Genomic DNA, 57,514 nt, shown 5'->3' on the forward strand with positions numbered 1-57,514 from the left:
CCCGGCGGCGAGGCCGGCCGCGCCGCGCGTCGTCGTTCCTGTGCCCACGCCCGGCGCGCCGCGCGGGGCGGCCCCGCAGCCCGCGGCGGGGCAATCTGGGCAATCGGCCCAGCCGGCCCAATCCGGGCAATCGGCCCCTGCGGCGGCGCGCAACGACGCCCGGCAAACAGGCTCGCCGGTGCCGCCGTGGGACGATATCCCGCCCGACGACTACATGCCGCTTTCCGCATCGGACGACGGTTACTACGGTCCCCCCGACGACAACTTCATGCCGGTGTTCGACAGCGGTCCGGACGATGTCCGCGTCAACGCGCCGGCGGCTGCGCCCGCCGTCGATCAGCGCCCGCTGCCGCCCGCCGTGCCGCTCGATCCGCTCGGCTTCACGGGCGACTGGCCGGCGCTCGCCGTCGACCTGCCGCTGAAGGGCATCTCCTATCAGCTCGCGTTCAACAGCGAATTGATGGCGCTCGAAGGCACCACGCTCAAGCTGAACGTGCCCGTGCCGCAGTACGCGGAGACCTCGCAGGTCGCGAAGCTCAAGGCGGCGCTCGCCGAGAAGCTCGGTCAGAATGTCGACGTGGTGGTGGAAGTCGGCCCGGCGCGCCGCACCGCGGCGGCTCACGACGCGGCGATGCGCGCCCAGCGCCAGCAGGAAGCGGAGCGCGAGATCAGCGCCGATCCGTTCGTGCAGTCGCTGATCCGCGAATTCGGCGCCAGCATCGTGCCGGGCTCCATCCGCCCGATTACGCCAGACGCCGGTCCGAACGGCGCATCCCAGGTTCACTGATTCGCCGCGCGCGATTCCCGAATTTCACGCTATCAAGAAGGAGCATTTCCATGATGAAAGGTCAACTCGCCGGGCTGATGAAGCAAGCCCAGCAGATGCAGGAAAACATGAAGAAGATGCAGGAGCAGCTCGCTCAGATCGAAGTCGAGGGGCAGTCGGGCGCGGGTCTCGTCAAAATCACGATGACCTGCAAGAACGACGTGCGCCGCGTGTCGATCGACCCGAGCCTGCTCGCCGACGACAAGGACATGCTGGAAGACCTCGTCGCCGCTGCCTTCAACGACGCCGTGCGCAAGGCCGAGGCCACCGCTCAGGAAAAGATGGGCGGCATGACCTCGGGCCTGCCGCTGCCGCCGGGCTTCAAGCTGCCGTTCTGAGCGACGCTTCGGGCGAGACTCGACCAAGGGGCGCGGCGGCGGCGAGGCGGCAGCGCGGCAAAGCAGCGAACGGCGTGTGTGCAGTGCGGGCGCCACGGCGCACAGTCCCGGCTCCCATTCGGGCCGATGCACCTGTGCCTCGCAGCGCCGGTCCCGCGACATGCACGCCGCCGTTCGCTGCTTTGCCGCGGTGAAGCGCGCCTCGCTGCTCGCGGGGTTTCCCGGCATCGGTTGCAGGCGGGCCGTTCTGCGCAATCCGTGCGCAGACCGCCGGCGCGGCAGAATCCGCTCGAGCCAGTTAGCAGCGTGCCGGCGGCGAGCGAGCAGGAAGTAGCAACAATCAGTAGCAACAAGCCGGCAGCCAGTGCGCAAGCAGCAGCCAAACGCTAGCAAGAAGCCGTCCCTTCGACCCATGCCCGGGTATCATCCAACTCGACGCCGATCCGCATGAAACAACCTTCCGCCTTGTCGGCGCTCGTCGAAGCGCTGCGCGCGCTGCCCGGAGTCGGGCCGAAGTCCGCGCAACGCATGGCGTACCACCTGATGCAGCACGACCGCGAGGGCGCCGACAAGCTCGGCCGCGCGCTGCTGTTCGCAACTGAGCATCTGCGGCACTGCGAGAAGTGCAATACCTTTACCGAGGCGCAGATCTGCGAGGTGTGCCTCGACCCTGAGCGCGATCCGAGCTTGCTGTGCGTCGTCGAAACGCCCGCCGACCAGATCATGCTCGAGCAGACCATGACCTACCGCGGGCTCTATTTCGTGCTGATGGGCCGGCTGAGTCCGCTCGACGGCATCGGCCCCAAGGAGATACATTTCGACCGGCTGGTGAAGCGCGCGTCCGACGGTGTCGTGAAGGAAGTCGTGCTCGCCACCAATTTCACCAACGAAGGCGAAGCCACCGCGCATTACCTCGGGCAAACGCTCAAGGCGCGCGGGCTTGCCGTCACGCGTCTCGCCCGCGGCGTGCCGGTGGGCGGTGAACTGGAATACGTCGACGCGGGCACGATCGCTCGTGCCATGCTCGACCGCCGCTCCATGTAGCCGCGGCGACGCGCGAGCGATTCACAGCGGCGCGCGAGCACGGTGTGGGCAGAGCACGAGCAGAACGCCCGGCCAGAACGCGAGCAGAAGACGAGCAGAGCACGAACAGAACGCCCGCCTTGCCGCGTTCACGAACAGAACAAAGGAGACTATGAGCGCAACGCCCCAATCCGCTGCCCACGAGGCGCCGTCATCCGCACCGGGCCCGCTCGCGGGCGTGAAGGTGCTCGAACTCGGCACGCTGATCGCGGGGCCGTTTGCCGCGCGTTTTCTCGGCGAGTTCGGCGCCGACGTCATCAAGATCGAAGATCCGAAGGGCGGCGACCCGCTGCGCAAGTGGCGCAAGCTTTATCCCGAAGTGGGCGGTACGTCGCTCTGGTGGGCCGTGCAGGCGCGCAACAAGAAGTCCGTCACGATCAATCTGAAGGCCGAGGAGGGCAAGGAGATCGTGCGCCGCCTCGCGCGTGAAGCGGACATCGTCGTCGAAAATTTCCGGCCTGGGCTGCTGGAAAAACTCGGGCTCGGCTACGACGTGCTGTCGGCGGAGAATCCGGGCCTCGTCATGGTGCGTCTTTCCGGCTACGGCCAGACCGGTCCGTACCGCGACCGGCCCGGCTTCGGCGCGATTGCCGAGTCGATGGGCGGTCTGCGTCATATCACCGGTTACCCGGACTTGCCGCCGCCGCGCATCGGCATTTCGATCGGCGATTCGATTGCGGCCTTGCACGGCGTAATCGGCGCGCTGATGGCGCTGCATCACAAGCAGGTGAACGGCGGCAAGGGGCAGGTGGTCGACGTCGCGCTGTACGAGGCCGTGTTCAACATGATGGAAAGCGTGGTGCCCGAGTACGGCGTCTACGGCATGGTGCGCGAGCGCACCGGCGCGTCGCTGCCGGGCATCGTGCCGTCCAACACCTATCCGTGCCGCGACGGCAGCATCGTGATCGGCGGCAATAGCGATCCGATTTTCAGGCGCCTGATGCTCGCCATCGAGCGCGAAGATCTCGCGAACGATCCCGCGCTCGCGCACAACGACGGCCGCGTGCCGCGCACAGAGGAGATCGACGCGGCGATTGCCGCCTGGCTCGCCACGCGCACCATCGACGAAGCGCTTGCGGTGCTCAATGCCGCCGACGTCCCGGTGGGCCGCATCTACAGCGTCGCCGATATGTTCACCGATCCGCAATACATGGCGCGTCAGATGATTCAGCGCTTCAAGTGGCAGGACGGCCGCGAGATCACGCTGCCGGCGGTCACGCCGAAACTCTCGGAGACGCCCGGCGAGACGCGCTGGCTCGGCCCCGAGCTGGGTGAACATACGGATGAAGTCCTGCAATCGCTAGGTTATGATGCAGACCACATCGCAAGGTTGCATGCGCAACAAGTTGTGTGAGCAACGACCGCCGCAGCCCGATAAATAAAATCGCAACACCAGAGTTCGCACGAGCCTCGGAGACAACAAACATGCATCGCAGAAGCTTTCTCGCCGGTACCGCGGCGCTCGCGGGCGCCACGCTCGCGGCCACGCCGCTCGCTTTCGCGCAGGGCAAACTGGAAACCACGAAGGTCGCCATTGCTGTCGGCGGCAAGAACCTCTTCTACTATCTGCCGCTCACGATTGCGGAGCGCCGCAATTTCTTCAAGGACGAAGGTCTCGACGTCGAAATCTCCGACTTCGCCGGCGGCTCGCAAGCATTGAAGGCGGCGGTGGGCGGCAGCGCGGACGTGGTGTCCGGCGCGTTCGAACACACGCTGCTCCTGCAGGCGCAAAAGCAGTCGTTCCGTGAGTTTGTCCTGCAGGGACGCGCGCCGCAGATCGTGCTCGCGGTGTCGAAGAAAACCATGCCGAACTACAAGTCGATCGCCGACCTGCGCGGCAAGAAAATCGGCGTGACCGCGCCGGGTTCGTCGACGTCGATCATGGCGAGCTTCGTGCTGGCCAAGGGCGGCCTCACCGCGAAAGACGTCGCGTTCATCGGCGTCGGCGCGGGCGCCGGCGCCATTGCCGCGTTGCAATCCGGGCAGATCGACGCGCTCGCCAACCTCGATCCGGTGATCACGAAGCTCGAACGCAGCGGCGAGATTCGCGTCGTCTCCGACACGCGCACGCTCGCGGATACGCGCAGCGTGTTCGGCGGCGACATGCCCGCGGGTTGCCTCTACGCATCGCAAAACTTCATCACGAAGAATCCGAACACCACGCAGGCGCTCACCAATGCGATGGTGCGCGCGCTCCGATGGCTGCAAACGGCCACCGGTACCGAGCTCATCAACACGGTGCCGGAAAGCTATCTGCTCGGCGATCGTGCGGTGTATCTCGACGCGTGGCAGCACGTCAAGGAAGCCATGTCGCCCGACGGCCTGATGCCGGTCGACGGTCCCGCCACGTCGCTCAAAACCCTGCAGGCATTCGACGCGACAGTGCAGGGTAAGCCGATCGACGTGTCGAAGACATGGACGAACGACTTCGTCAAGAAGGCGCTCGCCACCGCCAAGTCGTGAAGCCGCGCCGCGACCCACACCGAAACCGATCCACCAAGCGAGTCGAACGATGACCGTTGCAGCTCTGGCGCTCGAAAACATCACTTGCACTTTCGCCGCGCGCGACAACCGCTCGCAGCGCTACACGGCCGTCAAGGACACGACGTTGCGGATCGCGCCGGGGGAGTTCGTCTCCGTGGTCGGGCCGACGGGCTGCGGCAAGTCCACCTTGCTGAACGTCGGCGCGGGTTTGCTCGCGCCGTCGGCGGGCACGGTCAGCGTGTTCGGCGAACCGCTCGCGGGCATCAACCGGCGCGCAGGCTACATGTTCCAGGCCGACGCATTGATGCCCTGGCGCTCCGCTATCGACAATGTGATGGCCGGCCTCGCGTTCCACGGCGTGCCGCAGCAGGAAGCGCGCGCGAAGGCGGAAGAGTGGCTCAAGCGCGTGGGCCTCGGCGGTTTCGGCGACCGCTATCCGCATCAGTTGTCGGGCGGCATGCGCAAGCGCGTCGCGATGGCCCAGACGCTGATTCTCGATCCGGACATCATCCTGATGGACGAACCGTTTTCCGCGCTCGACATCCAGACGCGCCAACTGATGGAAAACGAACTGCTCGAGCTGTGGGCTGCGAAACGCAAGGCCGTGCTCTTCATCACGCACGATCTCGACGAGGCGATCGCCATGTCCGACCGGGTGGTGGTCCTGTCGGCGGGGCCGGGCACGCATCCTATCGGCGAATTCGCGATCGACTTGCCGCGTCCGCGCGACGTCGCCGAAATCCGCTCGCATCCGCGCTTTGTGGAGTTGCATGCGCAGATCTGGAGCGTGCTGCGCGACGAGGTACTGAAGGGCTATCAGCAGCAGCTCACTGCTGTCTGAGCACTGTCTGAGCGCTCGCTGAATGCAGCGCGTTTCGCGTCTATCAACCGTCTAAGGCAACCGAGGCAAACCGAGTCATGTGGAAGACGTTGCGCCCCAACCGGGCGAATCTGGTGATCTGGCAATGGCTGTTGCTCGTGCTGTGCTTCGTGCTCTGGTATGTGCTGACGAGCCCGACGCTGCTGCCGGCGTTCTATTTCGACGACCCGAACAAGGCCGCTTTCTTCTTCGGCGAACCGCAGAAAGTGCTGCAGCGCATCTGGGAGTGGTTCACGAGCGGCGAGATCTATCTGCACCTGTGGATCACGCTGCTTGAAACCGTGCTCGCGTTCGCGCTCGGCACCGGCATAGGTTTGGGCGTCGGTTTGTGGCTTGCGCTGTCGCCGCTGGCGAGCGCGCTGTTCGACCCGTACATTAAGGCCGCCAACTCGATGCCGCGCGTGATTCTCGCGCCGATCTTCGGCGTGTGGTTCGGTCTCGGCATCTGGTCGAAGGTCGCGCTCGGCGTGACGCTGGTGTTTTTCATCGTGTTCTTCAACGTCTATCAGGGCGTGAAGGAAGTGAGCCCGGTCGTGCTGGCGAACGCGCGCATGCTTGGCGCCAACGGCAAGCAACTGCTGCGCTATGTCTATTTGCCGAGCGCGATGAGCTGGGTGTTCTCGAGCCTGCACACGTCGGTGGGCCTCGCGTTCGTGGGCTCGGTGGTGGGCGAGTACCTCGGCTCCGCGCGCGGCGTCGGCTATCTGATTCTGCAGGCCGAAGGCACCTTCGATATCAATACCGTGTTTGCCGGCATCCTCGTATTGACGGCGTTCGCGCTGATTCTGGATGCAATCGTCGGCATGGGCGAACGGCATCTGATGAAGTGGCAGCCGAAGACCGGCGACACCGAAAAGCTGTAGGCGCCGTAGCGGCGCGAAACCGCCTCAAAACACAGCGTGTGGCCCGAAAGGCCGCACGCTGTTTTGTTTTGGCCGGACGCTCAGCGAACCGGTGTTCAGGCCAGCCGGGGCCGCGCTGCGCTTACGGCGTAATCACCACCTTGCCGATCACGCGCCGTTCGGCCATATCGCGCAGCGCGCGCGCCGTTTCGTCGAGCGAATAGCGCGCGGACACGTACGGCTTGAGCTTGCCTTCGCCGATCCAACCGACCATCTCGCGGAAAGCGGCGTGATTGCGCTCCGGCTCGCGCTTCGCAAAGTCGCCCCAGAAGACGCCGACCACACTCGCGCCTTTCAGCAGCGTCAGATTCAGCGGCAGCTTCGGAATCTCGCCGTTCGCAAAGCCGACCACCAGATACCGTCCGCGCCAGCCGATGCTGCGAAAGGCCGGCTCCGTGTAGGCGCCGCCGACGGGATCGTAGATCACGTCCGGGCCCAGGCCCGCGGTCAGCGCCTTGATGCGCTTGCGCAGGTCTTCGGTGCTGTAGTTGATCGTCGCGTCGGCGCCATGCTCGACGCACACCGCGAGCTTTTCGTCGCTCGATGCCGCCGCGATCACGCGCGCACCGAGCGCCTTGCCGATTTCCACCGCCGCGAGTCCGACACCGCCCGCCGCGCCGAGCACGAGCATCGTCTCGCCGGCCTGCAGCGCGCCGCGATCCACCACCGCATGATGCGACGTGCCGTACGCGAGCGTGAAGGCCGCCGCCAGTTCGAAGTCGATGCCGTCCGCGAGCGGCACGCAGGCCGACTCGCTCGCAAGCGCCTGTTGCGCGAAGCCGCCCGCGCCCGTGAACGCGACCACGCGCGAGCCGGGCCTGAACCGTGTGACGCCGGCGCCCGCCGCGCGCACGATACCCGCCACTTCCGAGCCGGGCGTGAAGGGCAGCGGCGGTTTGAACTGATACCTGTTCTCGATGATGAGCACATCGGGGAAATTGACGGACGCGGCCTTCACGTCGATCACGACGTGTCTCGGCGGCGGCGCCAGATCCGGCAGATCTTCGACGGTCAGGCTCTCGGGCGGCCCGTACTGGTTGCAGCGAATCGCGCGCATCGTGTCTCCATTCGATCAGGTTTCGCAACGGCTCCGAGTGTAAAGCATCTGCACGATCGTGCGATTCGCGGTTTCGCCGTGCGCAGCGCCTCGGGTTCTTCGCCTCGATGTCCGTTCGAGCGCGTTTGCGGCGGCGCATCGACGAGGCGAGGCGTTGTGGTCCGCGCACCGGCGCCCGCCCCGCGCGACGCGCTTGCCGTGTCGTTCGCGCGCCTTCTTTCCTCGGTTACAATCGCCGCATGCGAATCCTACTCAGCAACGACGACGGCTATCTGGCGCCCGGCCTTGGCGCGCTTTACGAAGCGCTCAAGCCGCTCGCCGACGTGACCGTGATGGCGCCCGAACAGAATTGCAGCGGCGCGTCCAACTCCCTGACCTTGTCGCGGCCGCTTTCGGTTCTGCGCTCGGCAAATGGTTTCTATTACGTGAACGGCACGCCCACCGACTCCGTGCACATCGCGCTGACCGGCATGCTGGACCACACGCCCGACCTCGTCGTATCCGGTATCAACAACGGTCAGAACATGGGCGAGGACACGCTCTATTCCGGCACCGTCGCGGCGGCGACCGAGGGCATCATGTTCGGCGTGCCGGCCATCGCCTTCTCGCTTGTCGACAAAGACTGGGTGCATCTGGAAGCCGCGGTTCGCGTCGCGACCGAAATCGTCGCGCATTACCTCGCGCATCCGCTGCCGGGGCATCCGCTTCTGAACGTCAACATCCCGAACCTGCCGTACGAGCAGCTGGGCAGCTGGCGCGTCACCCGGCTCGGCAAGCGGCATCCGTCGCAGCCGGTCATCCGCCAGACCAATCCGCGTGGCGAGCCGATCTACTGGATCGGCCCGTCGGGCAGCGCGCGCGATGCGAGCGAAGGGACGGATTTCCACGCGGTGGCCAACGGCCATGTGTCGATCACGCCGCTGCAACTCGACCTGACTCACACGCAAATGCTGCCGGCGGCGCACGACTGGGCGCGCGCGGGCAGCGGCGCTTCATGACGAACGAGCGCGCGAAGCGCTTCCCGCTCGGCCTCGAGGATCTGGTGCGCGAGCCGCGTCGGCCCGAAGGCCGCCCGGGGGAGGTGCGCGCTGCGGCGCTTGCCGCAAGTGCGGCGCTCAATGGGCGGCAGCAGCCGGCGAAAAATCCGCAGGCAGGTGCGGCGAGCCCAGCCTCGTCAGGCTCAGCAGGCAAATTGCAGCCGAAGCAGGGCAGAGCGCCCACGCCGCTTGCCGCCAAACCGTCCGTCGCGACTCCGCCGAAGCCGCTTGCCGCGCCCGCGGCAAAAACATCGGCGCGGCCGGTCGCGCAGAGCACGAGCGCGCGCCCGTCGGCCGGCGCCAGGACGGCAGCGGCAGGACCCTCGCCCGCGCGAACCGCAGGCAGGAACGCCGCGCCTTCCGCGCCGCCCGCGAAGCCCGCGGCCACGCGGCCGAATGAACGCAGCACCGGGCCCAACGTCGCGTTGAACGGCGCCATGGCGTTGACCTCGGAACGGGTTCGCGAACGTATGGTCGAACGCCTGCGTGCGAACGGCGTCACCGATCAGCGCGTGCTGAGCGCGATGTCGGTGGTGCCGCGTCATATGTTCGTCGACCCCGGGCTCGCGGTCCAGGCGTACGAAGACGCCGCGCTGCCCATCGGGCATCACCAGACTATCTCGAAGCCGTCGGTGGTCGCGCGCATGATCGAGCTCGCGGCGGCGGGCCGGGCCTTGAACAACGTGCTTGAAATCGGCACCGGTTGCGGCTATCAGGCGGCGGTGCTGAGCCAGGTCGCGCGCGAGGTGTATTCGATCGAGCGCATCAAGCCGCTATCGGAACGCGCGAAGACAAACTTGCGTCCGCTGCGCATTCCGAACATCCGGCTGCACTATGGCGACGGGCGTTTGGGCTTGCCGTCGGCGGCGCCTTTTGACGCGATCCTGATCGCCGCGGCGGGCCTCGACGTGCCGCAGGCATTACTTGAACAACTTGCGATCGGCGGCCGTCTGATTGCGCCCGTCGGCTCGCAGGAAGGGCACAGCCAGGTGCTGACGCTCGTCGAGCGTGTCGGACCGGCGCAGTGGCGGGAGTCGCAGCTTGATCGCGTTTTCTTTGTACCCTTAAAATCCGGAGTGATTTGACACCGATGAGTATGTTGCGCGCGATGCAAAGAACCAGCCTGAATGTCCCCCTGTCCGTAACCCAGCGTAGCGTGTGCGTGCTCGCCTTGTCCCTGTTGATGACCGCCTGTGCATCCCGGCTCGACCAGGCGCCGGTCGTCGACCGCTCCGGCGGCACTGTGCTCGGCACGCAGGCCGGCCAGACGGCGCAGCAACCCGCGGCGCCGCTCGGGCCGCCGCCGCCCGGCTACTACCGCGTGAAGCCGGGCGACACGCTCTACCGGATCGCGCTCGAGAACGGCCAGAACTACCGCGACATTTCGGCGTGGAACAATCTCACTAACCCGAACCAGATCGAGGTGGATCAACTGCTGCGCGTGGTGCCGCCAGGCGCGAACACCGCGGCGTTGACGCCGGGTGTCGCGACCGCGCCGATCGGCAGCAATGGCACGTTGCAAACGGCGCCGCTCAATGGCTCGTCGTCCACGGGCGCGGCGGCCGGCGTGGCCGCGCCGCCCCTCTACGGTTCGAGCGCGAACAACGCTGCTGCGACGCCGCCGTCGAGCGCGGGTGCAGCAAGCGACTCGAGTGCGGGTGCGTCCGGCAATGTGAGCTTCGTGTGGCCGGTGCGCGGGCCGCTCCTCGGCACGTTTAACGATTCGACAAACAAAGGCGTCAACATCGGCGGCTCGGCAGGCGAAGCAGTCAAGGCCTCCGCGGACGGCCGCGTGGTTTATGCCGGAAATGGGCTGCGTGGTTACGGCAATCTCATTATTATCAAGCATGACGCAACTTATCTCACCGCGTATGCACACAACCGCGCTTTGATGGTAAAAGAGGGGGACGCGGTCACGAAAGGGCAGAAAATCGCCGAGATGGGCAACAGCGATTCAGACCGCGTCATGTTGCATTTCGAAGTTCGCCGGCAGGGTAAACCTGTCGACCCACTGAAGTATTTGCCGCCGCAATAAGCGATACGACCATGCCGAAACCGAAGCGCCGCCTGCCGCAAGCCGAATCTGAAACGATCAGCGATGCCACGTCCGCTTCGGTGGACGACAGCGGCGCGTCGGAAGCGGAAGAGGAACTCGTCGAGGAGCGCGAACTCGACGACCGTCAGGGCGCCGAAGAGGGCGAGGCGCGCGAGGGCGCGGCCGAGGCCGTGCCCGACGCGGACGACTTCCGCGCGCTGCTGCAAGCCGAGCTGACGGCCGACACCATTCAGCACTACCTGAATCGCATCAGCGTGAAGCCGCTTCTCACCGTCGAGGAAGAGCAGAAGTACTCGCGTCTCGCGAAGGCGGGCGAGTTCGAAGCGCGGCAGGTCATGATCGAGCGCAATCTGCGGCTTGTCGTCAGCATCGCTAAGGGTTATCTGAACCGGGGCGTGCCGCTGCTCGACCTGATCGAAGAAGGCAACCTCGGCCTCATGCACGCCATCGAGAAATTCGATCCCACGCGCGGCTTCCGGTTTTCTACCTACGCAACCTGGTGGATCCGACAGAGTATCGAGCGCGCGATCATGAACCAGGCGCGCACCGTGCGCCTGCCGGTGCATGTGATTCGCGAGCTCAATCAGGTGCTGCGCGCGAAGCGCCATCTGGAAAAAAATTCGATGAATTCGGGCGAAGCCGCCGAGCGCCGCGACGCCAGTATCGACGACATCGCTTATCTGACCGGCAAGACCACCGACGAAGTCACCGACATTCTTGCGTTGAACGAGCATACGGCCTCGCTCGACGCACCGCTCGACCTCGACCCGGCAAGCAGTCTGCTCGATCTGTTGTCCGACGACCAGAGTCAGTCGCCGGATGCGGAGGTGCAGCATCGCGAGCTCGAAACGCTCACGCGCGCGTGGCTCGCACGTCTGTCGGACAAGCATCGCCATGTGATCGAACGCCGCTTCGGTCTGAACCACATCGAACCCGCCACGCTCGAAGAGCTGGCCGATGAAATGGGCCTCACGCGCGAGCGGGTGCGCCAGATCCAACAGGAAGCGCTCGTGCGGTTAAAGCGCTTCTTCGCCTCCAACGGCGTTCGGAAAGACGCCGTTCTCTGACTTGATGACACCGATTCTTGTTTTCGACATCGAGACGATTCCCGATGTCGCCGGCATCCGCCGTCTCGACGATTTGCCCGCTACCCTGAGCGACGCCGAAGTCGCCGAGCACGCGTTCGCCGCCCGCCGCGAAAAGACCGGCAGCGATTTTCTGCCGCATCACCTGCAGCGGATCGCCGCGATTTCCTGCGTGTTCCGCGACAACAACGGCTTTCGTGTGCGTTCGCTCGGCACGCCCGAGGACGGCGAAGCGGCGCTCGTGCAGTCGTTCTATCGCGTGATCGAGAAGTACACGCCGCAGCTCGTCTCGTGGAACGGCGGCGGCTTCGACCTGCCGGTGCTGAACTACCGCGCGCTCGTCAACGGTATTCCCGCCTACCGGTTCTGGGATCTGGGCGAGGACGACCGCGAGTTCAAGTGGAACAATTACATCAGCCGCTACCATGCGCGGCACACCGATCTGATGGACGTCCTCGCGATGTACCAGGCGCGCGCCAACGCGCCGCTCGACGCGCTCGCGAAAATGTGCGGTTTCCCGGGCAAAATGGGCATGGACGGCAGCCAGGTGTGGCACGCGTATCAGGAAGGCCGCATCGAGGAAATCCGTAATTACTGTGAGACGGACGTCGTCAATACGTATCTGCTCTATTGCCGCTTCCAGTTGATTCGCGGCGGGTTCTCCGCCGCCGAATATGCCGACGAGATCAATCTGGTCAAGAACGCGTTGGCGCTCGAAACCGCGCCGCAATGGGCGGAGTACCTGGCGGCCTTCGAGCAATAGCCGCGCGGGCGTGCGCACGGGGCGGCGCGTCGCGGGCGCCGGCTTCGTCTACAATCTCGCCTTTCTCCCAAGTTTGTCAGGAAGTAGCAGGTGTCCCGAACTGCCCCCCACCGCCGCTCGCCAAAGCGGACCGCCAGGCACCCCAAGCCCGCGCCCGCGCTCGTCGTCACCGGCAATGAACCGGTTGTCGAAATCGTTTCGCTCGACATGGAAGCGCGCGGCGTCGGCCGCGTCGAGACCGAAGACGGCACGCCCGGCAAGGTGATCTTCGTCGAAGGCGCGCTGCCCGGCGAGCGCGTCAGTTACTCCACGCATCGCAGCAAGCCGAAATTCGAGCAGGCCGAAGTCGTGCAGGTGTTCCGCGAAAGCGTGATCCGCACCACGCCGAAATGCGCACACTTCGATATTTGCGGCGGCTGTTCAATGCAGCACCTCGACATTCGCGCCCAGGTCGCGGTGAAGCAGCGCGTGCTCGAAGACAACCTTCAGCATCTCGCGAAGCTGCGCCCGGAAACCGTGTTCCGGCCGATCCACGGACCGGCTTGGGGCTACCGCTATCGCGCGCGTCTTGCCGTGCGTTTTCTGCCGGAAAAGGGCGGCATGCGCATCGGCTTTCATGAGAAGAAGAGCAGCTATATTGCAGACATGAAAACCTGCGAAGTGCTGCCGCCGCATGTGTCGGCCATGCTGATGCCACTGCGCTTCATGGTGAGGAAGCTCTCCATTTACGACCGCATGCCGCAGCTCGAGCTGGCGGTCGGTTCGTCGGTCACGGCGCTCGTGGTGCGCAACCTCGAACCTTTGACCGAGGCCGACGAACAGGTGCTGCGCGAGTTCGCCGACGAGCACAAGGTGCAGTTCTGGATCCAGCCGGGCGGCCCGGACACGGTCACGCCGCTGTATCCGCTCGATGTGCAGCTCGACTACACGCTGCCCGAGTACGGCATTCGCATGCCGTTCAAGCCGACGGACTTCACGCAGGTCAATCACGCGATCAACCGCGTGCTGGTGAGCCGCGCGCTGCGCCTGCTCGCGCCTGCGCGCACGGACCGCGTGCTCGACCTCTTCTGCGGGATCGGGAATTTCACGCTGCCGCTCGCGCGTATCGCGAGGGAGGTGGTGGGCATCGAAGGCAGCGAAGTATTGACTTCGCGCGCGCTTGCCAATGCGGAGCTGAACGGCGTGGCGGGACATACGTCGTTTGCCTGCCGCAACCTGTTCGAAGTCACCGCCGACGACCTCCGCGCGCTCGGCCACTTCGACAAGTTCCTCATCGATCCGCCGCGCGAGGGCGCTCTGGCCGTTTCCAAGGCGCTGGCCGAGATCGCGCAGAGCGGCAATGGGCCGCTGCCCAGGCGGATCGTCTACGTGTCGTGCAATCCGTCGACGCTCGCCCGCGATTCAGGCCTTCTGGTGCACGAAGCAGGCTACCGGCTCGTGGGTGCGGGCGTCGTGAACATGTTCCCGCATACGTCGCATGTGGAGTCGATCGCGCTCTTCGAACGGGACTTTTGATTCGGCAGAGTGATTCGGCAGACTCGGCGAATACACGCTTTGAATGAGCGTACTAAGCAAAACGCCACGACCGAAGTCGTGGCGTTTTGCTTTTAGAGCGCGGTTCAGCGGGGCTTCACACCGGCGTGCGGCTTAGAACTGCCACCACGATTTTTCCTTGCCCGGCCGTGCATGGCCCGTGACGTACGGGCTGTCGGGGAAGGTGCCGGCAAGCACGCGCTTCGTGTCGTCGGCGAGTTGCGGCTGGTTCAGCTTCTGATACGACAGCATCATGATGTGCAGCGCGTCTTCAATAGCCGGTGCGTTCTTGTATTCCTTCAACGCGAGCTGCGCGCGGTTGATGGCAGCCACATAAGCACCGCGACGGTAGTAGTAGTCGGCCGCGTGGACTTCGTGCGAGGCCAGCGCGTTCACGATGTAGCGCATGCGTTGCGCGGCGTCCGGCGCATATTTGCTGTTCGGGTATTTGTCCACCACCACCTTGAACGCGTCATACGACTCGCGCAGCGACTTCGGATCGCGCTCGCTCATGTCCTGGCCGGAAAAGCGGCCGAAGAGACCCAGGTCGTCGTTGAAGTGGATCATGCCCTTCAGATAGTACGCATAGGCGATGTCCGGGTGATCCGGGTGCAGCTGGATGAAGCGGTCGATTGCCTGGTCGGCGGCCGCGGTTTCATTGTCTTTCCAGTTGCAATACGCGACGTTGATCTGCGCCTGCTGGGCGAAGTGGCCGAACGGGTCGCGACCTTCGAGCATTTCGAAGTATTTCGCGCACTTGCCGAAGTCGCCGCCGTTCAGGGCGTCGTTCGCCTCCGTATATAATTTGTTGTTGTTCCACGTTGCCGTTTCGTCGGTCTTCTCCGGCAGGCCGTGGCAAGCCGCAACAACCGCGACGGCTGCGGCACACGCAATGTATCCGGCCACTTTCCGGGCCGCGTTCTTCATGGCCTTCAAATTGATCGCCGCTTTAGTGATGGTGTTCAAGGCTCGCATTTTCCAGTCTAGCTTTACGTCCAGGTGACCCAGACTCAATGACCCGCTCAAATACTCCAGGCGCTGCAACCGGTGCCGGGAATAGCAACGAAGATTATAACGTAAGCGCCGACCCCTCCGACGCGTTGGGCCCGGATTCCCTCGACGACGATCTCGGCGCCGACGCGCTCGGCAAGGGCGCGCTCGCGAGCACCGTGCCGACGGTGGCAAACCGCGTCGCGGACGAAACGCCGCGCAGCGTCGTGGTGCCCGACGAGCTGGCGGGCGAGCGCCTCGACAAAGTGCTCGCGCGCGTCTTTCCCGAATTCTCGCGCAACCGTCTGCAAAGCTGGATCGAGGCCGAGCGCGTGCGCATCGACGGTAAGCCCGCAAAGATTCGCCAGCCGGTGCCGCTGGGCGCGACCATTGAGCTCGTGCCCGACCTGCTGCCCGAACAGCTCGCGTTCACACCCGAACCGGTGCCGCTTGACATCGTCTACGAGGACGGCACGCTCGTCGTCATCAACAAGCCGGCCGGCATGGTCGTGCATCCGGCCGCCGGCAACTGGAGCGGGACCGTGCTGAACGGTCTGCTGTACCGTTACGGCGACGCGGCGGCGGGCTTGCCGCGGGCGGGCATCGTGCATCGGCTCGACAAGGAAACCTCGGGCTTGATGGTGGTCGCGCGCACGCTCGAGGCGCAGACCGACCTCGTGCGCCAGCTGCAGGCGCGCACGGTGAAGCGCCGCTACCTCGCGCTCGTGTGGGGCAATATGCCGGAAGAAGGCACGATCGACGCGCCGATCGGCCGCGATCCGCGCGAGCGCACGCGCATGGCGGTGGTGACGGGCGCCTCGGGCAAACCGGCGCGCACGCATTTCCGGCGCGTCGACACGGCGCTCTGGCAACGGCAGCCCGTGACCGCGATTCACTGCGATCTCGAAACGGGCCGCACGCATCAGATTCGCGTGCATTGCGCGCATATCGGGCATCCGCTGCTCGGCGATCCGGTGTATGGACGCGCACGCGGCAAGCGCTCGGTCGCGCCGCTGCCTGGCGACTTCGCGCGCCAGGCGCTGCATGCGTGGCGGCTCGGTCTGATTCATCCGAAAACCGGGCGTACGATGCAATGGCGCGCGGATGTGCCGGAAGACATCGCGGCACTCTCGGCGGCGCTGGGCCTCGGTCGCGACGATGCAGGCGAGTTCGACGAAACGTATTATGAGGAAGACGGCTACGAAGCATCGTTCGGCGACGAGCCGGCCGATCTGGACGAATACGATGAAGACGAAGCCGCCGACGATTCACACGAAGACGAAGACGAGGACGACCGCGCATGACGAGCCTGCCCGAGCTGACTTTTGCTGACGTCGTGCAACCGGCGTGGAACGTCGCGCCGCGCGTGCGCGCGCTCGTCACCACGCGCAACGGCGGCGTGAGCGCGCCGCCGTTCGGCCGCTGGCACGACGGCGCGGATGAGCCCGGCGGTCTCAATCTCGGCATGAAGTCCGGCGACGATCCGGCCGCGGTTGCGGCCAATCGCGCGCGGCTTCTCGCGCTCGCCGGCGTGAGCGAGGCGGCGTGGCTCGCGCAGGTGCATGGCGCGCGCATCGTCGGCGCGCAGGAGGCGCTGCGCGAAGCACAGGCAAGCGGCGCGCCGCCGCAAGCGGACGCGAGCGTGACGGACCGCGCGGGCATCGCCTGCGTGGTGATGGTTGCCGACTGCATGCCGGTGCTGATCTCCGACGAAGCGGGGCGCGCAGTGGGCGCCGCGCACGCGGGATGGCGCGGACTCGCGGCGGGCATCATCGAGCAAACGGCGGCGCGTGTCGCCGAACTCGCCGGGGGAGAAGCGAGCGCGCTGCGCGCCTATCTCAGACCTTGCATCGGGCCGCAGTCGTTCGAAGTCGGCCCCGATGTGCGCGACGCCTTCCTGCATGCCGCCGTGGCCGGCGAACGCGACGCCACCGCGAGTGCGTTCGTCGCGCATCCGCGCAACGCCGGCAAATATCTTGCGGATCTGCCGGCGCTGGCCCGCCTGCGCCTGCAGCGCCTCGGCGTCACGCGAATCGCGGGCGGCGATCTGTGCACGGTGACCGATCGCGAGCGCTTCTATTCATACCGGCGCGATCGCGAGACGGGACGCATGGCCGCGTTGATCTGGCTCGACGACGGCGCTCAGACACTCGGTGACTGATGCGGACGCGAGCGCAGCCGCGGCGCTGCGGCTGCGGGCGCGAACCATTTTGCGAAGCGCCATCGAAAATGGTTGTTCGCACATGCGACCATGTGTTTTTGCTGCGCTGCCGGAAGGCCTCGAGTCGAACGGGACGGGCCATTCCGCAGCGCATGTGAGCGGCCGATAAATGTGAATTAAGCGCGGCAATACCGCGTTTTTTCGCTAGCCGCCATTCAGTTGACATATGTCTGAAAATGTCGATCGGCGATACAGGGAAAACGATAATTAAAAAACTATCGCACTGCGGCAAAATCGGGAACAAGCATTGACATGCCTTGCGATGGGGAGCAAGAATGTTCCTCACAGCTCCTCGTACATGGGACAGGGCGTGACGAGGTCGCGAGCGATCGCCCACGTGCGCAGAACCTGCCTCTCAACCGTCCGCAAGGACTTACCGGTCAAAAGCAGGTATGGCAGCTTCTCATTCCTCAGCTTCCCCCAGCACCGACTCCTCGAAGGAGCATACGCAGCAGTCCGATACGAACGGCGCAACTCCTGCCGCGGGCATGCAGCAATTTTTCGACGCATGGTTGAACGCGTGGCGCTCGCTTGGCGCCGGGGCGGCCAGCAACGGCGCGCCGTTCGCGATGCCGCAGGTTGCGCCGATGCAAGGGGCGACGCCCTTTGGTCTACCGCCCATGCCGTCGTTTCCCGGCATGCCTGACTTCAGCAAGCTGGCGGCGGGCGCCATGCCCGGCATGCCCGGCATGCCATCACTCGCCGGTTTGAACATCCCGGCCGCGGCGATTCCGCCTGAACGTCTGCAGAAACTGCAAGCCGACTACACGCGTGAAGCGATGGTGCTGTTGCAGCAGGCGGGCGGCAGCTGCGCCGCGCCGAAGGTGCCGGAGTTGAAGGACCGCCGCTTCAGTTCCGAGGCATGGAGCGCGACGCCGGCCTTCGCCTTCACCGCCGCCTGGTATCTGCTGAACGCACGCTATCTGCAGGAAATGGTGGACGCGCTCGAAGCCGAGCCGAAGGTCCGTGAACGCATCCGTTTCGCCGTTCAGCAATGGACGGCTGCCGCCTCGCCGAGCAATTTCCTCGCGTTGAATCCCGAGGCGCAAAAAACCTTGCTCGAAAGTCAGGGCGAGAGCTTGCGCCAAGGCGTGATGAATCTGCTCGCCGACATGCAGCGCGGCAAAATCTCGCAGACGGACGAATCGCGCTTCGTCGTCGGCGAAAATCTCGCGACCACCGAAGGTTCCGTCGTCTTCGAAAACGACCTGATCCAGCTGATCCAGTACAAGCCGCGCACGGCGACCGTGCGCGAGCGGCCGCTCCTCATCGTGCCGCCTTGCATCAACAAGTACTACATCCTCGATCTGCAGCCGGAGAACTCGCTCGTTGCGCATGCGCTCGATTCCGGGCACCAGGTATTCCTGATTTCCTGGCGCAATGCGGATGCGTCCATCGCGCATAAAACGTGGGACGACTACGTCGGCGAAGGCGTGCTTACCGCCATCCAGACGGTCAGCCGGATCAGCGGCCGCGAGCAGATCAATACGCTCGGTTTCTGCGTCGGCGGCACGCTGCTCGCCACGGCGCTTGCGGTGGCGGCGGCGCGCGGCGAACATCCTGCCGCGTCCATGACGCTGCTGACCGCGATGCTCGACTTTTCGGACACCGGCGTCCTCGACATCTTCGTCGACGAGGCGCACGTGCAGATGCGCGAGCAGACCATCGGCGGCAAGAACGGCGCGCCGCCGGGACTCATGCGCGGCATCGAATTCGCCAACACGTTTTCGTTCCTGCGGCCGAACGACCTGGTGTGGAACTACGTCGTCGACAATTACCTCAAGGGGCGCACGCCGGTACCGTTCGACCTGCTGTACTGGAACAGCGACTCCACGAGCCTGCCGGGCCCCATGTACGTCTGGTATCTGCGCAATACGTACCTCGAAAACCGTCTGCGCGAGCCGGGTGCCGTGACCACCTGCGGCGAGCCGGTCGACCTGTCGAAGATCGACGTGCCCACTTTCATCTACGGGTCGCGCGAAGACCACATCGTACCGTGGCAAACGGCGTATGCATCGGTGCCGCTCCTCACCGGGCCGTTGAAGTTCGTGCTGGGCGCGTCGGGCCATATCGCCGGCGTGATCAACCCGCCCGCGAAAAAGAAACGCAGTTACTGGACGCTGGAAGGCGACGTCAAGACCTTGCCGGAGAATCCGGACGAATGGCTCGGCGACGCGAAGGAAGTGCCCGGAAGCTGGTGGCCCGAGTGGACCACGTGGCTCGATCAGTACGGCGGCAAGAAAATCAAGCCGCGCGCCGCGGCGGGGTCGGAGGAATTCCCCGTCATCGAGCCGGCGCCGGGGCGCTACGTGCGGCAGCGCGAGTAAGCGTCCGGTCGCGCCGGGCGCAACGAAGCAAACGAGCAGGCTATTTCACGAGCAACGAGATTTTTAACTTGACGGGCCACGGTCTGCTGAACCGGTAAGCCCGGAGGATATGGAAATGACTGAAGTTGTGATCGTATCGGCCGCCCGCACGGCAGTGGGCAAATTCGGCGGGTCGCTGGCGAAGATCGCCGCGCCCGAACTCGGCGCGACCGTGGTTCGCGCGGTATTGGAGCGTGCGGGCGTGAAGCCCGAGCAGGTGAGCGAAGTGATCCTCGGTCAGGTGCTGACGGCGGGCTCGGGCCAGAACCCGGCGCGCCAGGCGTTGATCAAGGCGGGTCTGCCCACGGCGGTGCCCGGCATGACCATCAACAAGGTCTGCGGCTCGGGCCTGAAAGCGGTCATGCTGGCGGCCAACGCGATCATCGCGGGCGACGCGGACATCGTGATCGCCGGCGGCCAGGAAAACATGAGCGCGGCGCCGCACGTGCTGCCCGGTTCGCGCGACGGCTTCCGCATGGGCGACGCGAAACTGGTCGACACCATGATCGTCGACGGCCTGTGGGACGTGTACAACCAGTATCACATGGGCGTGACGGCGGAAAACGTCGCGAAGGAATTCGACATCACGCGCGAGGCGCAGGACGCGTTCGCGGCGCTGTCGCAGAACAAGGCGGAAGCCGCGCAGAAGGCGGGCCGTTTCGACGATGAAATCGTGCCGATCGAGATTCCGCAACGCAAGGGCGACCCGCTGCGTTTCGCCACCGACGAATTCGTGCGTCACGGCGTGACGGCCGAGTCGCTGGCGGGCCTGAAGCCGGCGTTCTCGAAGGAAGGCACGGTGACGGCGGCCAATGCGTCGGGTCTGAACGACGGCGCGGCGGCAGTGCTCGTCATGTCCGCGAAGAAGGCGGAAGCGCTCGGCCTCACGCCGCTTGCGCGCATCAAGGCGTACGCGAACGCGGGCGTCGATCCGAAAGTGATGGGCATGGGCCCGGTGCCGGCGTCCAAACGCTGTCTGGAGCGCGCGGGCTGGAGCGTGAACGATCTCGACCTGATGGAAATCAACGAGGCGTTCGCCGCGCAGGCGCTCGCCGTGCACAAGCAGATGGGCTGGGACACGTCGAAGATCAACGTGAACGGCGGCGCCATCGCGATCGGCCATCCGATCGGCGCGTCGGGCTGCCGGATTCTCGTCACGCTGCTGCACGAAATGCAGAAGCGCGACGCGAAGAAGGGCCTGGCTTCGCTGTGCATCGGCGGCGGCATGGGCGTCGCGCTCGCGGTCGAGCGCATTTGACGAAGCGCGGCCGCGGCGCGTTCAGGCGCCTTTGAAGTGGGAAGCGCGGTGAACACGTGGCGGAAAAGCGCGGTGTAGAAGCGTGCCGTTTGCCATAGACGGCGCGCGGTTGAGAGCAGCCTCGCCGGCCGGTCGCCCGGCGGCATGTGAATCAAGCATCAGGCGAGGTAGAGGTAGCCGGCCGGGCGAGCCGGCCGGCGCCTCAAAAACGACAATGGAGTCCAGGTTATGACACAGCGAATTGCGTATGTAACGGGCGGGATGGGCGGCATCGGCACGAGCATTTGCCAACGCCTGCACAAGGAAGGCTACAAGGTCATCGCGGGCTGCGGCCCGAATTCGCCGCGCCGCGTGAAGTGGCTGGACGAGCAGAAGGCGCTCGGCTTCGACTTCGTCGCATCCGAAGGTAACGTCGGCGACTGGGAATCGACCAAGGCCGCGTTCGACAAGGTGAAGGCCGAAGTCGGCGAAATCGACGTGCTGGTGAACAACGCGGGCATCACGCGCGACGTCGTATTCCGCAAGATGACGCACGAAGACTGGACCGCGGTGATCGACACCAACCTGACGAGTCTCTTCAACGTGACGAAGCAGGTGATCGACGGTATGGTTGAGCGCGGCTTTGGCCGCATCATCAATATTTCGTCGGTGAACGGGCAGAAGGGGCAGTTTGGCCAGACCAACTACTCGACGGCAAAGGCCGGCATTCACGGCTTCACGATGTCGCTCGCGCAGGAAGTGGCCACCAAGGGCGTGACGGTCAACACCGTGTCGCCGGGCTACATCGGCACGGACATGGTGAAGGCGATCCGCCCCGACGTGCTGGAAAAAATCGTCGCGACGATTCCGGTGCGCCGCCTCGGCCAGCCGGATGAAATCGGCTCGATCGTGGCGTGGCTCGCGTCGGACGAATCGGGTTTTGCCACGGGTGCGGATTTCTCGCTGAACGGCGGTTTGCATATGGGCTGAGCTGGAGGCGCGCCGCTCACAAGGCAGCGCGTCGGCTCGGATGGTTCCGGCGGCGTCCCGGTTGCGCACAGGCCCGATTGCGCAGCCGGTACGCCGTCCGCGCTCTACTTGCGCTCAAAGGCGTTACATGACCACTACTACAAAGAAGGCAGCCGAACGACTGATCAAGAAGTATCCGAATCGGCGGCTGTACGATACCGAGACAAGCACGTACATCACGTTGACGGACGTGAAACAGCTCGTGCTGGACCAGGAGGATTTCAAGGTTATCGATGCGAAGAGCAACGAGGACCTGACGCGCGCGATCCTGCTGCAGATCATTCTCGAAGAGGAAAGCGGCGGCTTGCCGATGTTCTCGTCGTCGATGCTGTCGCAAATCATCCGTTTCTACGGCCATGCGATGCAGGGCATGATGGGCACGTATCTGGAGAAGAACATCCAGGCTTTCATCGACATTCAGGCCAAGCTCGCCGACCAGTCGAAGAACCTGTATGAAGGCAAGGCGATGAACCCGGAGGTCTGGTCGCAGTTTATGAACATGCAGGCGCCGATGATGCAGGGCATGATGACGAGCTACATCGAGCAGTCGAAAAACATGTTCGTGCAGATGCAGGAGCAGATGCAGAACCAGGCCAAATCCATGTTCGCGACGTTCCCGTTCGGGCCGGGCGGTGCCAATGCCGCGGCGCCCGCGAATCCGCAGCCGAATCCGGAAGCGGAGAAGAAGTAGGATTTCCGGGTTGCATCCTCGCATGCGTGCGGCTGCCCGCGGCGTGGGGCTTTGCGCGCTCGCGGCAGGCAGGGCGCTCGCGCGCTACGCCGGGCCCTCCCGGGGCAAGCTTGGCGGCGCGCGGTACAATAGCGGGTTGCGTGCGCGGCACGCTACATCAGAACCGGCGGCTGTGCTTTTTCAGTCGTCCGTCATCGCCGCGCCCTCTCCAGTACCGCCCTTTGTCGCCACGTCACCGCTATACGCCGGATTCACCTATGTCGCAGACCACTCCCTCCGCCTCGCCGACGGCTTCCAGTCCGAAGGTTGGCTTCGTCAGCCTCGGCTGCCCGAAAGCGCTCGTCGATTCCGAGCAGATCATCACGCAGCTGCGTGCCGAAGGCTACGAGATTTCGGGCACGTATGACGGCGCGGATCTCGTCGTCGTCAACACCTGCGGTTTTATCGACGAGGCGGTGCAGGAAAGTCTCGACGCCATCGGCGAGGCGCTGAACGAAAACGGCAAGGTGATCGTGACTGGCTGCCTCGGCGCGAAGAAGAGCGCGAGCGGCTCCGGCCTCATCGAAGAAGTGCATCCGAAAGTGCTGGCCGTGACCGGCCCGCACGCGGTGGGCGAAGTGATGCAGCACGTGCATACGCATCTGCCCAAGCCGCACGATCCGTTTGTCGATCTCGTGCCGGCGGCGGGCGTGAAGCTCACGCCGCGTCACTACGCGTATCTGAAAATTTCCGAAGGCTGCAACCATCGCTGCACCTTCTGCATCATCCCGTCCATGCGCGGCGATCTCGTTTCGCGGCCGGTCGCGGAAGTGATGCTCGAAGCCGAAAATCTGTTCAAGTCCGGCGTCAAGGAATTGCTCGTCATTTCGCAGGACACGAGCGCCTACGGCGTGGACGTCAAATATCGCACGGGCTTCTGGAACGGCAAGCCGATCAAGACGCGCATGACCGATCTGGTCGGCGCACTCGGCGAACTCGCCGCGCAATACGGCGCGTGGGTGCGTTTGCATTACGTGTATCCGTACCCGAGCGTCGACGAAGTCATTCCGATGATGGCGGCGGGCCCATACAAGGGCCACGTGCTGCCGTATCTGGATGTGCCGTTCCAGCACGCGCATCCTGAAGTGCTGAAGCGCATGAAGCGCCCCGCCAACGCCGAGAAGGTCATGGAGCGTGTCAAGGCGTGGCGCGACATGTGCCCGGACCTGACGATTCGCAGCACGTTTATCGCGGGCTTCCCGGGTGAGACCGAAGAGCAGTTTCAGACGCTCCTCGACTTCATTCGCGAGGCCGAGCTGGATCGCGTCGGCTGCTTCGCCTATTCGCCGGTTGAAGGCGCGAGCGCGAACGAGCTCGACGGCGCATTGCCCGACGAAGTGCGCGAGGAACGTCGCGCGCGCTTCATGGAAGTCGCCGAGGAAGTGTCGGCCAAACGCATCGCGAAAAAGGTCGGCAAGACGCTCAAGGTGCTGGTCGACGAAGTCAATGCGGACGGCGGCGTGGGCCGCACGGCGGCGGATGCGCCGGAGATCGACGGCGTCGTCTATATCGCGCCGGCCGTGAAGGCGTCGAAGCGCTACAAGGTCGGCGACTTCGTGTCGGTGAAGATCACCGGCGCGGACGGTCACGACCTCTGGGGCGAGGTCTGAGCGATGACGGCAAGCATGCCCGGCAGGCCGGCTATCCTCGCGCTCGGCGAGGCGATGATCGAATTCAACCAGTCCGCGAAAGGCGAGCCCCAGTATCTGCAAGGCTTCGGCGGCGACACCTCGAACTTCTGCATCGCGGCGGCGCGGCAGGGCGCGCGCACGGGGTTCGTGTCCGCGGTCGGCGCCGATCATTTCGGGCGGCTGCTGATCGATCTGTGGGAGCGCGAGCAGGTGGATACGTCGCTCGTGCGCGTCGATCCGCATGCGTCGACCGGCGTCTATTTCGTGTCGCACGGTCCGGACGGCCATGCGTTCGACTATCTGCGCGCGGGTTCGGCGGCGAGCCGCTACGCACCGCACGACCTGCCGCTCGAGGCGATCGCCGCGGCCCAGGTCATCCACCTGTCCGGCATCAGTCTCGCGATCAGCCTGAGCGCGTGCGACGCGGCGCTCGAAGCCATCGCGCATGCCCGCGCCAACGGCGTGCGCGTGAGCTTCGACACCAATCTGCGCCTGAAGCTGTGGCCGCTTCACCGGGCGCGCGCGGTGATGCTCGAGGCCATCCGTCAAACGGACATCTGCCTGCCGAGCTGGGACGACGTCACGGAGCTGACCGGTTTGACCGGCCGCGACGAGATCGTCGACTTCCTGCTGTCGCACGGCCCGCGCGTCGTCGCACTGAAGCTCGGCAAGGAAGGCTCGTATATCGCGACGCCCGACGAGCGCCGTGTCGTGCCGGGCCACGTCGTGAATGCCGTGGATGCCACCGGCGCGGGCGACTGCTTCGGCGGCGCCTTTATCGCGCGGCTCGTCGAGGGCGACGATCCGTTCGAAGCGGCGCGTTACGCGAACGTCGCCGCGGCGCTGTCGACGCAAGGCTATGGCGCGGTGGCGCCGATTCCCTCGCGCTCGGCGGTCGAAGCGATTCTGGCGGGCCGAGCGCTGAGCGCTGAGCGCTGAGCGCAGTGCCGTGCCGTGCCGTGCGGTTGCGCCCGAGCAAAACAACCTGAGAGACTGAAAGAGGAGCAAGCGATGCAACGGGACGTAGTGGTGGTAAGCGGTGTGCGTACGGCCATCGGCGGTTTCGGCGGCAGTCTGAAGGATATGGCGCCGAGCGAGCTCGGTGCGCGCGTCGTGCGCGAGGCGCTGGCGCGCGCCGGCGTATCCGGCGACGAAGTCGGCCACGTGGTATTCGGCAACGTTGTGCATACCGAGCCGAAAGACATGTATCTCGCGCGTGTGGCCGCGATCAACGGCGGCGTCGCGCAGCACACGCCCGCGCTCACTGTGAACCGCCTGTGCGGCTCGGGGCTGCAGGCCATCGTTTCGGCCGCACAGAGCGTGCTGCTTGGCGACGCGGACATCGCCATCGGCGGCGGCGCGGAGAACATGAGCCGCGCGCCTTACTCGATGCCGGCTGCGCGCTTCGGCCAGCGCATGGGCGACGCGCGCCTCGTCGACATGATGGTCGGCGCGCTGAACGATCCGTTCCAGTCCATCCATATGGGCGTGACGGCCGAGAATGTCGCGCGCCAGTACGGGATTTCGCGCGCGGCGCAGGACGCGCTCGCGCTCGAATCACATCGGCGCGCGGCGCACGCCATCACGAACGGCTACTTCAAGGAACAGATCCTGCCGATCACGATTGCGTCGAAGAAAGGCGACATGGTGTTCGACACGGACGAGCACACGCGCATGAACGCGTCGGCGGAAGATTTCTCGAAGCTCAAACCCGTGTTCGCGAAGGAAAACGGCACGGTGACGGCCGGCAATGCATCGGGTATCAACGACGCGGCGGCCGCCGTCGTGCTGATGGAGCGCGGCGTGGCCGAGCAGCGCGGCATCAAGCCGCTCGCGCGCCTCGTGTCCTATGCGCATGCGGGCGTCGATCCGGCATACATGGGCATCGGTCCCGTGCCTGCGAGCCGCAAGGCGCTCGAACGCGCCGGACTGACGGTCGCGGATCTCGACGTGATCGAGGCCAACGAGGCGTTCGCCGCGCAAGCGTGCGCGGTCAGCAAGGAACTGGGCTTCGACCCGGCCAAGGTCAACCCGAACGGCTCGGGCATCTCGCTCGGCCATCCGATCGGTGCGACCGGCGCATTGATCACCGTGAAAGCACTGTATGAACTGCAGCGCGTGGGCGGCCGTTATGCGCTCGTCACGATGTGCATCGGCGGCGGGCAGGGCATCGCGGCGATCTTCGAACGGATCTGAACCACGCCGGGCGAGGCGAAGCCCGGCAAGCCGTACCAGCAATGAGGAAGAACGGATGCAGGAATTGAAATCGGTGGAAGGTGCGGCACGCCGCCGTAGATGGGCGGCGGTGAGCGTTGCAGCACTGCTGTCCGCGAGCGCGGCGGCTTTTTTTCCGGGCGCGGCTTGCGCGCAAAGCGACGCGGTGAAAGAACTCGCGGCGCCTCCGCCGATCCAGTTGCCGCTCAAGCCGAGCCCCGAATTTGCCAGGTTTGCGCGCTATAGCGGCACGCTCGGCTCGCGCCAGATCGTGTTGCGCCTTGGCCCGAAGACGGACGATCCGGCGGGCGTCCACGGCGAATACCAGTTCGCGGATACCGGCGAGGTGATTCTGATCGCGGGCGACCGCGACGGCGACACGCTCGAAGTGGAGGAGTCGAACGACGGCACGCACATCACCGGGAACTGGGTCGGTAAGTTTGCCGCCGACGGTTCGCTCGCCGGCGACCGTATGAATGTCGACGATTCCGATCCGCAGCCGTTCGACCTCAAACCGCTCGCGGCGGGCCAGGCGGCGCCGGCCGCGGCAGCGAAGCCCGCGAAGGCGGGTGCTGCGCCGGCCGCGCCCCTGCAGCCGGTCCAGCCCGCATCGGCTCCCGCGGTGCGCGGCGGGCATCCGGTCGGCGGCGTCAGCAATCTGCAAACCGGCGAGTGACCCCCGTCCGCGCGGCAGGCGTGCAGTGCATGCGTGCCTGCGTGCGGCCGGGCGAGAATCCGCCGACTCGTCTACTCTTGCGTGAGCGGCGCGGCGTCGTCCGCTCATTGCATCGTCTTTCCTGATCGAATCCACCATGACCCAATCCAAACTCAAACGGGCTTTGCAAACGCGAATCGTGCACCCGGAGGACAAGCTCACGCCGGGCTTCGAGTCTTTTTCCATGCCGGTCACGCGCGCATCGACAGTCGTCTTTCCGGACCTCGCGACGATGCGCGCACTCGACTGGAAAAACGACGCGCAGTGGCGCTACGGCCTGCATGCCACGCCGACTTCGCTCGCGCTGGCGCAGCGTCTTGCGGCCATCGAGGGCGGCAATCATGCGCTGTTGCAGCCTTCGGGCCTGTCGTCGATCTCCAATGTGTATTTCGGGCTCGTCAAAGCGGGCGACGACGTGCTGATCCCCGATAACGTCTACTCGCCCAATCGCGACCACGGCGACTGGCTCGCGCGCGATTTCGGCGTGACGGCGCGTTACTACGATCCGATGATCGGCGCGGGCATCGCCGATCTGATCCGGCCGAATACCCGGCTCATCTGGCTCGAGGCACCCGGCTCGGTGACGATGGAAGTCTCCGACGTGCCGGCGATCACGGCCGCGGCCCGCGCGCGCAACGTGGTGACCGCCATCGACAACACGTGGTCTGCCGGCCTTGCTTTCCGGCCGTTCGAGCACGGGGTGGACATCTCGGTGCAGGCGCTGACGAAGTATCAGTCGGGCGGCGGCGACGTGCTGATGGGCGCGACGATCACCGTGGACCGCGAACTGCATCTGAAGCTGAAGGCGGCGCGTATGCGCATGGGCATCGGCGTATCGTCGGATGACTGTTCGCTGATTCTGCGCAGCCTGCCGACCATGCAGGTGCGCTTTCAGCAGCACGATCGCTCCGCGCTGGCGCTCGCGCAGTGGCTCAAAACGCGGCCGGAGATCGCGGCAGTGCTGCATCCCGCCATTGCCGACTGTCCGGGCCACGAGTTTTTCAAGCGCGACTTCACGGGCGCGGGGGGACTTTTTTCCGTGGTGTTCGACGCCCGCTACAGCGCCGCGAAAATCGACCGGTTCTGCGAATCGCTCGAGCTCTTTGCGATTGGCTGGAGCTGGGGCGGCGCACATAGCCTCGTCATGCCGTACGACATCGCGTCCATGCGCACCGAAGGCGAGTGGCCGCATCGCGGCACGCTGGTGCGGTTCTATGTCGGTCTCGAGGAAGAGGCGGATCTGCGCGCGGATATCGAGCGCGGTTTCGCGACGCTGGGCTGACGCCGATGTGAACCTGATGGAGTCGTTCGCGCTGCGGCGAAGCATCGTCGCAGCGACAGCAGACCCACTGGAATTCCGGTTTCAGTGGGGCTGTCGTCCTGCTACTCTGTCCTCTGAAATGACCGCTGTTTGCAGCTGCTCCGCAAGGGCGCAGCTATCTCATGCCACCGTCGCATCCCGCCTCGCCGCTCACTCGAACAGGCGCAACAAGCCATCCAGCCCCACGTAGTTGAACGCCACGCTAGCCGCCTCGCGCACCACCGGCTTCGCCCGGAACGCCACTGAAAGTCCGGCTTCCGCCATCATTTTCAAATCGTTCGAGCCGTCGCCCATGGCAATTGCGCGCGAAGGCTCAATATGCAATTGCGTGCAAGCTTCGCGCAGCGTGCGCGCCTTCACATCCGCATTGACGATTTCGCCGAGCACCTTGCCGGTCAACTTGCCGTCGACGATTTCGAGTGTATTGGCACGCGTGAAGTCGAGGCCGAGCCGGGCCTTGAGTTTCTCGGTGAAGAAATTGAATCCGCCCGACACCAGCAGCGTTTTCAGGCCGGCCTGCCGCGCGCCCGCGAGCATCTGCTCGGCGCCCGGCGAGAGTTGCAGGCGCTCCTCGTAGACGCGTTCGAGCGCGCCGGCGTCAAGGCCCTTCAGAAGGGCGACGCGGCGCGTCAGACTTTCGTTGAAGTCCTTGATTTCGCCACGCATCGACGCTTCGGTGATCGCGGCCACCTCCGCCTTGAGGCCGCAAAAATCCGCGATTTCGTCGATACATTCAATGGTGATCAGCGTCGAATCCATGTCCATCGCCACGAGGCCGAAGTCACGCAACTGGCGGCCGCCTTCAATGAACGCGTAGTCCAGCCGGTGCGCGCCGCAATAAACCTCGAGGTCCGGGCGCTGCGCGGCATCGGCGTCGGCAATGCGAATTGCGGTTTCGTCGATGACGGTGGCGTGCGAGCCGCGTGCGAGCGCGACGAGCGTTTTGTGGTGATCGGCGGAAAGAGGCGCGGGGCTTTGGATGACGAGGTTCATGAACGGCGCATTGACGCAGGAATTGACGCAGGGTTGACGCAGAAAAGCGCAAGCGCGCGGCGCGCGCGGAAAATCCCGCTATTGTAACGGCTCGGCGGCAGTGCAATCCGCGCGTGCCCGGTTCATACTGACGAGTCGAACGACGCCCGCCGAGGCGCATAACAGGGAGACAACGCATGCCCACCGCGACCGCCGGCGACCCGACCGCACTCGCGCGAGACTTCGATCTGCGCCGCCTGAGCCCCGACTTTTACGCTGATCCGTATCCGGTCTACCACGCGCTGCGCGCTCACGAGCCGGTCAAGCGCATGCCGGACGGCTCGCTCTTTCTCACGCGCTTTCGCGACGTGCAGGCCGTGTACCGCGACCCGAAAACCTTCAGCTCGGACAAGACCGTCGAATTCCGACCGAAGTACGGCGATTCGCCGCTCTACACGCATCACACCACGAGCCTCGTCTTCAACGATCCTCCGCGCCATACGCGCGTGCGCAAGCTGATCGCCGGCGCGCTGACTGCGCGCGCGATCGCGGCCATGGAGCCGGGACTCGTCCGGCTCGTCGACGGCCTGCTCGACGCCGCGGCCGAACGCGGACGCATCGATCTGATCGGCGACTTCGCGTCGGCGATTCCGGTCGAGATCATCGGCAATCTGCTCGACGTGCCGCACGCCGAGCGCGCACCGCTGCGCGACTGGTCGCTCGCCATTCTCGGCGCGCTCGAGCCGTCACTGACCGACGCGCAGTTCGAGCGCGGCAATCGCGCCGTCAGCGAATTCGTCGATTATCTGCGCGATCTCGTCGCGCGGCGCCGTCGCGCGCCGGGCGATCCGCAACACGATGTGCTGACGCGTCTCATTCAGGGGGAGGCGGGCGGCGAACAATTGTCGGAAGAAGAGCTGCTGCAAAACTGCATCTTCATTCTGAACGCAGGCCATGAAACCACCACGAATCTGATCGGCAACGGGCTCGTCACGCTGACCGAATGGCCGGATCAGCGCGCGGCCTTGCTCGCGGAACCTGCACTGATCGAATCGGCGGTCGAGGAATGCCTGCGCTTCGAGAGTTCGAACCAGCTCGGCAACCGCATGGCGACCGTCGACACGGAGATCGGCGGCCTGCCGGTGGCACGCGGCACGCCGGTTACGTTGTGTATCGGGGCGGCCAACCGCGATCCCGAGCAGTTCCCGGATCCCGATCGCTTCGAGATTCGCCGCGAGCCGAACCGGCACCTTGCCTTCGGCTTCGGCATCCATCAATGCGCGGGGCTTTCGCTCGCGAGGCTCGAGGCGCGCATTGCGATCGACCGTTTCGTCCAGCGCTTTCCGTCATACCGGCTCGACGGCGAACCGACGCGCGGCGGACGCGTGCGTTTCCGCGGTTTCGCCGAAGTGCCGCTGCTGTGTCGATAAGGCGAAGCTGACCATTGCGCCGGACTCCGTAGTTTTTGCCGGCATCATGCAAGACTTACAGCGCGGCGCGCGCCGTCGGCAACCTGCCCGCGCTGCGCGTTGCACGAAATCCGTGGCACGCTTGCTGCTTCCTCAAAAGTCTCAGGCCTTGGGAGCGCACGATGGCACACATGATCTGGAAAGGCGCGATCAGCTTCGGCCTTGTCCACGTACCGGTGCAGTTGTATCCGGCCACGAAGTCGGAAAAGGTCGGCTTCAATCTGCTGGATAAGCGCACGATTGATCCGGTTGGCTACAAGCAGATCAACAAGCGCACGGGCAAGGACGTGACGCGCGATAACATCGTGCGCGGCTTCGAATACGAGAAGGACAAGTACGTCGTCCTCACGGATGAGGAAATCCGCGCGGCCAATCCCGAATCGACGCAGACGGTGGACATCCTCGCCTTTGTCGACGCCCCCGACATCTCCTTTCTCTACCTCGACACGCCTTACTTCCTGACGCCCGACCGCAAGGGCGAGAAGGTGTATGCGCTGTTGCGCGAGGCGATGAAATCGTCAGGCAAGGTCGGCGTGGCCAGTGTTGTGCTGCATAACAAGCAGCACCTTGCCGCGTTGATTCCCGTCGGTCCGGTGCTGGCGCTCAACACGCTGCGCTGGGCGGACGAGGTGCGGGACTTCGACGAATTCAAGCTGCCCGCCGAAGGCGCCAAAGCCGCGGGCGTCAGCGCGCGCGAGCTGGACATGGCGCAAAAGCTGATCGACGACATGAGCGACACGTGGGATCCGTCGAAGTATCACGACACATTCCGCGACGACATCATGGCACTTGTCGAGCGCAAGGTCCGCGAAGGCAAGACGGAGGAAATCGCCGACATCGAGGCGCCGCGCGAATCGCGTCAATCGGCCGATATTCTCGACTTGTCGGAGCTGCTCAAGCGTAGCCTGGGGCGCGGCAAAAGCAAGCCCGCGGCGGGCTCGCGCAAGCGCGCGACAGACGACGAAGCCGCCGATGACAATGCGGACGCCGAAGAAGACAGCAGCGGCTCCACGGCGTCGCGTAAAAAGGCGCGCACTACGCGCTCGACCCGCACGTCGCGCTCGGGCGGCAGCGGCGGCAGCGGGGGCAGTAGTAGCAGCGGCAGCGGCCGCACGGCGTCGAAATCGACCACGGCAGCACGCAAGCGCCGCGCGGCGGCGTGACGAAGCGGCGCACGCAAGGGTGCACCGCGTAGCGCACGGTGCCCACATGCATGCACCGGGCCGCCGCGCTGAAGCGCCACCGCCATCGCCCACATGAATCCGATGGAACCCGCGTCATGAACGACAGACTCGACCTCTACAACCGCAAGCGCCGCTTCGACGAAACGCCGGAGCCCGCAGGCACCCGTCCGGCGAAGAAGCGCGGCAGCCGCGGCGCGGCGCGCCACGAAGCCGACGCGGGCCTGTCGTATGTCATTCAGGAGCATCACGCGCGGCGTCTGCACTACGACTTCCGGCTCGAACTGAACGGCGCGCTGCTGTCATGGGCGGTGCCGAAAGGGCCGTGTCTGGATCCTTCAGTGAAGCGGCTTGCCGTGCATGTGGAGGACCATCCCGTGGAATACGGCTCGTTCGAAGGGGAGATCCCGCCTGGCAACTACGGCGCGGGCACGGTCATCGTATGGGATCGCGGCACGTGGGAGCCGGTCGGCGGTGCGGCCGCAGCACCGCGCGCTTACCGCGCCGGCAAGCTCAAATTCTACCTGCACGGCGAGAAGCTGCACGGCGGCTGGACGCTCGTGCGCAGCCACATGCGCGGCGACGCGGACAAGGAGCAGTGGCTGCTCATCAAGGAGCGCGATGACGAAGCGCGCGACGAGAGCGAATACGACATCCTCGAACAACGGCCAGGCAGTGTGCTGAGCGGCCAGGCAGCGCCTGCCGCGCAAGGACAACGCGGCAAGCAGGCGGCCGCGGGCAAAACCAGGGCAGCGTCGGTGCGCGGCGATCCAAAGCGCCCGGACATTGTCGCCACGCGCAGCAGCGAGTCGCTGCGCGAACTGGCCGCGTCGCCCGCGATAGAAGGCGCGGTGAAGGCGAAACTGCCCGCCGCGCTCAAGCCGCAACTCGCCACGCTCGTCGATGCCACGCCGCCCGGCGACGACTGGTCGTATGAAATCAAGTTCGACGGCTATCGCGTGCTGGCCCGCATCGACGCAAGCGCGAAAGCGCATCAGGTGCAGGTGTTCACGCGCGCGGGCAACGACTGGACGGCGAAATTCGGCAAGCAGGTCAAGGCGTTCGGGCAGCTCGGGCTCGACAGCGCGTGGCTTGACGGCGAAGCGGTCGTGCTCGACGAGAACGGCGTGCCGAATTTCCAGGCACTGCAAAACGCCTTCGATTCCAACCGTCCGCAAGACATCGTCGTGTATCTGTTCGACGTGCCGTTTTTGAACGGCTACGACTTGCGCGGCGTGCCGCTGCAGCAGCGCCGCGCGCTTCTGCGTGCGCTGCTCGAACCGGTCGACGACAGCGTGCTGCGCTTTTCGAACGACTTCGAGTTCAGCGCCGAGGACCTCCTGAAAAGCGCCTGCGACATGGCGCTCGAAGGCATCATCGGCAAGCGGCGCGACAGCGGCTATATGTCCGGCCGCTCGGCCACGTGGATCAAACTGAAGTGCCGGCGGCGCCAGGAGTTCGTGATCGGCGGCTATTCGGAGCCGTCGGGCAGCCGCGCGGCGTTCGGCGCGCTGCTGCTCGGCGTGCATGACAGCAAGCGCAAACTGCAGTATGCCGGCCGTGTCGGCACCGGCTTCGACGCCGCGTTGCTGCGCTCGGTGAAGAAGGAACTCGATGCGCACGAAACGAAGCGCATGCCGTTCGCGAGCGTGCCTCGCGAGCGCAGCCGCACGCCGGTGCATTGGGTCGAGCCGGTGCTCGTCGCGGAATGCAATTTCGCCGAATGGACGAGTGAGGGCATCGTGCGGCAGGCGTCGTTCGTGAGTCTGCGCAAAGACAAGCCGGCGCGCCAGATCGTCAAGGAAGCACCACGCAAAGGGGACGACGTGCAACAGCAAACCGATATCGAAGCCGGCGCGGCGCCGAAAAAACGCGCCGCGCGCGGCGGGGCGGCAGCAGGCGAGGGCGATGCCGGCTCGCGGAGCGCGGGCAACAAGAGCGCCGCGAAAGGAACCAGCAAGGCAACCGCGAAAGCAGCGGAAAAGGAAACGGGGGATAAGCAGGCGAAAGCCAGGGCTCAAGCCGAGGCGCAACCTGCGGCTAAAACCGCCGCTAAAGCTGCCGCTAAAACCGCATCCAAGTCCGGCGGCTCACCGAAACGCACCGCGGCCGGCGAAACCGCGAGCCCACCCGCCACGTCCCACGCGAACAAATCCTCGTCGCCGACGGAAGTCGCAGGTGTCCGCATATCGCATCCGGACCGCGTGATCGACAAAAGCACCGGTGCGCGCAAGATCGATCTCGTGCAGTACTACGAATCGGTTGCGCCATGGATGTTGGCGCATCTGGTCGACCGGCCTGTGTCGCTCGTGCGTGCGCCGGAGGACATCGGCGGCGAGCTGTTCTTTCAGAAGCACACGCAGAAGCTCTCGATCCCCAACATCACGCAGCACCCCGGGCTCGACCCCGGGCATCCGCCGCTTCTCACCGTGGACAGCGCGAAGGCGCTCGTCGGCGCGGCGCAAATGGGCACGATCGAATTTCATACCTGGAACGGCGTGGCGTCGAATATCGAGAAGCCCGACCGCGTCGTGTTCGACCTGGACCCCGATCCGTCGCTCGGCTGGGACAGGATGATCGAGGCCGCGCTGCTCACGCGCTCGCTGCTGGAAGAACTCGACCTCACGTCGTTCTGCAAGACGAGCGGCGGCAAGGGCTTGCACGTCGTCGTGCCGCTGTCGAAGCACGCGGGCTGGGACGAAGTGAAGGACTTCTCGCAGGCCGTCGCGCAGCACATGGCGAGTACGCTGCCCAAATACTTCAGCGCGAAGATGGGCGCGCAGAACCGCAAGCAGAAAATTTTCGTCGACTATTTGCGCAATAACCGCGGCTCCAGCACCGTCGCTGCGTTTTCGGCGCGGGCGCGGCCGGGACTCGGCGTGTCGGTGCCGCTCGCATGGGACGAAGTCGCACAGACCACCGGCGGCGCTCAATGGAATATCGAGAACCTGCATGAGCGCCTCGCTGAGCTGAAGAGCGACCCATGGGCCGACTATCCGAAGACGCGGCAGCGCATTACGGCGGCCATGAGAAAGCGTTTGAGCGGCGCGTAGCCGAATGTCGCCAACTGTCGCTGAAACCTGACCCGGTCACGCCGAGCCTCGCGGCCAGCCATCCGCCGCATCGTTTCAGATCTATTCGCGGACCAAGGAGCACCTATGAAGAGCACACCGCAATCGTCGGACGGCGCGAAAGAAGCCAACCCGCACGCGCCGAAGGATCCGCACTCGCTGCAGGAAACAGCCGCGCCGCTGCCGCATGAGAACGACCAGAACGCGCAGGCGCAGAGCGACGAAAATCCGCGGCGCGTCGGCAAACAGGCGCATCGCGACGTCGAGCGCGGTCTGCAGGACACCGACCGGCGCGGTGGCGGCGAGTACCAGGAGAAGACGCAGAACGACGCGCACGCCGACGTCAATTCGGACAGCAAATCGTCCGGCGCGAAGGGCGGCAAACGCTGAGTCGCGCCGCTCTGCGCACGGCTCACGCCGGCGGGACGTCCCAATAAGGCGGGTCGCCGAAATGGCCGGCCAGAAAATCGATGAAGGCGAGCGTTTTCGGCGGCACGAACGCGCGGCTCGGATACACGGCCCAGATCGCCACCTTTTCCGCGAGCGGGTAGCTGTCGAGCACGCTGACAAGCTCCCCGCTGCGCAGAAACGGCGCGACGTCCCATGTCGACTTGAGCGCGATGCCGAAGCCGGCGAGCAGCGCGTCGCGGATCACTTCGCCATTGTCGGTCACGATGCGCCCGCTCACGCGCACGTCGAGCGGGCCGGCCGGCGTTTCAAAGGCCCAGTCGCGCTGGTCCGACAGAATCATGCACTCGTGCTGCGTGAGGTCTGACGGATGACGCGGCGTGCCGCGCTCCGCGAGGTAGGAAGGCGCCGCGCACAACACGCGCCGGTTCACTGCAAGCCGTCGTGCAACCAGCGACGAATCCTTCAGCACGCCGACCCGGATTGCCACGTCGATACCTGCATCGACGAGATCGATCACCTGGTCGGTCAGCCGCAGATCGACGCTTACGCCAGGATAACGGCGCAAAAATTCGCTGATGACAGGCGACACGTGCTGCCTTCCGAACGACGACGGCATCGACACCCGCAAGCGGCCTTGCGGCTCCGCCTGGGCGCGGCCCACCGACGCGCGCGCCGCGGCCGCCGCGTCGAGCAGCGCCTCGGCGCGGGTCATGAACACTTCGCCGTCCTGCGTGAGACTGATGCGGCGCGTGGTTCGGTGCAGGAGGCGCGCGCCGAGCAGCTTCTCCAGATGCGCGAGGCGCGAACTCGCGACCGCCGCCGACAGCCCGAACTCCCGTCCCGCCGCCGACACATTCGCGAGCAGCGCGGCCCGCACGAAAAGGGCGACGTCTAGCAGATCGAGGCGTTCGCGCTCGCGGGCGGCGGGGCGCGGCGAGGGCGGCGAGGGTGGTTGGGGCAGCTCGGCCGACGGCGAAGCGGGAAGGTCCATTCTTCGTAAAACCAAAAAGATGTTTTAGTTATTATGCCGCTTTTATCGCAGGAAGAGGCGGCTTACGATCACGTCGACGAATCGGCGGCAGGCGCGATTTCAGCCTATGCCGCCGTTCCCGGAATCTCTCTGAACGAAACAAGGAGCATGTCACTGATGAAAGCTGTCGGCCTCTATCGCTATCTGCCTGTCGACCACGAAGAAGCGCTCATCGACGTCGAAATTCCGAAGCCGCAAGCCACCGGTCGCGACCTGCTGGTCAAGGTCGAGGCCATCTCCGTCAATCCGGTCGACACGAAAGTGCGCGCCCCGAAGGACACGGTCGAGCAGCAGCCGCGCGTGCTCGGTTGGGACGCCGCCGGCACCGTTGTCGCGGTCGGTCCGGAGGTGACGCTTTTCAAGGTCGGCGATCCTGTGTTTTATGCGGGCAGCATTACGCGGCCGGGCGCCAATAGCGAGTTCCATCTCGTCGACGAGCGGATTGCCGGGCGCAAGCCCGCGGCGCTCGATTTCGCGCACGCGGCCGCCTTGCCGCTGACCGCGATCACCGCGTGGGAGGCCTTGTTCGACCGCCTTGGCGTGTCGCCGCAGGGCGCGCACGAAGGCCGCACGGTGCTGATTGTCGGCGGCGCGGGCGGCGTCGGGTCGATCGGCATTCAGCTCGCCAAACAGCTCGCGAAGCTCCAGGTGATCGCCACCGCGTCGCGCCCCGAGTCGGCGAAATGGGCGACGGAGCTGGGCGCGGATCATATCGTCGATCACTTCGGCGACATGCCGGCGCAATTGAAAAAGCTCGGCATCGAGCAGGTGGACTATGTGCTGATCTTCAACGACACCGACCGGAATTTCCCGGCAGCCGCCGAGCTCGTCAAGCCGCAGGGCGGTATCTGCACGATCGTCGAGAACAGTCAGCCGGTGCCGGTCGAATTACTGAAGGCGAAGAGCGCCGCGTTTCACTGGGAGTTCATGTTCACGCGTTCGATGTTCGGCACGCCCGACATGGTCGAACAGCACAAGCTGCTGACCGAGGTGGCCCGTCTCGTCGATGCCGGCACTTTGCGCACGACAGTGGGGCAGAACCTCGGCGCGATCAATGCGGCCAACCTGCGCCGCGCGCATCGTCTGCTCGAAGAAGGACGCGCGATCGGCAAGCTGGTGCTGAGCGGCTTCTGATGCACGGCTTCTGATGCACGGCTCCAACGCACGGCTCCAATGCGCGGCCTTTTATACGCGGCTCCTGATAAAACGCGGCAGCGCAAGCGGGGTAACACCCGATGCCGCGCGAGCGCGCGCCGCAGCGCTTGGCGGTAGACTGGTGACGCATCATGCTAAAACGGCTGCGTGTCTCGCGTGCGCCGCCGGCTCCCGCGTGCACTACCTGGATCACGCGCGGAGGGCAGCGTTCGACAGGCACGCAGCGGCACAACAACGAGGTGACAGTATGAGCTCCAGCTTCAAACTCTCCGCCGTTCCAGTTGTCGCTTCTCTCGCTTGCGCGCTTTCTTGCGGCATGCTCGCGCCGGCCGCCTACGCGGCCACGCCGATCACGGTGACGTCGCAATCCGCGCTCGACGGTCCGATTCGCTACACGGTCCGCGTCACATCGAAACAGTTCGGCAATTCGCAGGAAACCCGCACGATCCGCTCGGGGCAGTCGGACGACTTCACGTGGAAAACCGTGCCACCGGGCGGTGCCGTTCCCGCGAGCGATGCGTGCCCGAACTACGCGTCTTTGCCGCTCGATTCGAATGGCGCAATGATTCGCCAGACGCAGATACGGCTTGCGCCCGTCGTCGGCGAAGATGGGACGGCGACCGTGCAGTTGAGCTTTCAGGCGCACAAGCCGGACGGCACGAAGACGGTCACGGCGGGCGGCAAATCGATCAAGTGTCCGAACGATGTCAGCGTGAGCCAGGTGCTGCGTTTCACCATGCCGGTGAACGGCAGCACCAAAACGCTGACCCTTAGCGACGGCACCACGGTCGCGATCAGCGCCAAACGCTAAAACGGCTCCCGCTTTGCACCGCCGATAAAAGCCCGCGCGGTTCAGCGCCGCGCGGCACCTCGCTCGAGAAGCCGCGCCGACAAAAAGCGGTGTTCCGCCGAAAAGAGCCGCCGGTAGGTAAGCAGCACCGCGCCCACGGTTCCGAGTGCCGACGAAGCGGCGATCAGGAACATGATCACGATCTGATAACGCACCGCCTGCAGCGGCGACTGGCCCGCCAGCACCTGGCCTGTCATCATGCCGGGCAGGCTCACCACGCCGACCACGGCCATCTGGTTGAGCGTCGGCATCATGCCGGCGCGCACGGCCTGACGCGCGGGCGCCTGCGCGGCTTCCCAGCGGGTCGCGCCGAGCGCGAGCGCCATGTCCACGCGGTCGCGCCGCGCGGTGAGTTCCTCGGTCATGCGCTCGATGCCGAGCGAGACGCCCGTAAGCGTATTGCCGAGGATCATGCCGAGAATCGGAATCGCATACTGCGGCTCATACCAAGGGCGAATGCGGATCACGACAAAAAGCCCGACCGCGGCCACCAGCCACGAACTGACCCAGATCGACAGCACGCTGTCCGCGCGTTGTCCCGCGTAGGTGCGGCTGCCGCGCTGCGCGCCCGCGAAGCCCGCAATCAGCGTCATCAGGATCATCAACGGCAGCACGACGAACCAGTGGTCATAGCGGAAGACCCAGCCGAGCACATAGCCGATGGCGAGCAGCTGCACGACGGTGCGCACGGCGGCCCACGCAAGCTTGCGTTCCAGATCGAGCTTGAGCGCGACCGATACCGCGCCGTTCACGACGATCAGCAACGCGGCGATCGCGACGTCCCAGAGACTCAGGTTTTGCAGGGTCATCGGCTGGATGCTCCGGGGGGGCAGACGACGGCGGGCTCGTCGAGCGTGCCGGCCCGCATCGTCAGATGGCGCTCGCTCATGCGCGCGGCCTGCGCCGGATCGTGCGACACCCAGATCGAAGCACGCGCGTCGGGCGCCGCATCGAACCAGGCGCGCACGAGCTCTTCGATCGCGCGTGACGACTCGGGGTCGAGCGAAGCAGTGGGTTCGTCGAGCAGCAGCACTTCCGGGGCGAGTTGCAGCACGCGGATGAGCGCCGTAATCTGCGCTTCGCCGCCCGACAGCTCGCTTGCGCGCTTGTCGAGGAAGTCGCTGCCGCGGCCCGCCTGCGCGGCGAGACTCGCCGCGTGGCCGCGCTCGAAGCGCACGTCGCGATAGGCGCGCAGCTCGAACGGATAACGCAGATTGTCTTCGACGGTGCCGTCGATCAGCGCGGGCCGCTGCCGGATATACGCGACGCTGCGCCGGTAGCGCGGAATCGCCGCGCGGGCGATACGCGCGCCGTGCCACCGGATGCATCCGGCATCGAGCGGATCGAGGAGCGCGAGCGCGCGCAGGAACACGCTTTTGCCGGAGCCCGACGGACCGGTGATGGCGACGCGGTCGCCCACGTGGAGCGCGAACTGCGTGGGCTGCAATAGCGTCTCGCCGCGCAGCGCGTCGCGCCGGACGATGCCGTCGGCAAGAACGAGGGGAACGTCGGTCATGGCAAAGAATGGGCGCAGCCCGCGTTGAGCGATGCAGCATGATAAAGGCAGGGCGCGCGACGTGTGCCGCGGTGCGCAAGTGACGCGCCTTCACGCAGGCGCAGCATTAAGCGTACGCTCATGAGCGGGCACAAAATCTGCTGGACTGCCCATAACCAGAAAAGCGCGGGAGCGTTGAATGGCAGGGTCGGGCACAATCGGAAGACGGGTCGGCAAAGTCGCCGCATGGATCGTGGCGATCATCGTCATTCTCGTGGTTGCGCTCACGGTTTTCATCCTGACGTTCGACTGGAACCGCGCGCGGCCCTATGTCAACGACAAGGTCACGCAGGCTATCGGCAGGCAGTTCACGATCAACGGCGATCTGAAAGTCGGCTTTCGTCATGCCGTCGGCGAGACGGGCTGGAAAAGCTGGGTGCCTTGGCCGCGCTTCTCGGCGGCGAACATCACGATTGCCAACCCGGACTGGGCCAAGCGCCCGCAGTTCGCGACCCTCGACGAAATCGATTTCCAGGTGAAGGTGCTGCCGCTCCTCGCGCACGACATCGTCATTCCCGCGATCAACCTCGTGAATCCTTCCGTCGATCTCGAACGCATGGCGGATGGCCGCAACACCTGGACCTTTCAGCTGCCCCAATCGAAAAAGCCGTCGGAGTGGAAGCTGCAGCTGCATGACATTGTGTTCGCGAAAGGCAACATCGCGCTCTCGGACGAACAGAAAAAGGTCGACGCGCAGATCGTGGTCGATACGCTCGGCAAGCCGATCCCGATCGGCGAGGCGATGAAGCAGCAGGAAGACGCGTCGCGCAAGGCATCGGCGGAAGCGGTAGGCAAGGAGGGCGCGAAGAAGTTGAGCGCCCAGGCCGAGGCGCAGGCGGCCTCCGCCGCGTCGGCTGCGTCTGCCGCGGCGGCGTCCGGGGCGTCGGCTACCGACATCCATGCTTCCGGCACCACGGCGGCCACGGGCGCGTCGGGTGGACTCGTCGCCGGCGGTTCGAAGGGCGCGAGCGCGGCTGAGCGGGCGGGCGCAAGCACTCCAGCGGTGGCGGCGGCGAGCGGTGCGAGCAGTGCCAGGGATGCCAGCGCGGCGCGCGGCGGCCCGCGCGATATTCCGCCGTATGCGATCGGCTGGACCTTGAAAGGCACGTACAACAGGACGCCGGTTTCAGGCAGCGGCAAGGTGGGCGGCGTGCTGGCGCTGCAGGACGCGACCCGGCCGTTTCCCGTGCAGGCGGACGTGAAGGCCGGCGACCTGCACGTGGGCCTCGTCGGCACTATCACCGACCCCGCGCATCTTGCCGCTGTCGATCTGCGCCTGTGGGTGCAAGGCAGCAGCATGGCGAAGCTCTATTCGCTCACGGGCGTGACCTTGCCCGACACGCCGCCTTATGCCACGGAAGGACGTCTCGTCGGCCAGTTCAAGACAAGCGGCAACGTTTTCAAGTATGAAAACTTTACAGGCCGCGTGGGCGGCAGCGACCTCAATGGTTCGCTGACGTACACGGCCCGTCGACCGCGCCCGCTGCTGCAGGGCGAACTCGAGTCGCGCCTGCTGCAGTTCTCCGATCTTGCGCCGGTGATTGGCGCGGACTCGAACGCGAGCAAGGCAAAGCGCGGCGATGCGGCAAGGCAGCCTGCCGACAAGGCGTTGCCGGTCGAGGAGTTCCGCACCGACCGCTGGAAGGCGATCGACGCCGACGTGAAGTTCACCGGCCGGCGCATCATCAAGAACGTCAATCTGCCGATCAGCGACCTGTACACGCACATTGTGATGACCGACGGCGTGCTGTCGCTGGAGCCGCTCAAGTTCGGCGTGGCCGGCGGCACGCTCGCGTCCGACATTCACCTCGACGGCAGCGGCGCGCCGCTCAAAGCGCGCTTTGCGACCGCCGCGCGGCATCTCAAGCTGAAGCAGCTGTTCCCGAACTTCAAGACCATGCAGAACGCGCTCGGCGAAATCAACGGCGACGCCTCGCTCACGGCGACAGGCAATTCGCCGGCTGCGCTCGCGGCCACTTCCAACGGCGAGGTGAAGGCGCTCGTGACCGAGGGCACGGTGAGCCGTTTGCTGATGGAAGCCGCAGGGCTCAACGTCGCGAACGTCGTGTATGAAAAGCTCTTCGGCAATCGCGACGTGAAGATCAACTGCGCGGCCGCCGACTTCGTCGCGACCAACGGCGTGCTGGAGTCGCGTGTGTTCGCGCTCGATACCGACGACGCCGTAATCGACATCGACGGCACCGTCAACCTGCGCGACGAGACGATGGACCTCGGCGTGCATCCGCATACGAAAGGCTTCAGGGTCTTCTCGCTGCGCTCGCCGCTGTATGCGAAGGGCACTTTCAAGAACCCGCATGTCGGCGTGAACGCCGCCGCGCTCGCCTTGCGAGGCGGCGCGGCAGTCGGCCTCGGTCTTATCAATCCGTTTGCGGCGCTGCTGCCGCTGCTCGCGCCGAGCAACAACAAGCCGTTGCCGTGCGCGCAACTGCTGTCGCAGGTGCGGCAGGCGCCGAAGGCGCCGCCGCCGGGCATGAAGCAGCCGCCCAAGTCCGCGATTTCGCTCGAGGGCGCGCCGGTCAACAAGCGTTCGTCGGATGGCGCCGCGGGTGCGTCCGCCGCTTCGGCGCCCGCACCCGCGCAACGCAAGGCGGCACCGGCGTCGCCCACGAGCGCAGCCGAGTACAAGGGAAGCTGAGGCGCTTTCCTGTTTCCGCTGACAACTGTTGAGGGGGAATTCGGCGGCGAGCTTTCTTTCTTCTTTCTGTTGCGGTTCAGCGTGCCTTCGACATTACGCCGATGTCGAAAGCAACTGACTCATTGGCGCGAACGAATCGTGCGAACGAATTTCGGCACCGAGGCGCCGCCCAATGCGCTCCCATGCGCCGCCGGTGGAAAACGCAAGTCGCCTAGCGCAACGAGCGTGGCGTTGCGTCGCCTGCTGCGTCCTGCCGGCGCACGCCGCGACGCGCACCCACGCGTGTCGCGCCGAACTCGGCCAGGATTTTGCCGCGCGCACGGCTGGCAAATACCAGGAACCCGAAGCCATCGGCTTCATACCAATAGCCGCCGTTCTCGAGACCGTCGAGCGGTTGTTCCAATGCATTGGTAATGGATTCGATGCACCGCCGCCGCAGTTCCGCCGCAGCCGGATAGGGCGGATGGGCGCCGCGCACACTGCACAGAAGCACGTCGAGCCCGGGTAGCACATGGGCATACAGGACCGGCTCGTCTTGAGCGCGAGCACGTGCGATCTTGGTGTCGAGTTGACCGAAGGGCTTGAAATGCCGCAGCACCGCGAGGAACGACTCATCGCCGTCCACCTTCGCGCGTCTACGCTTTTTCGGGAAGGACATAAAAATTCGCCTGAAAAAGAATTGCAAGAAACGCAGCGTCCTCATGCGACAACTCCCGGCTTCGCGCGCCGCACGTCGATCTTTTATAGCATACGACAAGGCCGGATTCACGATGATTCGACGATCCCGCCGCCTCACCGCCTCCCGCACGAATCATGCCGAACCGCCTCGCCGCGCGCCTGAGCATTCCAGCACATCTGACTCCATCATAGACGCACGGGGCGCCGAAAAAACATCTTGTACCAATAAAAAAGTCATTTTCATGTGGGCCGGGACATTCTTGCCTCACGTTGAAATCTTGCCGATTCACGTCGATAATGGCCCGTCCGGCTGGCGCGTTCCCGCGAGTCGCCGCAGCGTGAACGACCTTCGGGCGAACATGAAATTAGTCACCAAGGGTCTGTTGCTGATCGCAGTGCCTAGCCTCGTCGAACTGGCGCTTCTCGGCGTTGTCTTCGACACGCAGGAGCAGACAGCGCAGGCCGCGCAATGGGTTACCACCAGCAAGCAGATTCTTTATCAGTCGTCGGCGCTCGTCGATCCGCTGCTGCGTCAGGCCGCCCGGGTTCGCACCGGCATGGTGACCGGCGACGCCGCGCTGCTTGACCGCCACACGGTGTGGATCGACGTGAGCGACCGTTTGTCGAAGCTCGACGCACTGGTGGCGGACACGCCGCAGCAAGTGCAGCGTGTGCAGAACATGAGACGCGCGGTCGACGCCTATCGCGCGCAGACCGTCAGGATTTCGGAGGCGTTGCACGACGGGCAGAACCCGCGGTCGCTCGCCGCGCTGGAGAGCGGGGCGCTGCCGCAGCCTATCGTCGTGTTTCGCGACGAACTCGCGGCGTTCGGCGAAGAGGCCTCGCGTCTCGATGCCGAGCGCTCGGCGGCGCTCGCGCGGCGCCGCGAGCGTCAGCAATATGCGTTGATCGCCGCCGTGATCGGCTCCATGCTGATCTGGGCCGGCACCGCAGTCGTGTTCGCGCGCAGCATCGGCCGGCGTTTCGAGGTGCTGACCGATAACGCGGAGCGCCTGGGCAACGGGCGGCCGCTCGCCGCGCGCCTGTCCGGCACGGACGAAATCGCGGCGCTGGACGCCGTGCTGCACGAGACCGGCGCGCGTCTGCGCGAGGCGGAGGCCGAGCAGGCCTCGCTCAAGCAGCGTCTCGAAGCGCGCGCGCAGGAACTCGCCGGCGTCAATGAGGAACTGCGCCAGGAGACGCAAGACAACGAAATGTTTATCTACAGCGTATCGCATGATCTGCGATCGCCGCTCGTGAACCTGCAGGGTTTCTCGAAGGAGCTGCAGGTTTCGTGCGACGAGCTGGACCGCATCGTCGTGGAAGCAGGCCTGCCGGCAGCGGAGCATAAACGGATGGCGCATATTCTCGACGGCGACGTGCGCGAATCCCTGCAATACTTGCGGGGTGCCGTTACGCAAGCGGCCGCCATCATCGAGGCGCTGCTACGCATTTCGCGTGCGGGCCGGCTCGAATATCAGTGGCAACGGGTGAGCGTCGCGCGCGTGGTGGTGCGCATCGTCGACAATCTGCAAAGCGCCATTGAGGCGCGCGGCGCGGTGGTTACCGTGCGCGATTTGCCGCCGGCCTGGGGCGACCCGGCCGCGATAGAACAGATCTTCAGCAACCTGATTGGCAATGCGTTGAATTACCTCGACCCCGCGCGCAGCGGGCGCATCGAAATCGGCGCGCTCGAACCGGAACCCGTGGAGGCGAGCGGGCCGCGCCCGCTGCGCATGCGCACCTACTACGTGCGCGATAACGGCCTCGGCATTCCGGCCGCGTATATGTCGAAGGTGTTCCGCGCGTTTCAACGTCTGCACGTGGATGTGGCGCGCGGCGACGGCGTCGGTCTGGCCGTGGTGCGGCGCACGGTGGAGCGGCATGGCGGGCGAGTGTGGGTGGAGTCCGCGGAAGGCGCGGGGTCGACCTTTTTCGTGGTGTTGCCGGAACAGCCCGCGCGTCTCTAGCTTGCGCGGGGCGAATGGAAACTTGCACTGCGTGATTCGGGCGGCACGACCTCGGCGCCGCATTGCAGGAACCGGGCGGGAACTGGGAGAACGGAGGGCATATGAGTCACGGGGAAACGGTCAGCATCGTACTGATCGAAGACGACGACGGCCATGCCACGCTCGTCGAACGCAATCTGCGCCGTGCCGGCATTTCCAATGGTTTCGTGCGCTTTCGCGATGGTCAGCAGGCGCTCGATTATTTCTTCGGCGGAGAGGCAGGCGGCGAGAGTGCGCCGGGCGCGCATCCGCAACCGGAAGATCTGAGGAATTCCGTCGTGCTGCTCGACCTGAAGATGCCGCGCGTGGACGGCTTCGAGGTGTTGCGGCGTCTGAAGGAGTCGCCGCAAACCGCACCCGTGCCCGTGATCGTGCTGACCACCACGGACGATCCGCGCGAAATTGCCCGCTGCTACGAACTGGGCTGCAATGTCTACATCACGAAGCCCGTCGAGTACGATGCATTTATAGAAGCCGTGCGCCGCCTCGGGTTTTTCCTGCAGGTGGTCAAGCTGCCGTCCGGGCATCGGTTCGCGTCGTCGTCATGACGTGCGTGAATTGGTCACATACTCTATAAAACGACTATACGAAGATTGCGCATGACCGAAGACGTGTCTCCGCAGCCGGCCGCCTCCATTCTCGTCGTCGACGACGACGAGGGTATCTTGCGGCTCGCACGCAAATCGCTCGAACGCGCCGGCTGCCGGGTCGCGGTCTGTGCGAGCGTGGAGGCTGCGCGCGAACGGCTCGCCTTAGGCGGGCTCGATCTGCTGGTGCTCGACTACCAGTTGAGCGGACCGGAAACCGGCCTCGACTTCTTTCGCCGGCTGCGCGCGGAAGGCGTGCGCATTCCAGCCATCCTCGTGACCGGTTTTACGGATGAATCGCGTGTAATCGAAGCGCTGCGCGCGGGCGTGTCCGACGTGGTGCCGAAATCCGGCGATTACCTCGATTACCTCCCCGAAGCGGTGGAGCGGGTGCTTTCGCAAGTGCGTCTGCAACGCGCGTCGGACGAAGCGCTCTTGCTGCGCGATCGCGAGCAGCATTACCGCAATCTTTCCGAAGCGCTGCCGCATCTGGTGCTGACCTGCAATGCCACGGGCGACTGTGACTTCCTCTCCAAGCAGTGGTATGACTACACGGGGCTCGCCGAAAACAGCTCGCACGGTCTCGCCTGGCTCGACGCCGTGCATCCCGAGGACCGCGAGGAAGTGCGCCGCAGCTGGCTGAAGGCGGTGGCCGGTCACGCGGGCACCTATCGGCATGAACTGCGGATTCGCCGCCATGACGGCGAATACCGCTGGTTCGACGCACGCATGGTCGCCACACGCGACAACGACGGCAACATCAGCAAATGGTTCGGCAGTTGCACGGACGTTCATTCCGAGCGCGAGGCGATGCAGGAGCGCGAACGGCTGCTCGCTTCGGAGCAGGCGGCGCGGCAGACGGCCGAAGAAGCGAACCGCGCGAAAGACCGCTTTCTCGCGATGCTGTCGCACGAACTGCGCACGCCGCTCACACCGGTGCTGGCCGGCGCGAGCGTGCTCGAAATGATTCCGGACCTGCCGGACCAGGCGCGCGCGAGCGTGCGCATGATTCGCCGCAACGTGGAACTCGAAGCGCGCCTGATCGACGATCTGCTCGACCTCACGCGCGTGGCCAACGGCAAGCTGCGCCTGTCGCTCGAAACGGTCGACGTGCACGAGGTGATCGACAGCGTGCTCGAACTTTTTCGCAGCGAAATCCAGGTGAAGCAGCAGGACGTGCACGTGCACAAGGACGCGACGCATCACTACGTGCTCGCCGACCGCGCGCGCCTGCAGCAGATGCTGTGGAACCTGATTCGCAACGCCGCCAAGTTTACGCCCGACGGCGGCCATATCTATGTGCGCACGCGCGACGAGCGCATGCACGTGCAGATTTCGGTGGAAGATACCGGCATTGGCATCGAGCCCGAACAGATCGGCAAGCTGTTCAATGCGTTCGAGCAGGGCGATCAGAAAATGACGCGGCAGTTCGGCGGCCTGGGGCTCGGTCTCGCGATCACCAAGGCGCTCACCGACGTGCATGGCGGGACCGTCACCGCGCAAAGTCCGGGCGCCCATTGCGGCGCGACGTTCACGATCACGCTGCCCACCGCGGCCGCGCCCGCGCGGACCTCGCAAGCGGTCATACCTGAGCCTGTCCATCCGGCCGGTGTACTTAACATTTTGCTGATCGAAGATCACGTCGATACCGCCGAAGTCATGGGGCAGCTCATTAGCACGCTCGGCCACGATGTGACGACCGTGGGCCGCGTGGACGACGCACTCGCAGCCACCCAGTTGCAGACTTTCGATCTGGTCATCAGCGACGTCGGCTTGCCTGACGGCACGGGCCTCGACTTCATCAAGGCGTACCGCGAGCGTTCCGACGTGCCGGCGGTCGCGCTGACCGGGTTCGGCACCGACGAAGACGTACGCCGTTGCCTTGCCGCCGGCTTCACCTCGCATTTGACGAAGCCCGTCAATTTCGCGCAGCTGGAAACGATGATCGAGAACGCGATCAATCTGAAGGCCCAGAAGGCAAGCTAGCGCGCGGCGCCTTCCGCCTTCCATGCCTGTGCATCAAGAGAAAGGCCTGTCGCGACGGTGTCGCAACAGGCCTTTTGCTTTCGACGGCGTGCCGCGAGGCTTCGCTTAGCGCGGCGAGTTTTTCAGCGAGTCGCGGATTTCACGCAGCAGCACAATGTCTTCGGGCGGCGGGGGCGGTTCCGACGGCGCGGCGTCGGCCGGTTTGCGCAGATTGTTGATGAACTTCACCATCAGGAAAATGATGAAGGCGAGGATGATGAAGTTGATGAGCACGGTAATGAACGAGCCGTAGCCGAATACCGCGACGCCCGCTGTCTGCAAGTCTTTATACGATTCGGGATTGCCTTTGAAACTGGCCGGAATGGCGCCGAGGCGAATGAATTTGTTCGAGAAATCGAGGCCGCCCGTGGCAACGCCGACCACCGGCATGATCAGGTCTTTCACGACTGAATTGACAATGGTGGAGAACGCGCCGCCGATGATCACACCGACCGCCAGATCCATCACGTTGCCCTTGAGGGCAAATTCCTTGAATTCCTTGACCATGCTCATAGGGGGTTCCTCCCGAATATCGATGACTTAATCATACCAATCTGAGACGGATAGGCCAGCCCTTCGGCCGCGAAACTGGATGGATGCGCGAGGATCGTTTCGATTCAGCGTGGCTGCAAAGCGCGAGTTAGTCCGGAAACTGCGACGCGCTGTGTCGCGCCCGTTCGATGTGCGCCGCAAAAGTGACCGGGTCGGTGTTCGTGCCGCACAGCAGAACTCCCACGCGTTTGCCCTGCAGCTTTTCGCGCAGCGGTCCGACGAGCGCAGCGGTGGCTGCCGCACACGCCGGTTCCACCGCGAGCTTCAGTTGTCCGAACAAGGTCAGCATGGCCGCGCGGAGCTGATCGTCGGAAACGGTCACGATTTCGTCGATGTGACGGCGGCACAGCTCATAGCTGTATTCCTCGGTATGCGGAGCCATCAGCGAATCGGCGATACTGTGCATGTGGCCCATCTTGACCGTGTGCTTCGCGGCGAAGCTCCTGCTCATCGCGTCGGCGCCTTCAGGCTCGACACCGAACACGTGCACGCCGGGATTCGCGAGGCGCATTGCCGTGGCCACGCCGGCCGCAAGACCGCCGCCGCCTATCGGCACGATCACCGCTTCGAGGTCGGGCGTCTGCGTGGTCCATTCGTAGCCGAGCGTGGCCGAACCGAGCACCGTGCGATAGCCGTTGAACGGATGCACGAAGTAGCGGCCTTCCTCCGCCTCGATGCGGCGCACGAGTTCGAAAGCCTCGGCGAGATCTTCGGCGAACACGATCTCCGCGCGATAGTGGCGGCACAGCGCGACCCGCGCCGGGTTGGCCGCGCGAAACAGCACGACCTTGGCGCTGATGCCGAGGCGCATCGCCGCATACGCGACCGCCACCGCATGATTGCCGCCCGACACGCAGGTGACGCCCGCGCTGCGCTGCGCTTCGTCGAGCGCGAGCAGGTTCGTGAATGCGCCGCGCGCCTTGAAACTGCCGCCCGCCTGCAGCAGCTCAAACTTGAAGTTCACCACCGTGCCTTCGAGCGACGCGAAGTCCTGCCTGTCGAAAACCGGCGTTCGCGACACCCACGGCGTCAGCGCAAAATGCTGCGCGGCGATGTCGTCGAGCGTGGGGATCGGCTCGCCGTCGATCGTATGGTCGGTGTGCTGCGGCGTGGCGGTTGACATGGCGTTGACGGAAATGGGTTGATGAAGAACGCTCGAGGCGTCTGTTCCCTGCGTCTATTTCGCGGCTTGCGCTTGACTCACGCGCCGCACTCAATGCGCCTGCGCTTCCACCGACATGCTGTGAATGAACTTGCGCAAAAAGCGCTCGCATTCCACGAGCTGATCCAGCGCGACGAACTCGTTTGCCTTGTGCGCCTGCTGGATGTCGCCGGGCCCGCACACGATGCTCGGAATCCCCGCTAGCGAAAACAGCCCGGCTTCCGTGCCATACGCGACCTTGCGCTTGTCCTGGTCCGCGGTGAGCGCGCGCACGAGCTGGGTAATGGCTGCCTGTTCGGACGAGTCGAGTCCGGGCGCCGCTGCGATCTTCGTGATCTCGATCGCGGCCGACGGATGCTCGCGCAACATTTTCGGCAGCAGCGTTTCGCGGGCGTATTGCTCGATGCGCGCGAAAATCGGCTCGGGGTCGAGCGTGGGCAGATTGCGGAACTCGAACTGGAACTTGCATTCGGCCGGCACGGTATTGATCGCATTGCCGCCGACGATCGTGCTGGTCTGCGCGGTGGTGAAGGGCACGTCGTACAGTTCGTCGAAGGGACCTTGCTCGCGGAACCGATCGGCCATGTCGCGGATATAGCAGATGAGGCGCGCCGCATATTCGATGGCGTTCAGCCCCTTCGGCGTGAGCGACGAATGCGCCGCCTGGCCGCGCACGCAGCACTGGTAAGCGTTGATGCCCTTGTGCGCCACGATGGGCCGCATGCTGGTCGGTTCGCCGACGATGCAGCCGTCCGGCTTCACGCCGCGCTTCATCAGATCGGCGATCATGAGCGGTGCGCCGGCGCAGCCCACTTCCTCGTCGAACGACAGGGCGAAGTGAATCGGTTTGGCAAGCTTCGCACGCTGCATGTCGGGCACGAGCGCGAGCGCCGCGCCGATGAAACCCTTCATGTCGCAGGTGCCGCGGCCGTAGAGTTTATCGCCGCGAATTTCGGGCTTGAACGGGTCGCTGTCCCACTGCTGGCCGTCCACGGGCACGACGTCGGTATGGCCCGACAGGACGACGCCGCCGCTGGTTTCGCCGTCGTGCGCGGGGATCGTCGCGAAGAGGTTGGCCCATTTGCCGCTCTCGTCGTGCGTGAGCGTGGCTTCAATGCCCGCGCCGCGCAATTCGTCGCGCACGGTTTCGATCAGGCCGAGATTCGGGTTGCGGCTCACCGTGTCCATCGACACGAGACGGGTAACCCAGGGAAGCGAGACGGGCGTGACGCCGGAGGCGGAAGCGGATGAAGCGTTGGCGGATGCTGGCGAGGACTGCGCTGAATCAGCGACGTGAGACATGACGGGGCTCCGGCATTTGAGTCTTTCGATCATACCCAAAAAACGCCGTGCCGTATGCCGTCCAGTGCGCCGTCGGCATGCCGCGCTCATGTTGCGGCGCGCGCATGGCGCGCCGCAACATTGCCGAAAACGCTAGACGTCCTGCGGTTTTCTGCGTTGCCGTGGCCGTGGTCACCGTGGCGGACAACGCGCGGCCAGCGATGACGCAGCCCTATCCATGCAACCTCGCGGCCGCCTAGCGCGCCGCCGTGGCCGCCGCGGTGCCGCGGCTCGGCGAACCGAGCGCGCGCAAGGTCTCCTTCACGGTCGCAACGCGCACGGCAAGATCGGGACTGCGCGTTTCGATGCGCAGCTTGTCCTGGCCCGCCAGCTTGATGTGCTTGTGCTTTTGCACCATCTCGATGATACGCATGGCGTCGACGGGCGGATTCGGAATGAACTGCAGGCCGATCACGGCTTCGCCCGCGTCGATCTTCGAGATGCCCAACGGCTTGGCCGCGAGCCTCAGCCGATGGGTTTCCACGAGCGCCAGCGCCTGCGGCGGCAGCTTGCCGAAGCGGTCGATCAGCTCTTCCTGAATGCCGTCGATCGAATCGTTGTGCTCGCAATTCGCGAGCCGCTTGTAGAGCGACAGACGCTCCTGCACGTCGCCGCAATAGTCGGCGGGAAGAATGGCCGGTGCGTGCAGATTGATTTCGGTGGTCGCGGCGAGCGGCGCGGTCAGGTCCGGCTCCTTGCCGTCCTTCAGCGCCTTCACCGCGTCGTTGAGCATGTCCGTGTACAACTGGAAGCCGATTTCGTGAATTTCGCCTGACTGCTTGTCGCCGAGCACTTCGCCCGTGCCGCGAATTTCCAGGTCGTGCATGGCCAGATAGAAGCCCGAGCCGAGTTCCTCCATCTGCTGGATCGCTTCGAGACGGCGCTGCGCCTGCTTCGTCAATCCCTGCGGATCGTGCACGAGCAGATACGAATAGGCCTGGTGATGCGAGCGTCCCACGCGGCCGCGCAACTGATGCAGCTGCGCGAGCCCGAACTTGTCCGCGCGATGAATCAGGATCGTGTTCGCGCTCGGCACGTCGATGCCGGTTTCGATAATCGTCGTGCACAGCAGCACGTTCGCACGCTGCGCAACGAAGTCGCGCATCACGCGTTCGAGCTCGCGCTCGTGCATCTGCCCGTGCGCGACCGCGATGCGTGCTTCGGGCACGAGTGCCTCGAGCATTTGCCGGCGATTTTCGATGGTCTCTACTTCGTTGTGCAGAAAGTACACCTGGCCGCCGCGCTTCAGTTCGCGCAACATGGCTTCGCGGATCACGCTTTCTTCCTCGCGACGCACGAAGGTCTTGATCGCAAGGCGCTTTTGCGGCGCCGTCGCGATCACCGAGAAATCGCGCAGGCCTTCGAGCGCCATGCCGAGCGTGCGCGGAATCGGCGTAGCGGTGAGCGTGAGCACGTCGACCTCCGCGCGCAAGGCCTTGAGCGCCTCTTTCTGCCGCACGCCGAAGCGATGCTCCTCGTCGATGATCACGAGCCCGAGCCGCTTGAACTGCACGTCCGACGAGAGCAGCTTGTGCGTGCCGATCACAATGTCGACACTGCCTTCGTTGATCTGCTGGATCGCGGCGTTCACTTCCTTCGTCGACTTGAAGCGCGACAATTCGGCGATGCGCACCGGCCAGTCGGAGAAGCGGTCCGTGAAGGTTTGCGTGTGCTGTTCGGCGAGCAGCGTGGTGGGCGAGAGGAGCGCGACCTGCTTGCCGCCCATCACCGCGATGAACGCCGCGCGCAACGCGACCTCGGTCTTGCCGAAGCCCACGTCGCCGCACACGAGGCGATCCATCGGCTTGCCGCTCGTCATGTCGCCGATCACCGCCGCGATGGCCGCGGCCTGGTCCGGCGTTTCCTCGAAGCCGAAGCTCTCGGCGAACTTCACGTAGTCTTTCGGTTCGAGCGCGAACGCGTGACCCGAGCGCGCCGCGCGGCGCGCGTAAAGGTTCAGCAACTCGGCGGCGGTATCGCGGATCTGCTGCGCGGCCTTGCGCTTGGCCTTTTCCCATTGGCCCGAACCGAGCGAGTGCAGCGGCGCGCTTTCCGGGTCGGCGCCGCTATAACGCGAGATCACGTGCAATTGGGCGACAGGCACGTAGAGCTTGCTGTCGCCCGCGTATTCGAGGTGCAGGAACTCGGTCTCGCCTTCGCCGAGGTCCATGGTGACGAGGCCCATGTAGCGGCCGATGCCGTGCTGCGAATGCACGACCGGATCGCCGACTTTGAGCTCGGACAGATCGCGCACCATCGAGTCGACGTTGCTCGCCTGTTCCTGGCGGCGGCGCCCCGCGCGCCGCGCGAGCGGCCCGTAAAGCTCGGTCTCGGTGATGATCGCGATGCCGTCCGCCGGCACGGCAAAGCCGTTTGCAAGCGGCGCCACACCGAGCGAGAAGCGCGCGTCGCCGGTCAGCCAGTCCTGGAAGCTGTCGCTCGACGCAGGTTTCAGATGGTTGTCCGCGAGCAGTTGCAACAGCGTTTCGCGCCGGCCCGCCGATTCCGCGGCGAACAGCACGCGGTTCGGCGTGGTGTCGAGGTAAGCGCGCAACGCGGAAACCGGATCGTCCGCGTGACGGTCGATGGCGAGGTTCGGCAAAGGCGTCGACCAGCCGCCGCCCGCGTTGACCGGCAGCACGAGGCGCGCGAAGGGTTTGGCGAGCGTGAAGAAGTCCTCGTCCGTGAGAAAGAGGCGCTGCGGCTCGAGAATAGGCCGGTCGCGATCGTGCGACAGGAAGTTGTAGCGCTGCTTCGTGTCGTTGTTAAAGCGCCGGATCGCCGCGTCCAGATCGCCGACAAACGCGAGTTGCGCGCCGGGCGGCAAATAGTGGAAGAGGGTGGCCGTCTCGTCGAAGAAAAGCGGCAAATAATATTCGATGCCCGCCGACGGGACGCCATTGCCGATGTCCTTATAGATCGACGCGCGGCTCGGATCGCCCTCGAACGTCTCGCGCCAGCGGCTGCGAAACGCGGTGCGCGCGGCTTCGTCAAAGGGAAATTCGCGGCCCGGCAAGAGGCGCACGTCCTTGACCGGATAAAGGCTGCGCTGCGTGTCGGGGTCGAACGCGCGGATCGAGTCCACCTGGTCGTCGAACAGGTCGATCCGGTAGGGCAGGGGCGAGCCCATCGGATAAAGATCGAGCAGCGAGCCGCGCACGCAATATTCGCCGGGACGCACGACCTGGCTCACATGTTCGTAGCCCGCGAGCGTGAGCTGCGCCTTCAGCTTCGCCTCGTCTAGGCGTTCGCCTTGGGAGAACGAGAACGTGTAGGCGGCGAGAAACGACGCGGGCGGCATGCGGTACAGCGCCGTGGTGGCCGGCACGAGCAGGATGTCGCAGCGGCCTTCGCCGAGATCGTGCAGCGTGGCAAGACGCTCGGAAACCAGGTCCTGGTGCGGCGAAAAGGTGTCGTAAGGCAGCGTTTCCCAGTCGGGCAGAAGACGCACGCGCGCTTCGGGCGCGAAAAAGCCGATTTCCTGCGACAGGCGCTGCGCATCCACGGCGCTCTCGCACACGAGTGCGAGCAACGGCACCTTCTCGCGGTAAGCGAGATGGTAGCGGGCGATCAGCAGGGCGTCGGACGAGCCGTGCGTGCCGTCGAAGGCGAAACGCTGGCCGGCTTTGACGAGCGCGACGGGCGAGGAGTACTGCGATGATGCGGCGATATCTGGCATAGAAAAGAAAAGGCGGCCTCGGGCTCACTCGAACGGGCAAGTTTACGCGTGTCGGGGCGTGGATGCGAAGGACCTATTATAAAATCCGTCCTTTACTTTCACCTCGCGGCATCCGCACTCGTGACTTCCCGTCTATTTGCCCTGATTCCGTGCGCAGGCACCGGCAGCCGTTCCGGTGCCGCGATGCCCAAACAGTACCGCACCGTCGCCGGGCGCGACATGTTGCATTACTCGCTTGCCGCATTCGACGCCTGCAGCGAATTCGCGCAAACGCTCGTCGTGATCGCGCCGGACGACCAGCACTTCGACGCACGCCGCTTTGGCGGCCTGCGCTTTGCGGTGCGCCGCTGCGGGGGCGCATCGCGTCAGGCGTCGGTGCTTAACGGCTTGCACGCGCTCACCGAATTCAATGCGCGCGACGACGATTGGGTGCTCGTGCACGACGCCGCCCGGCCGGGCATCACGCCGGGCCTGATCCGCACCCTGACCGGCGCGCTCAAGGACGACGCGGTGGGCGGCATCATGGCCTTGCCGGTCGCGGATACCTTGAAGCGGATCGACGAGGCGTCGGCGGACAGCCGCATTGCCCGCACCGAATCGCGCGACGGCCTCTGGCAGGCCCAAACGCCGCAAATGTTTCGCATCGGCATGTTGCGCGAAGCGATCCTGCGCGCGCAGGCCGACGGCCATGACCTCACCGACGAAGCCAGCGCGATCGAATGGGCCGGCCATGCGCCGCGGCTGGTGCAAGGCAGCCTGCGCAACTTCAAGGTGACGTACCCGGAAGATTTCGATCTGGCCGAGGCGATCCTGCTGCGGCCTTCGGCCACGTAACGGTTGGGTTGTGAGTGGTTGATTTTCAGCTAACAGACTTGTGGACCTGAGGACTTGACGCAGATGGATTTCAGAATTGGACAGGGATATGACGTGCATGCGCTGGTGCCGGGGCGTCCGTTGATCATCGGCGGAGTGACGATTCCGTATGAACGCGGCCTGCTCGGCCATTCGGACGCCGACGTGCTGCTGCATGCAATCACCGACGCGCTCTTCGGCGCCGCCGCGCTCGGCGACATCGGCCGTCATTTCTCCGATACGGACGCGAAATTCGCCGGCGCCGACAGCCGCGTGCTGCTGCGCGAGTGCGTGGCACGCGTGAAGGCCGCCGGTTTTTCGATTGCGAATGTGGACAGCAGCGTGGTCGCACAGGCGCCGAAGCTCGCGCCGCATATCGAGGGCATGCGTGCGAACATTGCCGCCGACCTCGGCCTGCCCACCGAAAAAGTCAACGTCAAGGCCAAGACCAACGAGAAGCTGGGTTATCTTGGCCGCGGCGAAGGCATCGAGGCGCAAGCCGTCGTGCTGCTACTCAAGGATTGACGGGCTTTTTAGCCGGGAGCCTGCTCCGCCGCAATGCACTGCGCGGCGGCATTGATCACCGCCGCAATCCGCCCGACGTCGCGCAACTGGGTGGCACTCATGCCTTCGGCGATCAGCGTGTCGAAGTGCGATTTCACGCAGAAATGACACTTGCCGATAATCGAGGCCGCGAGCGCATACATCTCGAAGCGCCGCTTATCCACGCCGCCATGCGATGCATAGGCGTTCATGCGTAACTGCGCCGGTTGCGATTTCAGGTCCGCGTTGCCGGCCATCTCCACGTACGGATACCAGACGTTGTTCATGCCCATCAACGCGGCGGCGGTCAGGGCGCCCGTGGTTTCTTCGGGAGAGAGCACGCCCGCATTGCGGATCGCATGGACGATCGCCGTGCTTTTCGCGGCGAACGCCGCCGCGAGCGCGACGCCGACCGCGTCGTTGCCTTCTAGCGACGAGCGCGCGATCGTGCCGTCCAGATTCAGCCGGATATCTTTCGCGTAGTCGGGTACGAGCGCCTTAATGGAAGACAAGAATTCCATTGTCATCTCCTATCGGGTTGTCGATAAAAAAGCCCGCTGCTTTTTCAAGCGTGGCGGGCTCGGGCGGGCACGGCTTACAGCGTTGCGCCGCCGACTGCGCGGTTGCACGGACAGAGTTCGTCCGTTTGCAGACCGTCGAGAATCCGCAGCACTTCCTCGGGATTGCGGCCGACGTTCAGGTTGTTTACCGAAACATGCTGGATCGTATTATCCGGGTCGACGATGAACGTGGCGCGCAGCGCAACGCCTGCTTCCTTGTCGCGCACGCCGAGCTGGTCGATCAGCTCGCCCTTCACGTCGCCGAACGAGTAGTGGTTCAGCTTGCTGAGATCCTTGTGCTCGCGGCGCCAGGCGAGTTTCACGAACTCGTTGTCGACGCTGCCGCCGAGCAGCACGGCGTCGCGCTCTTCGAAGTCTTTGGCCAGCTTGGCGAACTCGACGATTTCCGTCGGGCACACGAAGGTGAAGTCCTTCGGATAGAAATAGATGATCTTCCACTTGCCCGGGAACGACTGCTCCGTGATTTCTTCGAACGCCGAGGCGCCGTTTTCCTCATGATTGTTGAAGCCAGGCTTGGCAGCGGTGACGGTGAACGCTTCGAGTTTGTCGCCAACGGTTTTCATGCGAGTGCTCCTTCGTGTGTTGGAAAAAACAGCATGTTGAGGCTACCAGCTCGTCATCACGAGCGCGTGTCAGGGTTTTAAACTATAGCTCTAT

At 65.0% G+C, this 57,514-nt stretch carries 49 protein-coding genes; 36 read left to right on the forward strand and 13 right to left on the reverse strand.

Going from position 1 to position 57,514, the window contains the following annotated elements; translation table 11 throughout:
* From HV711_RS13775 to HV711_RS13805, 7 genes are all read left to right on the forward strand, one after another.
* Positions 1 to 787 (forward strand): DNA polymerase III subunit gamma/tau C-terminal domain-containing protein (locus tag HV711_RS13775; protein ID WP_302479464.1); only part of this gene is annotated, 787 nt, incomplete at its 5' end.
* Between the two features lie 50 nt (positions 788 to 837).
* A complete protein-coding gene (locus tag HV711_RS13780) occupies positions 838 to 1,164 on the forward strand; it encodes a YbaB/EbfC family nucleoid-associated protein (RefSeq protein WP_013588467.1) in 327 nt (108 codons plus the stop codon).
* Positions 1,165 to 1,611: 447 nt separating this feature from the next.
* The gene (recR, locus tag HV711_RS13785) at positions 1,612 to 2,208 is read left to right on the forward strand and encodes a recombination mediator RecR (RefSeq protein WP_013588466.1); all 597 of its coding nucleotides are present in this window, start codon (positions 1,612 to 1,614) and stop codon (positions 2,206 to 2,208) included.
* A gap of 151 nt (positions 2,209 to 2,359) precedes the next feature.
* Positions 2,360 to 3,601, forward strand: a complete 1,242-nt coding sequence (locus tag HV711_RS13790) for a CaiB/BaiF CoA transferase family protein (RefSeq protein ID WP_035486200.1) — start codon at positions 2,360 to 2,362, stop codon at positions 3,599 to 3,601.
* Positions 3,602 to 3,672: 71 nt separating this feature from the next.
* Positions 3,673 to 4,710 (forward strand): ABC transporter substrate-binding protein, encoded by a 1,038-nt coding sequence (locus tag HV711_RS13795; protein WP_035486199.1) that lies wholly within the window; start codon positions 3,673 to 3,675, stop codon positions 4,708 to 4,710.
* Between the two features lie 49 nt (positions 4,711 to 4,759).
* Positions 4,760 to 5,572, forward strand: a complete 813-nt coding sequence (locus HV711_RS13800; RefSeq protein ID WP_013588463.1) for an ABC transporter ATP-binding protein — start codon at positions 4,760 to 4,762, stop codon at positions 5,570 to 5,572.
* 77 nt (positions 5,573 to 5,649) lie between these two features.
* A complete protein-coding gene (locus HV711_RS13805; RefSeq protein WP_013588462.1) occupies positions 5,650 to 6,474 on the forward strand; it encodes an ABC transporter permease in 825 nt (274 codons plus the stop codon).
* 121 nt (positions 6,475 to 6,595) lie between these two features.
* Here HV711_RS13805 and HV711_RS13810 read toward each other — a convergent pair whose 3' ends face one another.
* A complete protein-coding gene (locus HV711_RS13810; protein ID WP_035486197.1) occupies positions 6,596 to 7,570 on the reverse strand; it encodes an NADPH:quinone oxidoreductase family protein in 975 nt (324 codons plus the stop codon).
* Between the two features lie 239 nt (positions 7,571 to 7,809).
* Between HV711_RS13810 and surE the strand changes: the two genes are divergently transcribed.
* The 6 genes from surE to rlmD all read left to right on the forward strand — a co-directional run bounded on the left by surE (position 7,810) and on the right by rlmD (position 14,026).
* Positions 7,810 to 8,568 (forward strand): 5'/3'-nucleotidase SurE, encoded by a 759-nt coding sequence (gene surE, locus HV711_RS13815; protein WP_013588460.1) that lies wholly within the window; start codon positions 7,810 to 7,812, stop codon positions 8,566 to 8,568.
* Positions 8,565 to 9,692, forward strand: coding sequence for a protein-L-isoaspartate(D-aspartate) O-methyltransferase (locus HV711_RS13820; protein ID WP_035477721.1), 1,128 nt, complete (start codon positions 8,565 to 8,567; stop codon positions 9,690 to 9,692). The genes surE and HV711_RS13820 overlap by 4 nt, the downstream gene beginning before the upstream one ends.
* A 5-nt stretch (positions 9,693 to 9,697) precedes the next feature.
* Positions 9,698 to 10,642 carry a peptidoglycan DD-metalloendopeptidase family protein gene (locus tag HV711_RS13825; RefSeq protein WP_028363214.1) on the forward strand — a complete coding sequence of 315 codons (945 nt, stop codon included), beginning with the start codon at positions 9,698 to 9,700 and terminating at the stop codon, positions 10,640 to 10,642.
* 11 nt (positions 10,643 to 10,653) lie between these two features.
* Positions 10,654 to 11,730, forward strand: a complete 1,077-nt coding sequence (gene rpoS, locus HV711_RS13830) for an RNA polymerase sigma factor RpoS (RefSeq protein ID WP_013588457.1) — start codon at positions 10,654 to 10,656, stop codon at positions 11,728 to 11,730.
* 4 nt (positions 11,731 to 11,734) lie between these two features.
* Positions 11,735 to 12,511 carry a 3'-5' exonuclease gene (locus HV711_RS13835; protein WP_015002672.1) on the forward strand — a complete coding sequence of 259 codons (777 nt, stop codon included), beginning with the start codon at positions 11,735 to 11,737 and terminating at the stop codon, positions 12,509 to 12,511.
* Positions 12,512 to 12,601: 90 nt separating this feature from the next.
* Positions 12,602 to 14,026, forward strand: coding sequence for a 23S rRNA (uracil(1939)-C(5))-methyltransferase RlmD (gene rlmD, locus HV711_RS13840; RefSeq protein ID WP_028363212.1), 1,425 nt, complete (start codon positions 12,602 to 12,604; stop codon positions 14,024 to 14,026).
* 132 nt (positions 14,027 to 14,158) lie between these two features.
* On the opposite strand, the gene HV711_RS13845 is transcribed toward rlmD, so the two are convergent.
* On the reverse strand, positions 14,159 to 15,019 hold the full coding sequence (locus HV711_RS13845) for an outer membrane protein assembly factor BamD (RefSeq protein WP_013588454.1): 861 nt from the start codon (positions 15,017 to 15,019) through the stop codon (positions 14,159 to 14,161).
* Between the two features lie 38 nt (positions 15,020 to 15,057).
* Between HV711_RS13845 and HV711_RS13850 the strand changes: the two genes are divergently transcribed.
* The 11 genes from HV711_RS13850 (at position 15,058) to HV711_RS13900 (ending at position 28,459) form a co-directional block, all read left to right on the forward strand.
* Complete coding sequence (locus HV711_RS13850) at positions 15,058 to 16,338, forward strand: RluA family pseudouridine synthase (protein WP_035477720.1); 1,281 nt, start codon at positions 15,058 to 15,060, stop codon at positions 16,336 to 16,338.
* Positions 16,335 to 17,195 carry a peptidoglycan editing factor PgeF gene (gene pgeF / locus HV711_RS13855; protein ID WP_035477718.1) on the forward strand — a complete coding sequence of 287 codons (861 nt, stop codon included), beginning with the start codon at positions 16,335 to 16,337 and terminating at the stop codon, positions 17,193 to 17,195. The genes HV711_RS13850 and pgeF overlap by 4 nt, the downstream gene beginning before the upstream one ends.
* A gap of 548 nt (positions 17,196 to 17,743) precedes the next feature.
* A complete protein-coding gene (gene phaC / locus HV711_RS13860; RefSeq protein WP_035477717.1) occupies positions 17,744 to 19,582 on the forward strand; it encodes a class I poly(R)-hydroxyalkanoic acid synthase in 1,839 nt (612 codons plus the stop codon).
* Positions 19,583 to 19,697: 115 nt separating this feature from the next.
* Complete coding sequence (locus tag HV711_RS13865; RefSeq protein WP_028363208.1) at positions 19,698 to 20,879, forward strand: acetyl-CoA C-acetyltransferase; 1,182 nt, start codon at positions 19,698 to 19,700, stop codon at positions 20,877 to 20,879.
* A gap of 228 nt (positions 20,880 to 21,107) precedes the next feature.
* On the forward strand, positions 21,108 to 21,848 hold the full coding sequence (locus HV711_RS13870) for a 3-ketoacyl-ACP reductase (RefSeq protein ID WP_013588449.1): 741 nt from the start codon (positions 21,108 to 21,110) through the stop codon (positions 21,846 to 21,848).
* A gap of 127 nt (positions 21,849 to 21,975) precedes the next feature.
* Entirely contained in the window at positions 21,976 to 22,578 is a 603-nt protein-coding gene (phaR, locus tag HV711_RS13875) for a polyhydroxyalkanoate synthesis repressor PhaR (RefSeq protein WP_015002665.1), read from the forward strand.
* 257 nt (positions 22,579 to 22,835) lie between these two features.
* Entirely contained in the window at positions 22,836 to 24,227 is a 1,392-nt protein-coding gene (gene rimO / locus HV711_RS13880; RefSeq protein ID WP_028363207.1) for a 30S ribosomal protein S12 methylthiotransferase RimO, read from the forward strand.
* A gap of 3 nt (positions 24,228 to 24,230) precedes the next feature.
* Positions 24,231 to 25,187 (forward strand): sugar kinase, encoded by a 957-nt coding sequence (locus HV711_RS13885; RefSeq protein ID WP_035477716.1) that lies wholly within the window; start codon positions 24,231 to 24,233, stop codon positions 25,185 to 25,187.
* Positions 25,188 to 25,259: 72 nt separating this feature from the next.
* Entirely contained in the window at positions 25,260 to 26,444 is a 1,185-nt protein-coding gene (bktB, locus tag HV711_RS13890; RefSeq protein ID WP_035477715.1) for a beta-ketothiolase BktB, read from the forward strand.
* 55 nt (positions 26,445 to 26,499) lie between these two features.
* Positions 26,500 to 27,138, forward strand: coding sequence for a hypothetical protein (locus HV711_RS13895; protein ID WP_035477714.1), 639 nt, complete (start codon positions 26,500 to 26,502; stop codon positions 27,136 to 27,138).
* Positions 27,139 to 27,274: 136 nt separating this feature from the next.
* The gene (locus tag HV711_RS13900) at positions 27,275 to 28,459 is read left to right on the forward strand and encodes a cystathionine beta-lyase (protein WP_028363204.1); all 1,185 of its coding nucleotides are present in this window, start codon (positions 27,275 to 27,277) and stop codon (positions 28,457 to 28,459) included.
* A 189-nt stretch (positions 28,460 to 28,648) separates the two neighbouring features.
* Here the strand turns inward: HV711_RS13900 and serB are convergent, their stop codons facing one another.
* Complete coding sequence (gene serB / locus HV711_RS13905; RefSeq protein ID WP_028363203.1) at positions 28,649 to 29,491, reverse strand: phosphoserine phosphatase SerB; 843 nt, start codon at positions 29,489 to 29,491, stop codon at positions 28,649 to 28,651.
* Positions 29,492 to 29,667: 176 nt separating this feature from the next.
* Between serB and HV711_RS13910 the strand changes: the two genes are divergently transcribed.
* The 4 genes from HV711_RS13910 to HV711_RS13925 all read left to right on the forward strand — a co-directional run bounded on the left by HV711_RS13910 (position 29,668) and on the right by HV711_RS13925 (position 35,581).
* Complete coding sequence (locus HV711_RS13910; RefSeq protein ID WP_035477713.1) at positions 29,668 to 30,900, forward strand: cytochrome P450; 1,233 nt, start codon at positions 29,668 to 29,670, stop codon at positions 30,898 to 30,900.
* Positions 30,901 to 31,061: 161 nt separating this feature from the next.
* On the forward strand, positions 31,062 to 32,102 hold the full coding sequence (gene ku, locus HV711_RS13915; RefSeq protein WP_035477711.1) for a non-homologous end joining protein Ku: 1,041 nt from the start codon (positions 31,062 to 31,064) through the stop codon (positions 32,100 to 32,102).
* A gap of 116 nt (positions 32,103 to 32,218) precedes the next feature.
* Positions 32,219 to 35,173 carry a DNA ligase D gene (gene ligD / locus HV711_RS13920; RefSeq protein ID WP_035477709.1) on the forward strand — a complete coding sequence of 985 codons (2,955 nt, stop codon included), beginning with the start codon at positions 32,219 to 32,221 and terminating at the stop codon, positions 35,171 to 35,173.
* A 105-nt stretch (positions 35,174 to 35,278) separates the two neighbouring features.
* A complete protein-coding gene (locus HV711_RS13925) occupies positions 35,279 to 35,581 on the forward strand; it encodes a hypothetical protein (protein WP_013588395.1) in 303 nt (100 codons plus the stop codon).
* Between the two features lie 22 nt (positions 35,582 to 35,603).
* Here HV711_RS13925 and HV711_RS13930 read toward each other — a convergent pair whose 3' ends face one another.
* Entirely contained in the window at positions 35,604 to 36,593 is a 990-nt protein-coding gene (locus HV711_RS13930) for a LysR family transcriptional regulator (protein ID WP_051223920.1), read from the reverse strand.
* Positions 36,594 to 36,749: 156 nt separating this feature from the next.
* Between HV711_RS13930 and HV711_RS13935 the strand changes: the two genes are divergently transcribed.
* Together HV711_RS13935 and HV711_RS13940 are read left to right on the forward strand one after the other, a co-directional pair.
* Positions 36,750 to 37,766, forward strand: a complete 1,017-nt coding sequence (locus tag HV711_RS13935; protein ID WP_035477726.1) for a zinc-binding alcohol dehydrogenase family protein — start codon at positions 36,750 to 36,752, stop codon at positions 37,764 to 37,766.
* Positions 37,767 to 38,034: 268 nt separating this feature from the next.
* Positions 38,035 to 38,598, forward strand: coding sequence for a DUF6013 family protein (locus HV711_RS13940; protein ID WP_013588392.1), 564 nt, complete (start codon positions 38,035 to 38,037; stop codon positions 38,596 to 38,598).
* Positions 38,599 to 38,639: 41 nt separating this feature from the next.
* Here HV711_RS13940 and HV711_RS13945 read toward each other — a convergent pair whose 3' ends face one another.
* Complete coding sequence (locus HV711_RS13945) at positions 38,640 to 39,446, reverse strand: ABC transporter permease (protein WP_015002652.1); 807 nt, start codon at positions 39,444 to 39,446, stop codon at positions 38,640 to 38,642.
* On the reverse strand, positions 39,443 to 40,153 hold the full coding sequence (locus HV711_RS13950) for an ABC transporter ATP-binding protein (protein WP_035477707.1): 711 nt from the start codon (positions 40,151 to 40,153) through the stop codon (positions 39,443 to 39,445). The genes HV711_RS13945 and HV711_RS13950 overlap by 4 nt, the downstream gene beginning before the upstream one ends.
* Positions 40,154 to 40,331: 178 nt before the next feature.
* Between HV711_RS13950 and HV711_RS13955 the strand changes: the two genes are divergently transcribed.
* Positions 40,332 to 42,848 carry an AsmA family protein gene (locus HV711_RS13955; protein WP_035477705.1) on the forward strand — a complete coding sequence of 839 codons (2,517 nt, stop codon included), beginning with the start codon at positions 40,332 to 40,334 and terminating at the stop codon, positions 42,846 to 42,848.
* A 211-nt stretch (positions 42,849 to 43,059) separates the two neighbouring features.
* On the opposite strand, the gene HV711_RS13960 is transcribed toward HV711_RS13955, so the two are convergent.
* Positions 43,060 to 43,551 carry a hypothetical protein gene (locus HV711_RS13960; protein ID WP_013588388.1) on the reverse strand — a complete coding sequence of 164 codons (492 nt, stop codon included), beginning with the start codon at positions 43,549 to 43,551 and terminating at the stop codon, positions 43,060 to 43,062.
* A gap of 334 nt (positions 43,552 to 43,885) precedes the next feature.
* Here HV711_RS13960 and HV711_RS13965 point away from each other — a divergent pair, with 334 nt between their 5' ends.
* The 3 genes from HV711_RS13965 (at position 43,886) to HV711_RS13975 (ending at position 48,108) form a co-directional block, all read left to right on the forward strand.
* Complete coding sequence (locus tag HV711_RS13965) at positions 43,886 to 45,496, forward strand: sensor histidine kinase (protein WP_035477724.1); 1,611 nt, start codon at positions 43,886 to 43,888, stop codon at positions 45,494 to 45,496.
* A 101-nt stretch (positions 45,497 to 45,597) separates the two neighbouring features.
* Entirely contained in the window at positions 45,598 to 46,083 is a 486-nt protein-coding gene (locus HV711_RS13970) for a response regulator (protein ID WP_013588386.1), read from the forward strand.
* 51 nt (positions 46,084 to 46,134) lie between these two features.
* Entirely contained in the window at positions 46,135 to 48,108 is a 1,974-nt protein-coding gene (locus HV711_RS13975; protein ID WP_028363194.1) for a hybrid sensor histidine kinase/response regulator, read from the forward strand.
* Between the two features lie 105 nt (positions 48,109 to 48,213).
* On the opposite strand, the gene mscL is transcribed toward HV711_RS13975, so the two are convergent.
* From mscL to mfd, 4 genes are all read right to left on the reverse strand, one after another.
* Complete coding sequence (mscL, locus tag HV711_RS13980) at positions 48,214 to 48,660, reverse strand: large conductance mechanosensitive channel protein MscL (protein ID WP_013588384.1); 447 nt, start codon at positions 48,658 to 48,660, stop codon at positions 48,214 to 48,216.
* 127 nt (positions 48,661 to 48,787) lie between these two features.
* Positions 48,788 to 49,822: a threonine/serine dehydratase family protein gene (locus HV711_RS13985; RefSeq protein ID WP_013588383.1), complete on the reverse strand. Its 1,035-nt coding sequence runs from the start codon at positions 49,820 to 49,822 to the stop codon at positions 48,788 to 48,790.
* Between the two features lie 90 nt (positions 49,823 to 49,912).
* On the reverse strand, positions 49,913 to 51,163 hold the full coding sequence (gene argE, locus HV711_RS13990) for an acetylornithine deacetylase (protein WP_013588382.1): 1,251 nt from the start codon (positions 51,161 to 51,163) through the stop codon (positions 49,913 to 49,915).
* Positions 51,164 to 51,398: 235 nt separating this feature from the next.
* Positions 51,399 to 54,881: a transcription-repair coupling factor gene (gene mfd / locus HV711_RS13995; RefSeq protein ID WP_035477700.1), complete on the reverse strand. Its 3,483-nt coding sequence runs from the start codon at positions 54,879 to 54,881 to the stop codon at positions 51,399 to 51,401.
* Between the two features lie 120 nt (positions 54,882 to 55,001).
* Here mfd and ispD point away from each other — a divergent pair, with 120 nt between their 5' ends.
* Entirely contained in the window at positions 55,002 to 55,715 is a 714-nt protein-coding gene (ispD, locus tag HV711_RS14000; RefSeq protein ID WP_013588380.1) for a 2-C-methyl-D-erythritol 4-phosphate cytidylyltransferase, read from the forward strand.
* A gap of 63 nt (positions 55,716 to 55,778) precedes the next feature.
* Positions 55,779 to 56,258, forward strand: coding sequence for a 2-C-methyl-D-erythritol 2,4-cyclodiphosphate synthase (ispF, locus tag HV711_RS14005; protein WP_013588379.1), 480 nt, complete (start codon positions 55,779 to 55,781; stop codon positions 56,256 to 56,258).
* An 8-nt stretch (positions 56,259 to 56,266) separates the two neighbouring features.
* Here ispF and HV711_RS14010 read toward each other — a convergent pair whose 3' ends face one another.
* Positions 56,267 to 56,797 (reverse strand): carboxymuconolactone decarboxylase family protein, encoded by a 531-nt coding sequence (locus tag HV711_RS14010; protein WP_013588378.1) that lies wholly within the window; start codon positions 56,795 to 56,797, stop codon positions 56,267 to 56,269.
* A 74-nt stretch (positions 56,798 to 56,871) separates the two neighbouring features.
* Positions 56,872 to 57,420: a peroxiredoxin gene (locus tag HV711_RS14015; protein ID WP_013588377.1), complete on the reverse strand. Its 549-nt coding sequence runs from the start codon at positions 57,418 to 57,420 to the stop codon at positions 56,872 to 56,874.
* Positions 57,421 to 57,514 lie beyond the last annotated feature (94 nt).

Source organism: Paraburkholderia phenoliruptrix, assembly GCF_902859825.1.
Classification (GTDB): domain Bacteria; phylum Pseudomonadota; class Gammaproteobacteria; order Burkholderiales; family Burkholderiaceae; genus Paraburkholderia; species Paraburkholderia phenoliruptrix.

Excerpts from the sequence above, each read along its gene's own strand:
- HV711_RS13935 (WP_035477726.1), top strand. The coding sequence starts at position 36,750 with ATGAAAGCTGTCGGCCTCTATCGCTATCTGCCTGTCGACCACGAAGAA.
- HV711_RS13970 (WP_013588386.1), top strand. The coding sequence starts at position 45,598 with ATGAGTCACGGGGAAACGGTCAGCATCGTACTGATCGAAGACGACGAC.
- HV711_RS13945 (WP_015002652.1), bottom strand. The coding sequence starts at position 39,446 with ATGACCCTGCAAAACCTGAGTCTCTGGGACGTCGCGATCGCCGCGTTG.
- ligD (WP_035477709.1), top strand. The coding sequence starts at position 32,219 with ATGAACGACAGACTCGACCTCTACAACCGCAAGCGCCGCTTCGACGAA.
- ku (WP_035477711.1), top strand. The coding sequence starts at position 31,062 with ATGGCACACATGATCTGGAAAGGCGCGATCAGCTTCGGCCTTGTCCAC.
- serB (WP_028363203.1), bottom strand. The coding sequence starts at position 29,491 with ATGAACCTCGTCATCCAAAGCCCCGCGCCTCTTTCCGCCGATCACCAC.
- HV711_RS13805 (WP_013588462.1), top strand. The coding sequence starts at position 5,650 with ATGTGGAAGACGTTGCGCCCCAACCGGGCGAATCTGGTGATCTGGCAA.
- HV711_RS13965 (WP_035477724.1), top strand. The coding sequence starts at position 43,886 with ATGAAATTAGTCACCAAGGGTCTGTTGCTGATCGCAGTGCCTAGCCTC.
- HV711_RS13910 (WP_035477713.1), top strand. The coding sequence starts at position 29,668 with ATGCCCACCGCGACCGCCGGCGACCCGACCGCACTCGCGCGAGACTTC.
- HV711_RS14010 (WP_013588378.1), bottom strand. The coding sequence starts at position 56,797 with ATGGAATTCTTGTCTTCCATTAAGGCGCTCGTACCCGACTACGCGAAA.
- HV711_RS13895 (WP_035477714.1), top strand. The coding sequence starts at position 26,500 with ATGCAGGAATTGAAATCGGTGGAAGGTGCGGCACGCCGCCGTAGATGG.
- HV711_RS13810 (WP_035486197.1), bottom strand. The coding sequence starts at position 7,570 with ATGCGCGCGATTCGCTGCAACCAGTACGGGCCGCCCGAGAGCCTGACC.
- HV711_RS13865 (WP_028363208.1), top strand. The coding sequence starts at position 19,698 with ATGACTGAAGTTGTGATCGTATCGGCCGCCCGCACGGCAGTGGGCAAA.
- HV711_RS13950 (WP_035477707.1), bottom strand. The coding sequence starts at position 40,153 with ATGACCGACGTTCCCCTCGTTCTTGCCGACGGCATCGTCCGGCGCGAC.
- bktB (WP_035477715.1), top strand. The coding sequence starts at position 25,260 with ATGCAACGGGACGTAGTGGTGGTAAGCGGTGTGCGTACGGCCATCGGC.
- HV711_RS13885 (WP_035477716.1), top strand. The coding sequence starts at position 24,231 with ATGACGGCAAGCATGCCCGGCAGGCCGGCTATCCTCGCGCTCGGCGAG.
- phaR (WP_015002665.1), top strand. The coding sequence starts at position 21,976 with ATGACCACTACTACAAAGAAGGCAGCCGAACGACTGATCAAGAAGTAT.
- HV711_RS13955 (WP_035477705.1), top strand. The coding sequence starts at position 40,332 with ATGGCAGGGTCGGGCACAATCGGAAGACGGGTCGGCAAAGTCGCCGCA.
- HV711_RS13800 (WP_013588463.1), top strand. The coding sequence starts at position 4,760 with ATGACCGTTGCAGCTCTGGCGCTCGAAAACATCACTTGCACTTTCGCC.
- HV711_RS13780 (WP_013588467.1), top strand. The coding sequence starts at position 838 with ATGATGAAAGGTCAACTCGCCGGGCTGATGAAGCAAGCCCAGCAGATG.
- HV711_RS13925 (WP_013588395.1), top strand. The coding sequence starts at position 35,279 with ATGAAGAGCACACCGCAATCGTCGGACGGCGCGAAAGAAGCCAACCCG.
- HV711_RS14015 (WP_013588377.1), bottom strand. The coding sequence starts at position 57,420 with ATGAAAACCGTTGGCGACAAACTCGAAGCGTTCACCGTCACCGCTGCC.
- HV711_RS13870 (WP_013588449.1), top strand. The coding sequence starts at position 21,108 with ATGACACAGCGAATTGCGTATGTAACGGGCGGGATGGGCGGCATCGGC.
- HV711_RS13975 (WP_028363194.1), top strand. The coding sequence starts at position 46,135 with ATGACCGAAGACGTGTCTCCGCAGCCGGCCGCCTCCATTCTCGTCGTC.
- HV711_RS13790 (WP_035486200.1), top strand. The coding sequence starts at position 2,360 with ATGAGCGCAACGCCCCAATCCGCTGCCCACGAGGCGCCGTCATCCGCA.
- phaC (WP_035477717.1), top strand. The coding sequence starts at position 17,744 with ATGCAGCAATTTTTCGACGCATGGTTGAACGCGTGGCGCTCGCTTGGC.
- mfd (WP_035477700.1), bottom strand. The coding sequence starts at position 54,881 with ATGCCAGATATCGCCGCATCATCGCAGTACTCCTCGCCCGTCGCGCTC.
- rimO (WP_028363207.1), top strand. The coding sequence starts at position 22,836 with ATGTCGCAGACCACTCCCTCCGCCTCGCCGACGGCTTCCAGTCCGAAG.
- mscL (WP_013588384.1), bottom strand. The coding sequence starts at position 48,660 with ATGAGCATGGTCAAGGAATTCAAGGAATTTGCCCTCAAGGGCAACGTG.
- HV711_RS13960 (WP_013588388.1), bottom strand. The coding sequence starts at position 43,551 with ATGAGGACGCTGCGTTTCTTGCAATTCTTTTTCAGGCGAATTTTTATG.
- HV711_RS13850 (WP_035477720.1), top strand. The coding sequence starts at position 15,058 with ATGACCCGCTCAAATACTCCAGGCGCTGCAACCGGTGCCGGGAATAGC.
- HV711_RS13900 (WP_028363204.1), top strand. The coding sequence starts at position 27,275 with ATGACCCAATCCAAACTCAAACGGGCTTTGCAAACGCGAATCGTGCAC.
- surE (WP_013588460.1), top strand. The coding sequence starts at position 7,810 with ATGCGAATCCTACTCAGCAACGACGACGGCTATCTGGCGCCCGGCCTT.
- HV711_RS13825 (WP_028363214.1), top strand. The coding sequence starts at position 9,698 with ATGAGTATGTTGCGCGCGATGCAAAGAACCAGCCTGAATGTCCCCCTG.
- ispF (WP_013588379.1), top strand. The coding sequence starts at position 55,779 with ATGGATTTCAGAATTGGACAGGGATATGACGTGCATGCGCTGGTGCCG.
- rpoS (WP_013588457.1), top strand. The coding sequence starts at position 10,654 with ATGCCGAAACCGAAGCGCCGCCTGCCGCAAGCCGAATCTGAAACGATC.
- HV711_RS13820 (WP_035477721.1), top strand. The coding sequence starts at position 8,565 with ATGACGAACGAGCGCGCGAAGCGCTTCCCGCTCGGCCTCGAGGATCTG.
- HV711_RS13845 (WP_013588454.1), bottom strand. The coding sequence starts at position 15,019 with ATGCGAGCCTTGAACACCATCACTAAAGCGGCGATCAATTTGAAGGCC.
- argE (WP_013588382.1), bottom strand. The coding sequence starts at position 51,163 with ATGTCTCACGTCGCTGATTCAGCGCAGTCCTCGCCAGCATCCGCCAAC.
- recR (WP_013588466.1), top strand. The coding sequence starts at position 1,612 with ATGAAACAACCTTCCGCCTTGTCGGCGCTCGTCGAAGCGCTGCGCGCG.
- HV711_RS13835 (WP_015002672.1), top strand. The coding sequence starts at position 11,735 with ATGACACCGATTCTTGTTTTCGACATCGAGACGATTCCCGATGTCGCC.
- HV711_RS13985 (WP_013588383.1), bottom strand. The coding sequence starts at position 49,822 with ATGTCAACCGCCACGCCGCAGCACACCGACCATACGATCGACGGCGAG.
- HV711_RS13930 (WP_051223920.1), bottom strand. The coding sequence starts at position 36,593 with ATGGACCTTCCCGCTTCGCCGTCGGCCGAGCTGCCCCAACCACCCTCG.
- HV711_RS13795 (WP_035486199.1), top strand. The coding sequence starts at position 3,673 with ATGCATCGCAGAAGCTTTCTCGCCGGTACCGCGGCGCTCGCGGGCGCC.
- pgeF (WP_035477718.1), top strand. The coding sequence starts at position 16,335 with ATGACGAGCCTGCCCGAGCTGACTTTTGCTGACGTCGTGCAACCGGCG.
- HV711_RS13940 (WP_013588392.1), top strand. The coding sequence starts at position 38,035 with ATGAGCTCCAGCTTCAAACTCTCCGCCGTTCCAGTTGTCGCTTCTCTC.